This is a genomic window from Nonomuraea sp. 10N515B (assembly GCF_052245915.1).
In the GTDB taxonomy this organism is placed as follows: Bacteria; Actinomycetota; Actinomycetes; order Streptosporangiales; family Streptosporangiaceae; genus Nonomuraea.
Genome location: NZ_JBQQBQ010000060.1, coordinates 1 through 54,767, shown reverse-complemented (window position 1 = coordinate 54,767; position 54,767 = coordinate 1). Strand labels below are relative to the sequence as shown.

Below are 54,767 nucleotides of genomic sequence, written 5' to 3'. Positions count from 1 at the left end.
AGGCCGCGGCCGCGGCCACGCCGCCCCTGGCCTGGGCGCGGGCGGCGGACTGTTCCAGCTCGGCCGCGACCTTCTCGTCGGGCCCCGTGCTGGCCTCCGCGTGATGCCAGGCCAACCGGTCGGGGTCCGCGACGGGGTCGGTCACCGCGGCCAGCGCCTCGTGTGCCCGCTGCCGATCGGCCGAGGAGGCGGCGCGGTAGGCCGCCGACCGGGCGAGAGGGTGGCTGAAGCGGATCCTGGTGCCGAACTCGACCAGCGCGGAGGCCTCGGTGGTCGCCGATGGCTCGATGCCCATCAGTTCGGCCGCCCGCCACAACAGCCCGGGGTCGCCGACCGGGTCGGCCGCCGCGATGGTGAGCAGCAGCCGGGCCTGCGGCGACAGCAGCTCCAGCCGGGTGCGGAAGCTCTGCTCGATCACGCTCGGCGCGGAGGGGGGCAGGGCGAAGCCGCCGGCCATTCCGGCCAGACCCGCACTCCTGGGCAACTCCAGCAGCGCCAGCGGGTTGCCGCGGGCCTCGGCCAGGATGCGGTCGCGTACGCGCTCGTCCAGCGGGGCGCGGATCGCGGCGGCCAGCAGCGCGCGGGCGTCGGTCTCCCCGAGGCCCTTGACCGCCAGGCTCGGCAGCTCGTCGAACTCGGGAACCCGGTGCGGCTCGCGTACGGAGAGCACCAGGGCAACCCGTTCCGCGGCGACCCTGCGGGCCAGGAAGGCCAGCGCCCTCGCCGAGGCATGGTCGAGCCACTGCGCGTCGTCGACCAGGCACAACAGCGGGCGCTCCGCCTCGACCAGCAGGCCCAGGGTCGCGACGCCGACCAGGAAAGGATCAGGCGTGCCCGTGTCCAGGCCGAAGGCGATCTCCAGCGCCTTGCGGTGCGGGGCGGGCAGCGCCGTCACGTTGCCCAGGACCGGCGCGCAGAGCTGGTGCAGGACGGCGAACGGCAGCTCCATCTCGAACTCCGCACCGGAGGCCCGCATGACCAGGAAGTCGCCCGCCGTCTCCTCCGCATGCCTCAGCAGCGCGGTCTTGCCGATGCCCGGCTCACCGCGCAGGATCAGGGCTCCGCCCTGATCCTGCCGGGCCGCGTCGATCAGAGCGCCCACGCGTCCGATCTCTGCTTGTCGTCCCACCAACGAGATGTCCATAGATGCGACAACCATTTCATTATGGTGCAGGTCACACGTAGTCAGGGTGACGGCTGCGGATAGGTAAGAACTACCGACGCGAGCGTCCGCGGGCCGCTGCGAGTGTGATGGCCATGAGCAGCGCGTCCGTCTCCCCGACCACCACCACGACCTGGATGCCCCTGGCGGTTCTGGCCACGGCCCAGTTCCTGGTGGTCCTGAGCACCTCGATCGTGAATGTCGCACTGCCGGAGATCCGCACCGGACTCGGGCTCGGCCCCGCCGGTCTGTCGTGGGTGGTCAACGCCTACGTGCTGGTCTTCGGCGCCCTGCTGCTGCTCGGCGGGCGCTCGGGCGACGTGTACGGCCTGCGCCGCGTCTTCCTGATCGGCACCGCTCTGTTCGCCGCCTCCTCGCTCGGCGCGGCGCTGGCGAACGACATGGTCACGCTCATCGTGGCCAGAGCCGTCCAGGGCGTCGGTGCGGCGCTGGTGGCGCCCACCGCGCTGGCCATGGTGCTGACCCTGTTCCCCGACGGGCCACGACGCGGCACCGCGCTCGGCGTGTGGGGCGCGGTCTCGGGTGTGGGAGGAGCGGCGGGTGTGCTGCTCGGCGGCGTGCTCAGCGACGTCTACGGCTGGCGCTCGGTGTTCTTGGTCATGGTTCCCTGCGCCGTGGCGGTACTGGTGGCCACCTGGCGGCTGGTGCCCGCCGACCGGCCGCGCGGCGGCCGGCTCGACCTCCCGGGCGCACTCGCCGTCACGCTGGGCCTGACCGCCCTCACGTACGGGGTGTCCAGCAACAGCTGGCCCGCCATGGCTGCGGGGGGGTTGCTTCTCACCCTCTTCCTCCACTTGCAACGCCGATCGGCCCACCCCCTGGTCCCCGCACGGATCTTCACGGTCGGCTCGGTCACCGCGGCCAACGTGCTGATGGCGTTGCTCGGCGCGGTCTGGCTCAGCCTGTTCTTCTTCCTGCCGCTCTACCAGCAGCGCGTCCTCGGCTACACGCCGATGGAGGCGGGAATGACCCAGCTTCCGCTCGCGCTCACGATCACCCTGGCCTCCTGGGCGACTCCCCGGCTGACCCGGCGGCTGTCCGGCCGGGCCGTGCTGACCAACGGGTTGCTGCTGCTCACCGCCGGCCTCGCCTGGCTGGCGCGAGCTCCTTCCGACGGAACCTTCCTGAACGACCTGCTCGGCCCCTCGGTACTGATCGGCGCCGGGCTAGGGGCGGCGTTCGTCCAGCTCACCGCCCTGTCGGCGGCGGGGGTGCCGGCCGCCGACAGCGGTCTCGCCGGTGGGCTGATCAACGCCACCCGGCAGATCGGCGGCGCGATCGGCCTCGCCACCCTGACCATCCTCTCGCTCACCGGCGGTTACCGCGGAACGTTCGTGGCCGCCGCCCTCATCACCTTGTTGACCGCCTTGATCGCCCTGGTCACCATCAGAAAGGACGCACTCCGATGACCGAACTGTCCAAGCCGTACGTCACCGGCCACTTCACCCCGGTCGCCGATGAGCTCACCGCTCGCGAGCTGACCGTTCACGGCACGCTCCCGCCGGAGCTGAACGGCCGCTACTTCCGCAACGGCCACAACCCCAAGCCGGGCGTCACGCCCAGCCACTGGTTCAGGGGGGAGGGCATGATCCACGGTGTGCGGCTGTCCGGCGGCCGCGCCGAGTGGTACCGCAACCGCTGGGTACGCACCCCCTTCCTGGACGGCGTGCCGTTCACCGGTACCGAACTGGAGGTCAGCGCAGCCGCCACCAATATCATCTTCCACGGCGGCCGCTATCTCGCCCTCCAGGAGGCGAACCTGCCCTGGGAGGTCACCGCCGAGCTCGACACCGTCGGCGTGTACGACTTCGGCGGCAAGCTCACCAGCGCGATGACCGCCCACCCGAAGGAGGACCCGGTCACCGGCGAGCTGCACTTCTACAGCTACAGCCCGTTCCCGCCTTACCTGACCTACTACGTCGCCGCTGCCTCCGGGGAGATCATCCGCTCGGAGGTCGTCGACGGGTCGGGCCCGTCGCTCATGCATGACTTCGCCATCACGCGGGAGCACGTCGTCTTCCTCAATTCCCCCGTGGTCTTCGACCACTCCGAGCACTCCGGCATCCCGTACCGGTGGCACGATGACGTGCCGTTCCGGATCGGTGTCATGCCGCGTACCGGGCCGTCCCGGGTGACGTGGTTCGAGGTCGAGCAGGGGGCACTGCTGCACGTCACCAACTCCTACGTGGACCAGCACGGACGCGTCGTCGTCGAAGGGCCGCGCTACGACCGGGCGTCCTGGGAGAACTCCTGGAAGTGGTGGGTCGGCGCCCCTGGCTACGGCACCAGCCCCGACGCGGGATCGACCCTCCACCGCTGGATCCTGGACCCTGCCACAGGCAAGGCCACCGACGAGCCCCTGGACAACCTGGCCACCGAGTTCCCCTCGATCAACGACGCGCTCACCGGCGCGGCCAACCGCTACAGCTACGCCATCGCCTTCCCCGGCGCGGGCCTGTCCGGCTACCACACCATCAAGTTCGACACCGTCACCGGCCGCCGACAGCTGCTGTCCCACGGCGAGCACCGCATGCCGGGCGAGGCCGTGTTCGTCCCCGCCGAAGGCGGCACCAACGAGGACGACGGCTACCTGCTCGCCATCGTCAGCGACCTCAAGGCGAACGCGTCCCAACTGCTTGTACTCGACGCCACGAACATCGAGAACGACCCCATCGCCACCGTAGAACTTCCCCGCAGGGTGCCCGCCGGCATCCACGGCCACTGGATCGAGGACAACAAGTGATCACCGGAATCGACACCTCCGCCGCCGTCGTCGCCCGCCACTCCATCACCATCGACGCGCCCCTGCAGCGGGTCTGGGACCTGCACATCGACGTGTCCGGCTGGACCTCCTGGCAGACCGACATCACCGCCGCCTCAGCCGAGGGTCCGCTGGTCCCCGGCTCGGTCTTCCACTGGACCACGTTCGGGATGGAGATCGGCTCCACCGTGTACGCGGTCGAGGAGCCGTACCGCATCCTTTGGGGCGGTCCGGCGCACGGCATCGACGGCATCCACCAGTGGACGTTCACCGAGAAGGAGGGCACGGTGCACGTGCACACCGAGGAGTCCTGGGACGGCGAGCCCATCCGCGCCGACGTCCAGGGCATGGGCGCCGCACTCGACGCCTCGCTGACGGCCTGGCTCGAGCGCCTTAAGAAGGCGGCCGAGAGCGCCTGAAACAGCGGTTCCGAACGCCGCGCCGTTGACGAACGGCGCGGCGTCCTGCTGCCCGCCTGATTCCCCATGCCTTCGACTTCGTGCGGACACGCAGACTCCGCCCTGCCTACCAGGGGCTTGTCGCGATCATCGCGGAGCCTGAGGCCCCCGCCGGAGGCACGAAAGCCCGGCTCTTGGCCTCCAAGCCCAGCAACGCGCCCACCCGGTTAGGTGCGGCTTGAGCTCCCACCTCGATGACCTCGCCGCAAAGTCGGCCTCCGGCCTGGTGAGATAGGCCTGTCCGGGTCGGTTCCGCACCGCCGCTACAGCCCGTCTTGCTCCATCCATGGCCTCGCGGTGCGCTGCTCGGTCATTCGATCCATGCGTGTCTGCTGGGTAGCCTCCCGCAGTCGGCTTCGTCGATCATGCTTCAGCGCAAGACGGATTGCGCTGTAGATGAGCAGGAACAACATCAGTGCGGAGAGCGCCCACGCCAGCACAATGGATAACCCGACTTCCATGACATCAAGCCTGCCGGATCTTGTGACCTGCCGTCCATGCTTCCGGCGGGGCCTCCAGCTCCGGGATGGTCGTTCAGCTACGTCGGGCTCGTAGGTGGCTGAGCTGAGGCGGGTGAGGTGCGCGTCTTAACGCGTGAACTCACTCCGCAGGTACCTGTGGAAGAACGAGAACGGACTGTATCGTGATCGATGTTCTTGGCGCAGGAAGAGGTGCGGATTCATCGTCGTTGACGGTGCCCGTCGCCACACAGGGTTCGGCACTGCAGGCCGATGGGGAGCCCGTAGACCTGACCGCCCACAAGCCGGTACGTGCTAATGCGAAGCGCATGCGCGTTTCAACAGCTCGGCGGTCGCCTCCCACAGGCGCTGCTCCCGGTCGCGGTCGTGGGCGACCGGCTGCACCTCGGTCAGCTTGGTCTTCACCACGAACGCGCCGTCGCGCAAGTGTGCCCACTTGTCGTCGAGGGCCATCGCGGCCAGCAGCGGCCCCGAGCGTTGCGGCGTCGACACGCCGGGGACCCGGCCCAAGGCGCGGCTCATCGCCTGGACCGCTTTGGGGGCGCCACGGCCCAGGGCGGTGCCGGGCATCCAGCCCGGTTCGAACACCGACACGTTGATCCCGGCGCCGACGTGGCGCTGCAGCTCATGGGCGTAGTACAGGATCGCCAGCTTGGCGTTGGAGTAGGCGACGCCGGAGGCGGTCATGCCCGGGGCCTGCTCACCGATAGCCGGGCGGGCGAGCTCGACGGGGTCGGCCCACTTGGCCTCGGCCACGCCCAGCAGCTTGCGCCAGAAGTTGGCGTGATACGTGTTCGAGCCGAGCAGCACGACCCGCGCCGGGGCGGTGAATGAGCCAAGCAGGTCACCGATGAGCTGGGCATGAGCGAGGTAGTTGACAGCGAAAGTCATCTCGTAGCCGTCGGGCGAGGCCCGCCGGGTGTCGGTCGACATGGCGCCGGCGTTGGCGACCAGCGCACGCAGCGGCCGAACGGCGCCGGTCGCGAGCAGGTTGCGCACGGTGGCCGCGGCGGCACGTACGTCGGCCAGGTGCGACAGGTCGCAGCCGATCTCGTGGACGCGGGCGCCGCGCGCGCGGGCCTCGTCGGCGACCGCGGTCAGGTCCCGCCCGGCGCGGCCGACCAGCAGCAGGTCGGGTCGCTGCCCCTGCTGGCGGTCGGCCATGGCCAGCACGGCGTGGCGGCCCAGGTTGCGGGTCGGGCCGGTGATCAGAACAGTTCCGGGTTCGGTCATGGCCCCAGCCTGCGGGTTCGGCCGGGCCGCAGGCAGTCGTTCGGTTTTCGTAGGACTGCCAGGGCCAGGACAACCCGGTGCGGGCTCGCGCAGACTGGAGCGCATGGAAGCGTGGGAGTTCGGCCGGACGGTACGCCGCTGGCGCGACCGGGTGGCACCTGAGGCCGTTGGCGTGCCGGTGGGCCGCCGACGCCGGGCCAGCGGGTTGCGCCGTGAGGAGCTGGCCGCGCTCGCCGGAATCTCGGCCGACTACCTGACCCGTCTCGAGCAGGGGCGCGCGACCGCGCCGTCGGCGCAGGTGGTGGAGTCGCTGGCTCGGGCGCTGCGCCTGTTCGACACCGAACGCGACCTGCTCTACCGGCTGGCCGGGCACGCCGCACCCGGCCCGGACGTCGTGCCGTCGCGGATCCCCCCGAGCGTGCAACGGCTGCTCGACCGGCTGTCGCACACCCCGGTTGTCGTGTACGACGCCAGCTGGACGCTCGTGCTGGCCAACGCGCCCTACGACGCGCTCATGGGTGAGACGACCACGTGGCGCGGCCTGGAACGCAACGCCGTCTGGCGCAACGTCGCCCGCCTGCCCTCGCGGGTCGTGCACACCCGGCAGGAGCAGGCCGAGCACGAGGCCCGGCTCGTGGCCGACCTGCGCCTGACGGCCTCGCGCTACCCCGCCGACCGCGCCCTGCGACGCTTGATCGCCGACCTGGCCTCCGGCAGCCCGCGCTTCGCCGAACTCTGGGACGCCGAGACGCCACCGCCCCTGAGCGACCCGTCCAGACGCAAGACCATCAAGCACCCGGAGGTCGGCCCGATCACCCTCGACTGCGACACGTTGTTCGTCGCCCTGGACGACCTGCGCATCACCGTCTACACCGCCGCGCCCGGCACCGAGGATGCCGACCGCCTGGCCCTCGCCGTCGTCCTGGGCACTCAGTCGCTATCGCAGGTAGGCTCGACGCAGATACGTTCGGACGACTGATGCCGACGTGCACGCTGGTAGACGGTGGTCTCGTCCGCGGAGGCGGCTTGGCCAGGCTTGGGCGGAGGGACCACGATCCGCTTCGGGTCAGAGCTTGGCCAGGCCCTGGTAGCCGACGTCCAGGGACAGCGCGACGTGGGGGAACTGGCCGAGCAGGTCCTCGATGCCTTCAGTCTTGAGCGCGGTCTGGTCGTGCATCCTGCCTGGCCAGGGCCCCGTGGGTGAGGTCCAGCCGCAGGTGCGCGAGGGTGGCCAAGGCCGGCCAACTCCTCACGTTACGGCCCCGACGCCTCGCTGATCGCACGCAACCGACGACGAGCTGGACACCGCCACTGTGATAGTCCTGGGGATCAGGTCGAGTCGGGTAGCCCCTCAGCCCTCGGGGTCGCGCAGGCCGACGCAGTCAAAAGCCCAAAAGGCCTCTGAGTAGACGAAGGTGCCCGTCATCCACGGCTCGTGAGCGGACAACCGGGCGACCTGGAACGCGGCTTCAGGGATACGCAGCGACGGCGAACGGAAGCCCACCGCGCTGGCACCCTCGAAGCCGCGCGTGCCGTAGTAACGTGGCGAACCTTCCAGGAATACCAACGGCACACCCTGGCTGTCGGCCGCCTCGAGGGCGTACGCGATGAGCTGAGTGCCGATCCCCTGACGCTGGAACTCCGGGACCACGCCCAGCGGTGACAGGGACAGGACGTCCACGATCCGGCGCGGGGCGTCCACCCGCGTCGCGCTCAGCAGGACATGCCCCACAACCCGGTCATCAACGGTGGCGACGAAGGACATCGGCGCCCACGCAGCCTCCGCAACGCGAAGTGCCTCCACGAGCCCGGGAACCCGCTCGCTGTCACCGAAGGCGCGCGAATGAACCTCGCGCACATCTCGGTGATCGCCGGCGGTCTCTTGCCGAATCACCAGCCCTGCGCCATCGGGAGCGATCCGGGAGCCGTCAGGCGCATCGTGTGACGTCATGCCGCGAGGGTAGATCGCGGGGCGGCTCGTACGCGAGGCAATTACGCACCAGGTCGACACAGGCGCACAGGGCCATGAGTCGCTGGCCACAGCCCCGCCTGCCACACCAGCGGCAAGAGGCCCGTCACCAGCGGAAACGCGGTGATGGGCCTCTCGCTTTGTGTCCGGCCGGTCAACGGTTGACCGATCCCTCTGCTGGCGCAGACGTGATCGCCGCGCGTTCGTATCGTGCCGCGATGGTGTGGAGGTGTTCGGCGAATCCGGCGGGCGACTCGATGGTGAAGTCCACGTCGAGCATGGTCAGCAGGGAGACGAGCATCCGCGGGGTCTCCGCGCCGAGGTACAGGAGACAGCTGTGCTCGTCCACGGCTTCCAGCCGCCCGTTCAAGGGCCACATCCGCTGTCGTGCCGACTCTGCGGAGGTGTGGAGGCGGATCGTGGCCTGCACCGGCCAGACGTCGGACACTCCCCGTGCGACGAACTGCGCGGCGTCACCGCCGGGCAGTTCGCGCGGGGTGAACCGCGGGCCGACGGGAGTGCGGGGGGATATCCGGTCGACTCGGAAGCTGCGCCAGTCGGCCCTGTCGAGATCCCAGGCGACCAGATACCAGCGCCGCCCCCAGGACACCACGCGGACCCGCCCGCAGACCCTCGCCTACGGCCTGACCGACTCCCCGGTCGGCCAACTCGCCTGGATGATGGAGAAGTTCAAGGAGTGGTCGAACCCCTCGGCCGAGCTCCCCGAGGACGCGGTCGACCGGGACACATTGCTCACCAACGTGATGCTGTACTGGCTGACCGCGACCGCCGGTTCGGCGGCGCGGATGTATTACGAGAGCAGCCACATCCGCGACTGGTTCCCAACGACCAACTCCGGGGTGCCGACAGCCGTGGCCAACTTCGCCGGGGACACGGCGATCCGTCGCTGGGCCGAGGAAAACAACACCATCGTCCGCTGGACGGAATTCGACCGCGGCGGCCATTTCGCGGCCCTGGAAGCCCTGGACCTGCTGACCGGCGACATCAGGCAGTTCTTCAGCTCGCTACGGTGAACCCACCACGGTGAGTCGACGGCGGTGACGGCATCAGCGACGAGCTCGAACCCCTCCTCCCGGAAAGCCGGTGCGTCGCGGAGAAGATCGCCCACCGAGCGATCAGCGCACCTCTGGCGAACTCAGGGGGAGCCGTCCCGCCAGCCGTGTTCCAGAAGGTTGAAGATCTCGTCCAGAGCGCGCCGGGGGTTCTCGCGTCCGTGGACCAGGCTGGGGCTTTCCATGACGAAGCGGGCCAGTGCGGCGACGCGGACGTCGTCTTCGGGGGCGCCGGTGGCTTCAGTGATGGCGGCTGCCAGAGCGGTCTCGTGCCGCAGCCACATCCGGCGCAGCGCTTGAAGAGCGTGGTCACGGCCACATCCGCCGCTTCGGCCCCATCCCTGACGCCCACGTTGTCATAGCCGCGCTCGGTGAACAGCCGCATCGCGGCGTCCGCCAGCGCCTTCCGGGTCTGAGCCTTTTGCGTTCACGGCGCGTATGCGGCGCCGCTCGGAGCGGCGCGTCGCGAGGGTCGATGCTCGGCAGCGGCTGACTACGAGTCGTGGACCGCCGCGACCGTCTGTTGCTTCTCGAGATTTTCTGCGGTCTGGCGCAGGAGCTCGATCAGCTGCGTGGGCGCTTCGGCGGAGAGGCCGTCGAATGCTGCCGCATTGATGCTCTGCGCGAGCGCTTCCACTTGCGGTAGGAGTGCTTCGGCCTGAGGGGTGAGGCGAATGATGGCGCGGCGGTGGTCGGTCTCGTCCTGTACGCGGACGATCAGTCCGTCGCGCTCCATTCGGCGGAGCGTGAGTGCCATCGTGGGCTGCTGGATCGCCGATGCTTTCGCGAGCTCGCCCTGGGTGGTGCCCCCGAGCGCGGACAGGGTGAAGAGAGGGGGAAGGTACGCCGGAGTGATGCCGAGGGGGCGGAGAGCCTCGGCCATACGGCGCTCGAACACGCGCGCACACCAGTTGATCACGAATCCAGCAGAGTCGAAACGGTTGAAGTCCATGGCCTCTTCTCGACTAGGGGTGCTTCACCGGCGCGTTCATCTCACCCGCCCGCCACTCGTACAGTTCACGGTATACCTGACGCTGCGCACCTGATTCCTGACCGAGTCGGCGTTGGACCATCGCGGTAAGCCCTGCCGGGCCGCAGAGGTACCACGCCGTGCCCCTGGGTTTGCTCTTGATGAGGCGGTCGACGGCGTCGCCGTCGAGTCTTCCGCTCACTGCGCTGAACGCCGGTGTGAGCGTCAGCCATGGCATGTTACGGGCGAACGTGGACAGTTCCTCCCAGCAAGGAACGTCGGAGGCATCCCGTGCCGCTATGACCAACTCGACCTGCCGCCGCGATGGCTCAGCGACGTCCGGCGCACGCTCGGCGGTCCGCAGGACTGAGAGGAACGGCGTGATGCCGGCTCCTCCCGCCACCCAAACCTGGTGCTGAGGGGCGCCTGCGCCCACCGGCGGCGTGAACGATCCGAACGGGCCGTCCGCGCGCACCCAATCGCCGACCGCAAAGCCTGTCTGGGCGCGGCCCGTCCAATCCCCGGATGAGCGAATCAGGACGCTCACGCGCTCTTCGCCTCCTGCGCTCGTCAGGGTGAACGGATGCGTCTCTCGGGCCCCATCGGCGGTTGCCGTCAGGAACACGAATTGGCCGGGTCGGTGCGGAGGGATCCTGCGCGATCCTTCCGGCCGCATGACGACCTCGACTCCGCGCTCGCGCTGCAGCGTTTCGACGACCACATAGGGCACCCCTCCGCGAGCCTTGTCCGCCACCCGGACGAGCAGGCTTCCGGCGCCCAACAAGGCGAAGCAGCCGAGCAGGCCGCCCAAAGGGTTGACCAGCGAGAACCATTGACTGGCACCGCTCACCATGTGCGCGGTCAGCACGAGAAAGGCGAAACCCGTGGCCATGTGGAACTTTTGCCACCTGTCGTAGGGCACCTTCGTGTTGACGGCCAGCACGATCGACCCGACGAGGACAAGCGTTCCCAGCACGCCGAGGGGAATGGCCACGGTGAGGGTGTCCAGCAGGCTTTCGCCGCGGTCGACGGCCGATGCGATGGGGATGAGGATCAGATGCAGGCCGATCACTCCGAGGATGATCGTGCCGATCCGGCGATGGGCGTTGTAGACGCGATCGAGCGGACCGAACAACTTCTCGAGTATCGGACGGCGGATCGCGAGGAACAGGTTAGTGGCCATCATCGCGTAGGCGGTTGTGCCCGCGAGGATGGCCAGGCCGCTCAGCCATCCCAGCGCGGGGACCACGAGAAGCGGGACGCCGACTACCAATCCGGCGTACGCGCAAACGAACGCCAGGGTGCCCCAGTGCAGTTTCCATGACATAGATAGCATGCTATCGGAAGAATGCATAGCATGCTATCTACCAGCTCGCCTGGCTCAGGCCACGCAGATGCCGGGGACGGCCACCTTCTCCATCAGGTGCGGCTAGGCGACGGTGCCGTCCGGGTAGCGCTCGAGGGCCGCGCCGAACTCGGGGGCGGAGAATGCGGCCCGCAGGTGCGCGGCGGACTCCCAGACCGCGATGTTCACCAGGACGCGGCTCCCGGCGATGCCCTGGTGGAGCTGGGCGGAGATGAAGCCGGGCCGGCTCTTGAAGTAGGCGGCGTCCTCCTTCCACGCGGCGAGCATCTCCTCCGTCCTGCCCTCTGGCGCGACAAAGGTGTTGATCAGCGTGACAGGGCCATCGCCGGCCGTCCCGGCCCGGTTGAGGACCAGCGTGGTCGGCTACCGCCCGGGGAGGGTGGCGAGGAGTTCGTGGACGCAGGTGCTCGACGTGGACTGGTCTTCAGAGGAGCTGCGGGTAGAGCGCCGTGACGCCTGCGGCCAGCGCGGCCTGTGCCTGGCGGCTGACGTCGTCGGCGACGATTTCGTAGGCGCCGGCGGCGATGCCGTCGACGGCGATCCTGGCGATGTCGGCGGGGTCGGACTTGACCGAGGTGACCGTCCGCGCCATGTCGGTGTCCATGTAGCCGACGTGCAGTCCGGCCACTCGGATGCCCTGGTCGGCGAGCTGCACGCGCAGGGCGTTGGTGAGTGACCACTGCGCGGACTTGGCGGCGCAGTAGGCGCCGATCTCCGGGAAGCTGACCCAGGACAGGCCGGACAGGATGTTCAGGATCGCGCCGCCGCCGTTGGCCGCGATCTGGGGTACGAAGCCGCGGATTACCGAGAGGGTGCCGAAATAGTGGGTGTCCATCTCCAGGCGGATGTCGTCCAGGTCGCCTGCGAGCAGGTCGCTGCCGGTGGCTGAGCCGGCGTTGTTGATCAGGACCGTCACGTCGCCTGTGGCTTGGGCGGCGGCCGCCACGGAGGCGGGGTCGGTGACGTCGAGCGCGATCGGCTTGACGCCCGGCAGGTCGACCTGGTCGGGGTTGCGGGCACCGGCGTAGACGGAGGCGCCGCGGCCGAGCAGTTCGGCAGCGAGCGCGCGGCCGAACCCCCGATTGGCTCCGGTGACAAGAACGGTGCTGGTGGACAGATCCATAGAAGGCTCCTGGTGAAATGAGAAAGGCGGGTTGATCGCGTTTGGTGGGCCGGCCGGGGTTCCGTGTCAGGCCCGCGGGGTCAGGCTGCGAGGAAGTTGGTCACCTCGGTGGCGAACGTTTTGGCGTGCTGGAACAGGAAGGCGTGGCCGGCGTCGCTGTAGAGGATGAGAGTGGCCGAGTCGAGGTGCTGGACCGCGACGTAGGAAGCGTGTGCGGGGAGCATCACGTCGTGCACGCCGTTGGCGTAAAGGACGGGGTGCTTGATGGCTTCCAGTTCTGCTCGCGCCTGGTCGAAGGGGCGCTCCAGACCCCCGGCACCCAGGCGGCCGGGCTGCTGCCCGCCACGATGAGCTTGCGCACCAACTCGGGGCGTCGCAGGGCCACGCGCTGGGCCACGATGCCACCCAGCGACCAGCCGAGCAGGTCGGCCTGCGCAAGACCGAGTGCCTCGATGAACTCGATGGCGCCCTCGGCGAATCCCTCCAGGGAATCGCGCGGCTCGCCGGTGGTGTCGCCGATCCCGACATTGTCGAACACGATCACGTCGTGCTCGGCGGCCAGGTAGTCCAGGAACTCCGGGTCCCACCAGTCGATGGTGCCGCGGAAGCGGTGCAGCAGGACCAGCGGGACACCGCGCCGTTGTCCCATCCGCCGGTAGGTGAACCGGGCGGAGGGGCCTTCTACATAACGGTTCTCGGCTGCGTCTGCCATATACGTGCTCACGATGTGCTTCTCCTGCTTGTCGGTGTGTTTGCGGGGCGGCCCGCGGCCGGATGTTCATCTCACCTTGACGACGACCTTGCCTTTGGCGCGTCCCGTTTCGAGGTAAGCCATGGCTTCGTTGGTTGATTCGAATGGAAAGACCCGATCCACGACCGGGCGTATGATCCCCGAATCGATGAGAGAGCTGATCTCGCGCAGCTGATCTCCGCTTGCTCTCATGAACAGAAACGAATAGCTGACGTGACGATGTTTTGCCGCCCGCCTGGCCCGATAGCTCAAAACGCGCATTACCGGCCGCAAAAACCATGGCGATCCGACCTCCTTCGCGAAATCGGGATCAGGTGGGCCCGAGATCGAGATGAGCTTTCCGCCGGGCTTCAGCACTCGTAGGGACTTTTTGAGCGTCTCGTCATCCAGGCTATGCAGGACCACATCGTAGCCATGCAGAATTTTTTCGAAGTCGTCTTTCCTATAGTCGATCACGACATCTGCGCCGAGGCCCTTCACCAGATCGATGTTCGCTGTGCTGGTTGTTGTAGCCACGGTCGCGCCGACATGCTTGGCCAACTGGATGGCAAATGTTCCTACGCCGCCGGAACCTGCTTGGATGAGAACTTTCTGTCCTCTCTTCAGCTTCGCTTTTTCGATCAACGCCTGCCAAGCAGTCAAGCCGACCAGTGGGATGGAGGCCGCTTCTTCCATGGTGAGGTGTGTCGGCTTCAGCGCCAGATCGTCTTCCTTTATCGAGATGAGTTCCGCGAAGGCACCGATTCGATCTTGGTTCGGCCGTGCATAGACCTCGTCGCCGGGTTTGAATCGCCGCACTCGAGACCCGACCCGGACTACGACGCCGGCCACATCATTGCCCAGAACGACCGGCAGGTGATAGGGCAGAATGAGTTTGAACTCTCCGTCCCTGATTTTGGCATCGAGAAGATTCACACTTGCGGCGTGGATCTGGACCAGGACGTCGTTCTCCCGTACCTCCGGGTCCGGCATTACGCCCACACGCAGGCCATCGTTGTTTCCATAACGGTCGAGGATGAATGCTTTCATGATATTTCTGTTCCCGATTTCTTGCTGAATGAGATGAAAGGAAGTTTCCGAGGTAAGTGCCGAGACGCGGCAGGGGAGCCCTTGTATCAGTGCTCACCCGCCCAGCCGATCCGATCCGACAAGAAATTATGGCGCGAGGAATTCCAGAGCCTTTTTGACGAACTCTTCGTGATACTGGAATATGCCGCCGTGTCCGGCGTCACGATACAGTGTGAGTTGGGCGTCCGGCAGCCGTCGAGCCATGTCGACAGAATTGCTGCTGGGCACCATTCTGTCGTTGTCGCCGTTGACCACCAGGACTGGATGCTGAATGTCCGACAAGTCATAGGGATCTTGCAATCCCCAGGCGTGGATGGCCTTGAGCTGGGCACGGAAAGCCGTTAGCGAAATCGACTTATCCCGGTTGTCCGTACGCTCCTTCAGCCGCTCCAAGAATTGCCGGGCCGCCGCCTGGCCGTTTGATGTCCGAGTGAAGAAGAGATACTGCTTCGGATCTTTGAAGGTCAGCGCACCTTTTATCGTGTCGCGGATGGTGAGAGAGGTGACTTTGTCGATGCCTTGGCCTCCGGCCGGGCCTGTGCCGGCGAGGATGAGCTTGCGAACGAGCTTCGGCTCTTCTTCCACGATCACCTGAGCGACCATGCCGCCGAGGGAGAAGCCCAGGAGATCGACCTGCTCGAAGCCCATCGCCCGGATGAAGGCGATGGCGTCACGCGCCATCGCGGCCACTGAGTTCGGTGTCTTGCCTTGCGAGGCGCCGACGCCTCGGTTGTCGAAAGTGACCACTCGATGTCCGGCGGCGATGCCGTCGACGATCCTGGGATCCCAGTTGTCCAGCACCCCGGTCAAGTGGTTGAGGAATATCACTGGCACGCCGTTGCCCGTTCCGAGTCGCCGGTACGCGAAACTCGTTCCGCCGACATCGACCGTCTTTGTGGGCGCGTCCTTGTACGTGATGCTCATGGTTTCTCCTCGCTCTGCAATAACGAGCCGCGCCGACGGGCGACGAGTCGTTCTTCCGCTCAGGTGCCGAGGTGGCGGCGGAGCCATGCACCCATCTGCTGGATCGCGTGATCCACCTCGGGTACGCGCCCCGCGCCCAGGACGAACGAATGCTGTCCTTCAGGCAACGGGTGGACCTCGGAGGCGACCTTGAAGTCCGCGAGCCGGCGGCCAAGCTGGGCGCCGTCGTCGGCGAGGGTCTCGTACTCGCCGTAGTGGACGGTCGTGGGCGGCAGGCCGGTCAGGTCGGCGTTGATGAGGCTGATCCGCGGGTCGGCGACGTCCAGGGTGGGGTCCTGCAGCCAGGCTCCTCGGAAGAGTTCGAGCGTGCGCCTGCTGAGCATCTTGTCCGTTTTCTCGTTCTCGTCCACCGACGCGTTCCGGATGGTGAGGTCGGCCCACGGCGAGACGCTGACGATCGCGCCCGGGGTCGCCTCGCCGTTGGCGAGCAGACGCAGTGGCAGCATGACCGCGAGGGTGCCGCCGATCGAGTGGCCCGTGCTGCCGATGTTCCGCGGCTCGTAGCCTTGTGAGAGCAGCCACCGGTAGGCCGTCTCGGCGTCGTCGAGCTGCGCCGGGTAGGGATGTTCGGGCGCCAGGCGGAAGTCCACGACGAGGGAGCGGGCGCCGGCCGCTTTCGCGATGTGGCCGGCGGCCTTGCGGTCGGAGTGCATCGAGGCGGTGACCGACCCGCCGAAGTGGAAGTGGAGCAGCGCGCGGTCGGGGTCGGCGTCCTCGGGGATGCACCAGAGGGCGGGGACGCCGTTCGCGTCCACTTCGGCGTAGGTCACGCCTTCCGGCTCGGTTGCCGCCCGATGGTTCGTCTCGACGATGTCGCGGACGATGGCCAGGTCGAGGCCCGGCGTCGAGGACCTCGCGCTCACGCTCTCAAGGAACTGCGCGAACTGCTGTGCCTGGGGGCTTACTCGCATGGTGACGCTCCTGCCCGGTGCTGCACACGCTGCTCGTGCACCGCCTTTAGATTATGACCATACGACCATAGGGTGAGACGTCGTCCGAGCGCAAGGGTTCCGCCGAATTTAGATTATGATCGTACGAAGACGGGGTGTGGGGAGGGCGCGTGGGGTCCTCCCGGCGGGAGGAGGAGCGTGTGGTGCGGTACAGCAAGGAGCACAAGCAGGCGACGAGGCAGCGGATCATCGAGACCGCCGGCCGCCGGCTCAAGAAGGACGGCATCGACGGCTCCGGAGTCGCCACGCTCATGGCGGACGCGGGACTGACCAATGGCGCCTTCTACGCCCACTTCGCCTCCAAGGAGGAGCTGGTCGCCACCACCGTCGCCGACCAGCTCCGCGAACAGCGCGAAAACCTCAGCGCGGTGGCGCCCGGCCGCGCCGGAGTCGAGCAAATCGTGCGTCAGTACCTGTCGCCCGAGCACCGCGACAACCCCGGCGAAGGCTGCCCGTCGGCCGCCCTGCTCGACGAGATCGGCCGCTGCACGGACGTGACCAGGCAGGCCTACACCGACGGTGTGCTGGACATCATCGACGACTTCACCGCGCGTCTGGCGCCGCACGATCCGCAGTCGGCACGCGTCAAGACGCTCACCATCTACGCAGGAATGGTCGGGACACTGCAACTCTCCCGCGCCCTGGCCGACCGGCAACTCGCCGACGCCGTCCTCGAGCAGGGCATCCACAACGCCCTCACGCTGCTGGACGCCACACAACAGAGCTGACGCGCCGTATCACCCGACGGCGACACGCTTCAGGAGCGGTACCTACGGTGATGCTCAGCGGTTCGATGACAGAGCGCCCCGGAAGGTGCGCCGGTAGGCAAGCGGTGAGACGCCGATGGCGGCGTGCAGATGCTGGCGTAGCGACGTGTCGGCGGCGAAGCCGACCTGCGCGGCTATCTCGTCCACCGCCAGGTCGGTGGATTCCAGAAGGTGCCGTGCCCGGGCGAGGCGCTGCTGGATCAGCCAGCGTCCCGGGCTCATGCCCACCTCTTCATTGAAGCGCCGGGCGAAGGTGCGCAGGCTCATGTGGGACTGCTTGGCGAGGTCCGACAGGGTCAGCGGCTGGTGGAGGTTCTCCAACGCCCACTGGCGGGCCGCGGCCGTTCCGTTCGCGGTGGTCTCGGGCACCGGCTGCTCGATGTACTGTGCCTGTCCTCCGTCGCGCCATGGGGGGACGACGCACATGCGCGCCACCCGGTTGGCGACCTCGCTGCCATGGTCTCTGCGTACGAGGTGTAGGCAGACGTCGAGCCCGGAGGCGGCGCCGGCCGAGGTCACCACGTCGCCGTCATCGATGAACAGAACGTCCGGGTCCAGTGCCACCTGCGGGAAGCAGTCGCGGAAGAGGTCCGCGACCACCCAGTGCGTGGTGGCCGGCCGGCCGTTGAGGAGCCCTGCGGCCGCGAGGACGAAGGCACCGGTGCAGATCGACACGAGGCGCGTGCCGGGAGCCACGTACGCCAAAGCCGCCACCATGGCCGCCGGCACTTCCTGGGGGATGGGAGAGGCGGTGAAGGGTGGGATGACGACGGTGTCGGCGCTGTGCAATGCCTCCGGGCCGTGCTCGACGGTGATCGAGAAATCGGCGTTGGTGCGTACCGGGCGACCGTCGACACTGCAGGTCAGGACCTCGTAGCGGCCGTCGGCGGCTCCGAAGACGCGGCTCGGAATGCCCAGCTCGAAGGGGTAGACCCCGTCGACGGCCAGAACGACGACTCGGTGAACGTGTGCCATGGCAGGATCCCGTCGAAAGATGGCAATCGTGCCATGGTAGCGGGCGGGGACAGCGGTGAAGCTGGACGCATGACCAACACCACCATCGCCGCCACCATGCGCGCCATCAGCCAGGACACTCACGGTTCCCCCGAGGTGCTCAAGGAGGTTGAACTTCCCAGGCCCGTGCCGGGCCTGAATGAGATCCTGGTCGCCGTCCGCGCGGCCGGCGTCAACCCGACCGACTGGTGGAACCGCGCCCAGGCCATGACCGTTGACCGCCTGCCACTCGTCCTGGGCTGGGACGTCTCCGGAGTGGTCGAGGCCGTCGGTACCGGCGTCACCCTGTTCAAGCCGGGTGACGAGGTCTTCGGCATGCTGCCCTACCCCCACGGGGTCGGCTCCCACGCCGAGTACGTGACCGCCCCCGCCCGCGCCTTCGCACACAAGCCCGCCGGCATCGACCACGTCCAGGCCGGTGCTCTGCCGCTCGCCGCCCTGACCGCCTACCAGGCACTCGTCGACACCGCCGATGTCCAGCCCGGGCAGCGGGTCCTCATCCACGCGGCGGCCGGTGGCGTCGGCCATCTCGCCGTCCAGATCGCCAAGTCCCGCGGCGCGTACGTCATCGGCACCGCCAGCGCCGCCAAGCACGACTTCCTGCGTTCCCTGGGGGCGGACGAGGCCATCGATTACCGCACGGTCGACTTCACCGAGGCCGTCGAGGACATCGACGTGGTCCTCGACTCGGTCTCGTTGGACGCCGCCGCCCGCGCCCGCTCCCTCGCCGTGCTGCGCCCCGGCGGCACCCTCGTCTCGATCCTTCCGGTACCCATCGACCCCGACGAGCTGGCTGACATAGCCGAGCGGGGCATCCGCTTCGAGATCCTCCTCGTCGAGGCCGACCGCGCCGGCATTCAGGCCATCGCCGACCTTGTCGCAACCGGCGCCCTGCGCGCCCACCTCGAGGCCGCCTTCCCGCTCGCCGAGGCCGCCAAGGCCCACGCCCTCGGCGAGACCGGCCGCACCACCGGCAAGATCGTGCTGATCGTGGAGGGACAGTGAAGACGCAGATCGCCGCCCAAGCCCTCAGGACCGTGTTCGATGGGGGCGACACGACTGTCGTCGACCGCCACGTACGGTCGGACTACATCCAGCACAACCCACTCGCCCCCGACGGCCCGAGGCCATGAAGGCCTTCGGCGCCGCCATGCGGCAGCAGTTCCTGGATGCCACGACCGTCTTCGACATCTTCCGCTTCCGGGACGGGAAGATCGCCGAGCACTGGGACATCCTCCAGGATGTGCCGGAGACCTCCGCCAACGACAACACGATGTTCTGACGGCCGCCGGGTCCTAGCGAGCGCCGTACGGCCCAGGCCTACGGCACGCCCGGCAGGTTCGCCGCGTAGATCCAATCGAGGCCGTCCTCTCCGCTTTCGTCGAGGTGTTCGGCCCGGGACAGGCCGGCATGGACCGCCACGCGTTGGGAGGCGACGTTGGCCGGCCTGACGCGGGCGATTAGCGGGAGGTCGGGGACGGTTTTGGATGCCCAGGTGGTGACCGCGGTCGCGGCCTCGCTGGCGTAGCCGCGGCCCCATGCTGAGACGGCGAAGCGGTAGAAGAGGTTGAGCACCTTCATACCGTGCAGTTCCATAGGCTTAATTCCGCAGAAGCCCAGTTGCTGGGCACTACCGTGGCGTTGGACGACCCAGTACCCGTATCCACAGCTCTGCCATTGGTTGTTCCAGCGTTGAAAGAGCTGTTCCGCCTCGTTGAGCTGGGCGAGCGCGTCGGATGGATTGTGCAGGCTGGTTTGGGGGTCCTTGTGAATCTCAAAGATCGCATCAATATCGGCTTCGGTCGGGGGCCGCAGGACCAGCCGGGCGGTCCTCAGCTCTACGCCTGTCGGGCTTGGGCCGTTCATAAGCAGAGCGTAGAGCTCAGGGCTGACGGCACTGGTGACGGCAGCAGCTCCGCAAGACGCTCAACCTGGATCAGTCCCCGGAGGAGATCTACGCCGAGGACGCGGCGGCGGCCCCACCGAGTCCCGCCTGACCAGCGGGCACGGCATGAGATGTCCCTGCTCCCTTTGCTCAGGGTCGTCCTGGATGAGCCCCAGCAGCCGGTGGAACGCCCACATCCCCATCTCGTAGTGGGGGAGGGCGACGGTCGTCAGTGCCGGGGACAGCTCGGGGGCGATCAGGTCCTGATCGTCGTACCCGACGACGGACAGGTCGTGGGGGATGCGCAGGCCGCGTTCGGCCGCGGCGCGGTAGCACCCCATCGCCATCCGGTCGTTGTAACAGAAGATCGCGGTCGGCCGTTCGTCGAGATCGAGAAGGCGGCTCGCCGCTTGGTAGCCTCCCGTTGTGGTGCCGTGCTCGGCTGCTACAAGCTCCGGGTCGGCGGGGATCCCCGCCGCGGCCAACGTTTCGTGGTAGCCGGCCAGGCGCCCGGATGCCGCCGGAACCTCCAGCGCCTCGGTGGCGAACCCGATCCGCCGGTGACCCGCGCGGAGGAGTTCGCCGACCGCCGCAGCCGCGCCTCCGCGTTCGTCCGGCACGACGTACGGCATGGAGCCGTCGGTGGGGCAGGCATCGAGTACGACGGTGCTCACGTCGCCCAGCAGCTCGGGGATCTCGACGTGCCGGTGGTACATGGTGGCGTAGATGACACCGTCGACCCTCCGGTCGAGCAGCGCCCGAACGGCGTGGCGCTCGAGCGCGTGCTCTCTTCCGGTGTTCACCAGGAACAGCAGGTAGCCGGCCTGCCAGGCCGCGTCCTGAGCTCCCTGGATCATCCGCCCGGCGAACGGGGTGGTCGCAATGTCATCGCCGACGAAGCCGATCGTTTGAGTCCTGCGGGTGCGAAGGCTGCGGGCGATCGGGTTGGAGGTGTAGCCGAGGTCGCGGGCGGCGGACAGGATCCGCTCCCGGGTCTCGGGGCCGACGCGCGCGCCCTCGACGTTGTTCAGGACCACGGACACCGTGGAGACGCCTACGCCCGCTCGGGCTGCGACGTCCTTGATCCGCGGTTTGCCCATGATTCTCCTTGAAGAATCGATTCATCAAATCGATTCTTCATCCTTGTCCTGATGCGGATATTTGGCAAGGGTTCGTTTCCGACGCGTTACATGCCGTGGAACCGGCCCGGGACCTCGGGGCCGCCCTGGCGCGTCCAGCGGCAGTGCCACCCCCACCTGCTCCGGCTCAAGGGGTGGCGCGGAAGGTGTGGTCCGAGGTGTAGGTGACGAACTGCGAGGCGGTGGCGCTGTCGATCACCTTCGTGCCGTGCGTGCTCCCGTCGAGCACCACGGCGTTCGCCGCGACGTTGCTGACCAGGCTGTTGTTGGACAGGTGGTTGTTGTGCCCTGAGGCGACCAGGATGATCGTGGGTTTGGCGCCGGAGGGGGTGATCTTGGCTGGGTCGACGTCGTAGGCGAAGAGGTTGCCGGTGACCATGTTGCCGTCACCGCGCAGGTGGATCACCCCGTACAGGTCGTCCTTGCCGTTGCTGTACGGCTGCATCGGGCCCCAGGGTTCGGGTTCCCTCCGGAAGTGGTTGCCGCTGATGAGGTTCTCCTTGTTGGCCCCGTCCGAATCGAGCATTCCGGGGTAGAAGCCGTGCAGCCGGTTCCCAGTGATCGACGACCGGTTGGTGTTGCGGAGGTGGATCAAGCTCTTGCCGCGCGGGAAGATGTTGTTCCCGGCGATCAGCAGCCCCTGGTGCTGTTCGGCGAAGATCGAGTAACCGATGTAGCCTGCGCCGATGTGGTTGTCGGTGACCTTCGACGCCTGCCCGGAGCCGATCAGTTCCACGCAGCTGCCGCATTCGGCGATGAAGTTGCCGTGCACGCTCAGCGCGTCCGCGTCGCGTATGACCAGCGCGCGCTCGAGGTAGACGAAGCCCATCCGCTCGATGCGGAAGGCGTCGTTGGCCGTGTCTACCCGGATCCCGACCTTGCCGTTGGCGTAGGAGTTCTGGTTCGGCGTGAAGGAGAGCCCGTCGAGGCAGAAGTTGTCGAAGACGACCGAGCTCAGCCGCGGATCCCCGCTGCGCGAGACGAGGAAGCCCTCGCTGTGGCCGTCGGTGTTCTCGACCCGGATCCGGCTGCCGCCCGGCCAGATCTCGTGCCAGGCCGAGGTGTCCCCAGCGTTGTAGCGGATGCTGGAGGAGGCGAAGCCGTGTCCTTCGCCCCTGATGGTGAGGTAGCTGACGTCGACCGTGACCCTCGTCTTGAGGGGGTAGTCGCCGGGAGGGATGTAGATCACCGCGCCGGGCTTCGACGACTGGTTGGGCTGGCGCTTCTTGATGTCGGCGATGATGTCGTTGATCAGCGCGCCGATGTCGGTGTAGCAGGTGATGGCCGGGTTGGTGGAGTGGGTCCAGGCCGTGACGTCGTACACCGTGGGCGGCTTGCCTGCCTTGGCGGATGCGGCGGTCTGGCCCGATAGCACGGCTAAGCCGGCCGCCGCCGCGCCGACGGCCGGCACTCTGAGCAGCATGCGGCGGGCGATGCCGGAGTCTTTCTCGGTCATGCGGTTCCTCCTGAGGGTTGGGGGGTGCGATATCCGGGTTGAGGGACAGGTGGAGTTCGCTGGGGTGAGGTGCAACGCCGTGCTCCAAGCCGTCCGATGGTCCTTTTGAGTAGGCGAGCGTCACATCGGGAGTGGCTGGGTGCTCTGCAGGCCGTGAGCCGGATCGAGGCGCACGGGGATCGGGTCGGTGATCTCCCCGATGAAGCCGTCGTCGTCGGTGTGGCGGAAGGCGAGCAGGACCCAGGCGCCCCCGCGATCCCGGGTGATGCGGCCGCTGTAGAGGGACTCCTCGGTGAGGCGTCGCGCCTTGAGCGGGTCGTACGGCCCCAGCAGGTCGCCGGGTTCGAGGACCCAGACGCCGCCGCGTTCCCCGGTCAGGCGCCGTTCCTGCGACAGCTCGGTGCGCAGACACGAGAACAGCAGCACTGGACTGCCATCGACGATCTCGACCTGGGGGACCTCCAGGTGGCCGAAGCCGGTGCCGGGTGCGCTGAGCGGGGGTTGTGTCTCCCAAGTGAGCAGGTCGTGGGAGCGGGCATGGCCGATCACGCCGCGCTGGTCGGGGTCGCCGACCTGGGAGCGGGCGGTGATGAGCATGTGCCAGCCGTCGCCGCCGGGGTCGCGGAAGACCCAGGGGTCGCGCCATGCCTCGTCGGCCCACCGAGCGGTCTGGAGCTGCTCGTACCAGCGCGGATCGCTTTCCAGGATCGCTGCCGTGCCGTGCTTGCGCCAGGTGTGCAGGTCGTCCGAGGTGGCCAGGCCGATGCGCTGCTTGAGACCGCGTTCGGCGTGGCTGGTGCCGGTGTAGAACATGTGCCAGGTGCCGTCGTCGGCCCGGACGATCGAGCCGGTCCAGGTGGTGTAGTCGTCGAAGGCGGGACTGGAGCTGGGGGCCAGGGCGTCCGGGAGTACGGTCCAGTCGGTGAGGTCGGCGGATACGGCGTGGCCGATCGAGACGTTCCAGTGGCGCTGGTCGGGGTCGCCGATCGCCTTGGGCGCCTTGAGGAAGTAGAGATGATAGGTCTCGCCGTCGTCGGCGAGCCAGAAGTCCCAGACCCAGTGGTCGTCGAGACGCAGCACGAAAAGACCTTTCCGGTGATGACGCCGGTACGCCTCAGGCGGACGGTGCCGCGACCGAGGACCGGCGGATGAGGGGGCAGGGCAGGGTCCGGACAGGGACATCGCCCGCGTTCCTGGCGGGGTCGTCGATCAGCTCCATGAGGCGATCGACGGCCCAGGCGCCCATTTCGTAGTGAGGCAGTTGCAGCGTGGTGAGGCCGGGGTACAGGCCGTCGGCGATGTACTCCTGGTTGTCGAAGCCGACGACGGACACGTCTTCGGGGATGCGCAGCCCGAGTTCGGCGGCCGCACGGTAGGCCCCCATGGCCATGCGGTCGTTGTAGCAGAAGATCGCGGTGGGCCGGGGCGTGCGCTCCAGCAGCCGGCGGCAGGCCAGGTAGCCGCCGGTGGTCTCCGACTCCTTCTGTACGACGAGTTCGGGTTCGTAGGCGATGCCCGCCTCCTCCAGCGCCTGGCGATAACCGCGCAGGCGGCCGTGGGTGGCGGGGACGTCGTCGCTGTTGAGGGCGAGTCCCACGCGCCGGTGGCCGTGGTCGAGCAGCTCCCGGGTGGCGTCGTACCCTCCCCGGATCTCGTCCGGGACCACGGCGGGTGGCCCGTCGCCTCCGGTCCTGGCGTCGGCCAGGACCAGCGGGAGACCGCGCAGCTCGGACGGGACCGTGACGATCCGGTGGTACATCGTGGCGTACAGCACCCCGTCGACCTGTTGCTGGTGCAGCGCCTGGATGCCGCGCGCCTCCGCAGCCGGGTCGCCTCCGGTGTTGATGAGCATCAACGCCCACCCTCGGGTCATCGCGACCTCCTGGGCGCCGAGGATCAGCCGGCCGGCGTGCGGGGTGGTCGCTATGTGATCGCTGATCATCCCGAGCATGTGGCTGCGCTGGGTGCGCAGGCCGCGGGCCATCTTGTTGGGGGCATACCCCAGCCGCTCGGCCGTCTCGCGTACCCGGCGACGCGTGTCGTCGGGCAGCCGGGAGCCTACGACGTCGTTGAGCGCACGGGAGACGGTCGTGATGGACACGCCTGCCTCGCGCGCGACGTCACGGATGCTCGGCCGCCTGGTCACCGCGTCACTCCTCTTCTGGGGGATCCTTTGATGGCGTGGTCGGCCGCATCACTCGTCCCAGAGGCCGTGCTCGGGCCAGCGGCGCGGCAGCCGCTCCTCGACCGGGGGGAGATCGGCATGAGGGGCGTGCGGGTGGAGCTGGTACCAGTACGCGACGCTGGAGAAGTCGTTGCCCTGGTCGTTGGCGTGACCATGTTCAATGGTGACGCGGATGGACTCGGCAAAGCGAACCGGGTCCTCGATGTGGAAGCGGTACAAACTCCACAACCCGAAGTGCTCCTGTGGGCTGCTGGCCAACGAGATCCCGTGGTAGGGCCCGGCGTACGCCCCACTGGGGAATCCCCACGCGGCGTTGAAGTAGTCCTCGGTGCCGGTGCCGTGCAGGGACGGCGGCCACTGCTCACCGTCGATGAAGATCATGTCGTCGCCCTCGCCCGGCCAGGTGAACTGCTGGTTGGAGGCGTCGAAGTTGTCGATGCTCAGCACGCAGCCGACATAGTGCCCGGTGCCGGTGGCGTCCAGGATGACGTAGTTGTCGTCCCCGGTGAGGTTGACGCCCGGCAGCTCCCACGGCGGGGGGTTCTCCGCGCCCGCGGGGTGCACGACCTTCTGACAGGGCTTCTCCTGCCGGTAGTAGGCGTGGAAGCGGCCCATGTCGTCCGGGATCGGCTCCTTGGTGAGCTCGTAGTCGACGTAGTAGAAGAAGTTCTCCACCGGCATGTCGCTCTCGTTGCGCAGCACGATCTTGGCGTGCGAGCCGAACGGCATGGGGAAGTAGCAGTTCATCGCGGCGGCGAACGGGCCCTTGGGGCCGCGGCGCGGGCCGAAGACCATGCTCAGCGGCAGCGACACGTAGTGCGTGCAGGTGGCGTGGCCGACGCCGAAGAAGTCGCCGAGCGGGCTGCGTACGCTGGGGTTGTCCTCGCCGTCCCAGTACATCTCGATGACGAGCTTGCGCAGGTACTTCTCCGAGTAGCACCGGGTGGTCAGCCAGATGTGCTCGATGATCCCGCTGCCGTCGATGTCGGCGAGCACGTGGGTCTCGCCGGGGGCGACGACGGCGAAGTCGCGGTTACCGCCGGTGCGGTCCCAGCTGGACGATCGCCGCGATCGCCCGGCCTTGACGCGCGGAAGTCCGCCCAGCGGGCTGGTCGGCTGCCAGAACTGCATTGATATGTGACCTTTCGTGAGGTTGTGGGTCAGCCCTTGACGGCGCCGAGGGTCATGCCCGCGACGATCCGCCGCTGGAGCAGCAGGGTGAACAGGACGACGGGGACCGAGTACAGGGTGGCCAGTGCGGTCATGGGCCCCCATTGCAGGCCGTACTGGGTCTGGAAGTTGGCGATGACGATCGGTGTCGTCTGTGCCCGCACCGCCGTGAGCAGCAGCGCGAACAGGAATTCGTTCCAGGACGCGAGGAACGCGAAGATCGCGGTCACCGCGATGCCGCCGCCGACGACCGGCACCACGATCCGCACCAGCGCCTGCAGCCGCGTGCAGCCGTCGACCACGGCCGCCTCCTCCAGACTGGGCGGTACGGCCTCGAAGAAGCTGGCCATCAGCCAGATCGACAGCGGCAGCGAGATCGTCGTGTGGGCCAGGGCGAGCGCGGTCGGCGTGTCGGTGATGCCCGCTGTGCTCATCAGGTTGACCAGCGGGACTCCGATGGCGACCGGCGGCACCATCCGGGTGACCAGGGCGAGCATGATGAAGATCCGCCCGCTCACGGTCCCGTAGCGGGTGATCCCGTATGCGGCTGGGACCGCGAGCAGGACCGACAGCACCGTGCTGATCACGGCGGTGGAGGTGCTGTTGATGAACGAGGGGATCACGCCGGGCGTGGCCAGGGCGGTGCCGTAGTTCTCCAGGCTCCAGGCCTTGGGCAGCACCGTCGGCGGCACGGCGATGGCGTCGGTGGGCAGCTTGAGTGAGGTCAGGATGAGATACGCGAACGGGAACGCGTACAGCACCACGATGCTGGCCAGCAGCGCCCACAGCAGCGTGCGGGTGCTCGTGCGCGGGGTCATCGCTGCGCCCCCTTCCCCGGCCGCCAGATGGTGGCGACCGCGATCAGCGCCACGCCCAGCATCGCGATCAGATAGAGGGTGCCCATGGCGCTGGCGAGCCCCGGCTCGCCGAACCGCACCATCGTCCGGTAGATGAGCAGGCTGAGCGTCTCGGAGGCCGACTGCGGGCCGCCGTTGGTCTGGATGAGGATCACGTCGAAGGCCCGCGCCGCGTCGATGCCGCGTACGACGAGCGCGACGGCGATGACCGGCCGCAGCAGCGGCAGCGTCACCCGGGTGAGGGTGTGCCAGGGTCCGCTGCCGTCGAGATGGGCGGCCTCCAGCACGTCGCCCGGGATGTTCTGCAGTCCGGCGAACAGCACCAGGGCCATGAACGACGTGGTCAGCCAGATGTCCGGCAACGCTACCGAGAACAGCACGATGTCCGGGTCGCTCAGCCAGCCGATCGCGTCGGGTCCGTCAATGATGCCGAGCCGGGTGAGCAGCTCGTTGACGATGCCGAAGTTGTCGATGAGCAGGAACCGCCACAGCAGGCCCGCCACGACCGGGGCGATCATCAGCGGGTACAGGAACAGGGTCCGGACCCACCTCGCCCGCCTGCCCAACGCGTTGAACAGCAGGGCCGCCGCCAACCCGAGGGCGAACTCCAGCGTGACCACGAGCATCGTGTACAGGGCCGTACGGCCGGCGGCGCCGAGGAACTCGGGCGAGGTCAGTGCCTGGCCGTAGTTGGCCAGTCCGGTGAACTCGCGCGTCCCGGCCAGCGGGGCGATGTCGTACAGGCTGTCCACGACCAGCTTGACCAGCGGCCAGCCGACGAACACCGTCAGGAACACCGCCGCCGGGGCCATCAGCGCCAGCGCGAACCGGTTGTCAGTGAGCCCACGGCCGGGCCGCCGGTGCCGTACGTGATCATCGCCGGCCCGGATAGCGCCGCCGGAGGGCCGGGGATCGGCCCGGCCCACCGTGGGGTTCGGACTACTGGGCAAGGCTCTGGACCTTGTCCTTGGCGGCGGCCAGCAGGCCCGCGTAGTCGGCGTTCGGGGTGAGCGACTGCTGCAGCGTCGGGATCAGCACCGTGTCCACGATCTGCTGCCACTTGGCCGTCGCAGGGCGTGGCTTGGTGGCCGTCGCGTTGAGGGTCTCCAGCAGCGGCTTGAAGTGCTCGTAGCCGGGCTTGTCGGCGTACTGCTCGAATGCCGACTTCCGCGCGGCCAGCCCGAGCGAGGACTCGATCGCCATCGCGTTGTTGTCGTAGGCGAACTTGACGAACTCGGTGGCCAGGTCGGCCTGCTTGGTGGCCTTGGGCACCGAGAGATACCAGGGGCCGGGGATGCCCGCCACTCCGGCGGCTCCGCCGATCATGGGGGCGGCGCCGACCTTGCCGTGCACCAGGGAGTCCTTCGGGATGAGCGGAAACGCATGCGCCCAGAACCGCATCATCGCCGTCTTGCCCTGGTTGAACAGGTTCTGCGCGCCCGCCCAGTCGAGCTGCGCGGCGCCGGGCGGGCTCACCTTGAGCTTGTTGTTGAGGTCGCTGTAGAACGTCAGCGCCTTCAGGTGCTGGTCGTTGTCGATGATGACCTGGCCAGAGGCGTCCAGAACCACGCCCGGCGACCCGGCCTGCAGCACGTGCGCGAGGAATTCGGTCTCGACCGCGCCCTTGACGTCGGTGCCGTACAGCTTGCCGTCGCGGGTGAAGAACGCCGCCGCGTCGTTGAACTGCTCCCATGTCGTGGGCGGGGCGAGCTCGTAGCCGTACTTCTTCTTGAAGGCGGCCTGCTCGTCGGTGTCCTCGAACAGGTCCTTGCGATAGAAGAGGATCTCGGCGTTCGTCCACACCGGCATGCCGACGAACGTGCCGCCGACCTGCGCCTCGGTCACCAGGGCAGGGAACAGATCGGCCTTGACGTCCGCGGTGAACAGCTCGGTGAGGGGGCGAACGGCTCCGGCGAACGCGGTCAGCCAGATCGCGTCCAGCGCGGCCACGTCGAAGCTGAGCGTGCCGGAGGACAGTTCGCCGGACAGCCGGTTGAACAGGCCGTCGTACGGCAGCTCGATGAACGTCACCTTCGCGCCGGTCTTCGCGGTGAACGCCTCGGCGATCTTCGTCAGCTCCGCCTTGCCGCCCGCCTCGACCAGGACGCTGAGCGCCTTGGCGCCGCCCGTGCCCGATCCGCTCGTCGTCCCGCCGGCGCCGCACGCCGTCGCCAGTACCGCCAGGCCCGACACGCCCGTCCACTTCAACAGGTCGCGCCGGGACAGCCCTGAGTTGTGAGGCATGTGCCCTCTCCCATCAGCCTGGGGCTCATGCGGCGCACCCCGAACCGCTGCTGAGCAAAAACGTTTGCGCAAACGTAAGCCTCCATATCGAGGGAGGTCAAGAGGGCGCCGGAAACTTCGTCGTAATGCCCATGGAACGAGTCCCTGTGCTTGCAGAATCGATTCATCACGTGTCACCATGTCGCCGACACGAGGGGAGGGCACGTGACGTTCCTGGTGATCGGCGAGAGCATCGTCGACCTGATCGGCACGCTCGACGCATCGCGGTTCAGCGCCGTCGCGGGAGGCAGCCCGCTCAACGTCGCGGTCGCCCTGGCCACGCTCGGGCAACCGGTCAGACTCGCCAGCGAGATCGGCGGCGACTTCTTCGGCGACCTGCTGCGGGGCCATCTCGGCAGGCACCTGCCTGCACACCGGATCGCTGGCCACGCTCGTCGGGTCCGGCGCCGCACATGTCCGCGAGGTGATGCGGGCCGCGGCCGGCGCCGGGGTCATCGTCTCCTACGACCCCAATATCCGCCCCTCACTCATCGGCGACCGGGCGTCTGCGCTCACGCTGGTCGAGGAGTGTGTACGGCTCTCGCGGCTGGTCAAGGTCAGCGCGGAGGACCTGGCCTGGCTGTATCCCGGCGAGCCGGACGGCACAACCCAGCAGGTGACCACTGGCTGGGACGCGATGCCGGTGTTCATCAAGTCCGGCGGCATCCTGGCCAGCCGCGCCGACAACGTGACCAACGACGTGCAGAACCCGCTGAACAAGGTCAGCCTGACCGTGGCCGGTGGCGCGAACGGTCAGCTCTCGCTCTATGAGGACGACGGGCACAGCACCGACTCGGCACAGTCGGCCACCACCGCGGTCCGCTACACCGAGGACGGCGGCAATCACCGACTGAGCATCGCTCCGGTCCACGGCCGCTTCCGCGGTCAGGTGACCGAGCGGCAGTGGACGCTCATCTTCCGCAATGCTGACGCGCCGACGATCGTGCAAGTCGACGGGCAACGGATACCGGCGACCCAATGGTCGTACGACCAGACCACTCGCACCTTGACAGTCACCACGACGAGCAGGCCGGTCAACCGCGCCACCACAGTCAGCTACCGCTGAGACCAACCCGTGCCGGGCGGCTGCCTCCGCGATACCCCACGAGAGGCAGCCGCCCAAGCACGCACCACCAGGCCCCAGAGCTCACCACGACCGGGATCACGAAGCTGCGGCGGCCATGCAACACGCGCAAGTTGTCGAGCAGATAGCCCTGCCCGCCTGCAGCGGCGGAAGGACGATCTCGCCGGTGTCGGTGACGTCCAGGCATGCGCCGCAGGAGCCCTGCTGCGATTTGGGGGGATGAGATCAGCGGAGGCGGAAGGTCGCCACGCCGCCGGAGGGAAGCTCGTAGGAAAAGTTCGTGCGACCCATGGAGACGTTGAAGCGCTGGCTGCCGGCACCCCAGTCGTCGTTGACGGCCAGGAGGTAGACGGAGCCGTCGGGGTTACGGAAGGTCACGCCGATGACGGATCCGGCATAGGAGGAGGTGCCCAGGCGGACGGCTCCGCGCTTGATGAACTTGCCGGCGTGGCCGAGGACGTAGTACTCGGCGGTCGGGGTCGCCTTGCCGGTGGCAGGGTCGATGGTCACGACGCCGAAGCAAGTGGCGCAGCCGCCGTTGTGGGGGCCGCCGGCGGGGTCGAGCGCGAGGTTCCAGGAGATCACGGTGGACGCCCAGTGCCGCGTTCCCCATACGGTGAGCTGCCGGGTCTGCCAGTGCAGGGTGTCGGCGAAGGTCGTCGCGGGGTTGGCAGACTGGCTGCCGGAGCATTCGGTGAGGAGGATGTCCTTGCTGGGGTAGGCGTCATGCGCGGCCGACATGCGGTCGGGGTCGCCCGCGTAGCAGTGGAAGGCCAGCCCGTCGATCTCCTTGGCGGCCTGCGGGTCGGACATCAGGGTCTTGACGTACTCGGGGTCGGCCGGGTCGTCGGCCGGTCCGGAGTCGTTGGGGTGCAGGCTCCAGTTGTGGTCGTAGCCGAGGATCTGCGTGTCCAGGCCGGCGGCGTGTAGCTTGGGCCCGAGCGCCTTGATGACCGCGGCCGACTCATCGGGCCGCAAGTCCATGCCCGGATAGCCGTCGGGGTTGCGGTTCTGCGGCTCGTTCTGCACGGTGAGCGCGTCGACCTTCACTCCTTCGGCCTTGTACGCCTTGACGTACTTGACCAGGTAGTCCGCGTAGACGTCGACGGCGTCGGGCTTGAGCCTGCCGCCGATGAGCGAGTCGTTGGTCTTCATCCAGGCGGGCGGCGACCATGGCGTGCCGATGATCCGCAGCCCTGGGTTGATCGCCTTGGCGAGCCTCAGCAGGGGCAGGATCTCCTTACGGTCGTGGGCGATGGAGAAGTGCTTGAGGCCCGGGTCGGTCTGTCCTGCGGGCATGTCGTCGTAGGTGTGGTGCGGTCCGTTGACGAAGTCGGAGGAGCCGATCGGCTGGCGCAGGTAAGACAGGCCGAGACCGCGGCTCCCTGGGCTGAACAGCGAGCGCATGATCCCATGCTTGTCGGGCGAGGTGACGATCAGGTGAGCCGAGGAGTCGGTGAGGGACGCACCGAAGCCGTTGACCTTCTGGTAAGTCTCGCCCGGATTCACGGCGATGGTGGGCGCGGCGGGGTCGGCGGGCCGGAGGAGATCGGTACGGTCGGCCAGCAGGTTCCGCTCATCACCAGTGGTCAGCCAGACCTGGGCAACGGGCTTGGCGTTGGCGTTGGCAGGGGGCACGACGATCGTGGTGCTCGCCAGAAGGGCGGCGCACCCTAGCGCTGTCTTCTTCACGTTGCGTTCTCCTCCATGAGGGTGGACCCGCCGATCCGGCACAGATCGGTGGACTGAGGCGCGGCGATGTGCTCGCTGTCGAAGCGGATCGAGGCGGAGACGGCCGACCCGAGATGGCTGTTGGTGGCCTTGACGAGGTGGTCGTCGAGTCGGCCCGCGACGACACGCAGGACGGCCGCGCCGCCCCTGGCCGCGACGATCTCGATCTGATGGGTGCGGCCCCGGTGGCGGAGTTCCAGTTCGATCAACGGATCGGAGTCGTTTTGGACCAGGACGGTCACATAGCAGGCGTCATGGTCCGGGTGGATCCGGAGGTAGGCGTCAGCCACGCCGGACAAGACGGTGACCCCGTCCTCCGCGGTGAGGTCGCCGGGCGCGGTGCGGCGCAGCGCGTCGGCGAGGATGGTGCAGGGTTCGCCGTGCTCGTCGTAGAGGGGTTCCGTGCCCTCGAGGTGGACGTGTCCACCGGCGGCCAGATGGGCGGCGAGCTTCTCTTGGACTGCGCGGTGCATGAACTGTCCGCCGTGGAGAGCGATCCGGTCGTGCCCGGCCAGGTCGGCGTGCTCCAGATCGACGATTCGATAGTCGTGGCCGGCGGCGCGCATCCGGTGGTGGAAGTCCAGCAGCGGGCGTCCGCACTGCTCGGCAGCACCGGGCGACCAGGCGCCGATCGCGGCGTAGGGGGTGTAAAGGCCCCAGGTGGCGTAGGTGACGGGAACGCATTCGAGGTACTCCGTGCCGTGGAGTGTGAAGTAGTCGGCGAGCATCTTCACGGCCGCGGCCTTGGCGGTGGGCCTGCCGTCGCCGTCGATCGGCGGGCAGTCCGGGTAGGGGGCCGACAGGACGGCGTCGAGCGCGGGTGTCCAGTCGGTGGTGGCGATCGCGGTGTAGATGTTGAATCCGGTTGCACCGGCCGCCAGGGCGAGGAGGGTCTGGTGGAAGCTGGTGGCGCCTGAGGCGTAGGCGGTGTCGTACAGCTTGGAGAAGCCCCAGTTCTCCTCCATGTTCGGTCCGGCGGCGCGTTTGGCGGCGATCACGTAGCGGGCGTGGGCGGATCGGTCGGCGGAGACCACGCCCATCCAGTTGGTGAAGCCGTACTGCAGGCCGTTCCAGGTCTCCGGCCGGACGCGGGCGAGCCAGGAGTCCAGGTCGCCGTCGTCGCCCGCGGGCGGGTTGAGGTTGAGCACGACCGGGACGGGCGGGGCGAACGCGTCGGTCCAGCGGCGCAGCACCTCCTGAAGGTAGGCGGTGTGGAAGCGACCCCAGTCGACGTGCTGGAGCGGGGTCGCCGGGCCGCGTGGTGGCTCGATCTCCGCGAGGGTGGTGTACGCGGTGCCGTGCCGTGCGTTGTAGCCGGCGACGTCTCCGTACTCGCGGGCCAGGACGGTGCGGAAGAACTCCAGCCCGGACGTGCTGTAGTCGTAAGCCGACAGTGGGCGGGCGCCGTTGGTGAACAGGCCTTCGTTCCCGATCTGGCTCCCGATGATCGGCCCTGCGGGCGTCACCAGGTCGGGGGTGAACAGGGCTTGGCCTGCGTCACGCAGCCACCGCTCGGCGAGCGCGGCGAAGCGCGAACCGAGGGGGGCGGGAAGCGGCCACGGGACGGCGCTGCCGTCGGCGTCGAGTTCGGATCCCGACCATGTGGCAGGAGCTCCGTCGGCGTCCAGCTGCGGCTCGATCGCGGGATCGGCGAGGGGGCATACCCAGTCGGGCAGGCCGCCGTAGTTGAGCTCGGCGTGGACGAACGGGCCGGGTTTGACGATGACCTTCAGCCCGAGCTCACCGCAGAGCCGGACGAAGTCGACCGCGTCGGTCAGGTCGGGCGGTGCGGCGGCGTCGGGCTGGTGGTGCCGCCACGGGATGTAGGTGGTGACCACTTTGACGCCGGTTGCGGCGACGAGGGTGGTCAGCCGGTCGCGCCATACCTCGGGGCGGTCGCGGAAATACGGGTACTCGGCGGTGATGAGCAAAGGGAGGCTCCGATTACTTGAGTCCGGTGAACTGGATGCCGTCGAGAATGCGGCGCTGGAAGATGAGGAAGATGAGGATCACGGGCATGACCGCGACGACCGCTCCCGCCATGACGAGGTGCGGCTGGGCGACCCGGCCCGAGGCGAGCGCTTGGAGGGCCAGCGGCAGGGTGTACTTCTCCTGGTCGCTGAGGATGACCAGGGGCCAGAGCAGGTCGTTCCAGTGGAAGATGAACGCTGTGATCGTCACGACCGCGAGCGCCGGCCGGGCCATGGGCAGCGCGATGCTCCAGAAGATCCGCAGCCGGCTCGCGCCGTCCATCATGGCGGCCTCCTCCACCTCCTTGGGGTGGGTCAGGAAGAACTGGCGGAGCAGGAAGACGTCGAACGCCGAGACCAGGCTCGGGACGATCAGGCCGGTGAGGCTGTCGGCCATGCCGAGCCACTGGGTGACGTAGACCTTTGGCACGAGCAGGGTGACGCTTGGCAACATGATCGTTGTCAGCAGCGCGGCGAACAGCCGATCCCGTCCGGGGAAGGGGATGCGGGCGAAGGCGTAGGCGGCCAGTGCCGCGCAGAGCACCTTGAACGGGATCAGCACGGCGACGACCAGGACGCTGTTGAGAAATGCGCCGCCGAACCCGCCCAGCTCGAAGACCTCGGTGTAGCTGGCCAGGGTGCCTGCCCACTGGCCGTCCTCGGTGGTCGGCAGCAGGTGCGGGGTGGAGGTGAACACGTTCTGCGGCTGCTTGAACGAGGTGGCGACCATCCAGGCGAACGGGGCGAGCGCTACGAGCGAGCCGGCTACCAGGAGCAGGAAGGCCAGGACGCGCAGCGCGGCCGGGGCGCGCCGTCCCGACCGGCTCTCCGGGCGTCTGTGACCCACCGGAGGACGGGTCCGTTCGGCTATCAGGGTCATGAGGCGGCGTCCCTTCGGCTGAGGCGGAACTGCAGCGCCGTGATGAGCAGGGTCGCTATGAACAGCAGGAACGACATGGCACTTGCCGCGCCCATCTCGCCGTCCCGGAACCCCGACACGTACAGCTGCAGCACGTAGGTGAGGCCCGCCGACTCCGGTCCGCCGATGTCCCTCCCGAAGAGCACGTAGACGACGCCGAACATCTGGAGGGCGAAGATGATCCCGGTGACCGTCAGGTAGAAGGTGGTGGGGCGCAGCAGCGGGAGCGTCAGGTGGAACAGTTGCGCGCGCCGGTTCGCGCCGTCGATCTCGGCGGCCTCGTACAGGTTCCGTGGGATGCCTTTCAGTCCGGCCAGGAAGATCAGCATCGCGGTGCCCGATTGCCAGGCGGCGATCAGCACGAGCGCTGGGACGACCATTTCCGGAATGCCGAGCCAGTCGGGCCCGTCGATCCCGATCAGGCCGAGGGCCCCGTTGATGAGGCCGAACTGCGGGTCGTACAGCCACCGCCAGATCGCGGCGACGGCGGCTTCGGCCGTCACGACCGGCAGGTAGAACGCGAGCCGGAAGAAGCCCTGTCCGCGCCGGACCGCGTCGATCAGGTAGGCCTGGACGAATCCGGTGAACAGGGCGGCCGGGACGGCCAGGACCGCATAGAGAAGAGTCACCCGGACCGAGACCCAGAAGTCGGGGTAGAGATCGCGGTCGAAGAGGATCTCCTGGTAGTTCCGCAGGCCGGTCCAGCGGGGTGCGGAGGTCATGTCCCACTCGGTGAAGCTGAGGAACAGCGCACCTGCGGCGGGAACCGCCATGAAGACGATCGTGTGCAGGACTGCTGGGGTGACGAACAGCCAACCGACGAACGCGTCGGAGCGGGCGCCCTTTCGGGCGCCCGCCTGCCGTATCAGCTCCATCCGAGGACCTTGGCAGCCCGGGTGGCGGCGGCGTTCAACGCGTCGGCGGGTGATTTGTCACCGTCCACACCCTCTTCGATGGCCTTGGCCAAGACGTCGTCGTTGACCTTGATCCACTCAGTGAGCGCGGGACGGGGACGTGCCGACTCCAGCTGCTGGATGACGATCTTCATGTCGGGGTCGCCGGCCAGCGCCGAGGTGGCAGCGGCCTTCTTGTTGACGGGGAAGTTGCCGGTGATGTCGGCGTACTGCGCGTTGTGCTCCGCGCTGGACAGGAACTTCAGCCACTTCCAGGCGCCGTCGGGGTTGTCGGCCTTGCTGAACACGACGCCGTTGTCGCCGCCGATCGTGGAGGCCTCCTCCAGCTTCTTCGGCAGCAGGGAGACGCCGAACTTCAGCTGGGGGAACTGCTCACGGATGCCCAGGACGTCCCAAGGGCCGGAGAAGGTCATGGCGGCCAGGCCCTTCTGGAACGCCTGATCGGTGTTGGTGATCTTCCTCGGGGAGCTGGCCAGCAGGGTGCGCCACAGGCCCAGCGCCTCCTGGCCTTGAGAGCTGTTGAAGGTGATCTTCTTGGTGGTCTCGTCGGCCATCGTTCCGCCGGCCGACGCGACGAAGGCGGGGAAGATCCAGGCGCCGAAGCCGTCGCCCTTGGGCAGGGAGACCCCGGCGACGTTCGGGTGCTCGCGGTAGACCTTCTCGGACGCGGCGATCAGCTCGTCCCACGTGGTCGGCGGGGTCTGGATGTACTGCTTGTTGTAGAAGAGCACCACCGTGGTCTGCTGGAGGGGTATGCCCATCAGCTTGCCCGCGACCTTGTTGGTGCCGAGGGCACCGGGGTAGTAGTCGGCCTCGTCGATCGTCCCGGCGGGGACCTCGGCGAGCTGGCCGCCGTCGGCGAACCTGGCCATCTGGGGCTGGTCGAGGTAGCCGGCGTCGGGGGCGCCGCTGCCGTTGAGCGCGGTGGCGAGCTTGGTGTTGTAGTCGTCCTTGGGGATCTCTGTCAGCTTGATCTTGATGCCGGCGTTGGCGGACTCGAAGTCCTTGGCCAGTTGCTTGACCTTGACGACCTGGTCGGGCGTCGGCTGGTAGTACCAGAAGTCCACCGTCTGCGTCGCGGCCTCCTGGCCGCCTTCGCCTCCACAGGCCGTCGCCGCAAGGGAGACCGCGAACAGGGCTGCGGCCATTCTCATCTGTGTTCTCATCTGGGATTCCTGTGGTTCGGGGCGGATCAGGAGTACAGGTTGAGCTCGTGGATGGACCACCAATTGCCGGCCGAGCCGGTCTGGACGATCCGCAGGTAGCGCTTGGTCTGCGCGGGGAAGGACACCGTGGTCGTGGCGGCACCGGTACCGGAGGCGATCGCCGCGCCCCACGACTGGGGGTCGTCGGAGGCGTAGACCTGGAAACCGCGGGGCTCATCACCGCCCGCGGAGGTGAGGCGCAGGGTGGAGAAAGTGCGGGCCTGGCCGAGGTCGACCTGGAACCATTGACCGTTCGCCTGGGCCTGGCCCGTCGACCAGCGGGTCGACTCGTCGCCGTCCAGCACACGAGCGGGCGCATCCCCGGCGGCAGACACCGAAGCGGTGGCCGTCCAGCCGGTCCGGCTGAGCACGCCGCCGGGGGTACCGGACGGGGCGGGCCAGGTGTAAGTGGCCATGGAGCGCGCCGGGAGGCTGGAGGCGAAGGCACGGTCGTTCTCCGTGACGGAGAAGGGCTGCGCCGAAGTGGTGGTGTTGAGGGCGACGAGGACACGGGAACCGTCAGGGTTGACGAAGGCGACGTTCTGGACCTCGGCGGAGCTGGTGGAGCCGACCCTGACCGCGCCCGGCTTCACGAACCTGGCGGCGTGGGAGAGGACGTAGTACTCGGCGTTGCGGGTGTACCTTGAGCCGTTGATCTCGACGACGCCGTTGCAGCGGTTGGAGCAATGGCCCTGGTGCGGACCGCCTGACGGGTTCAGAGCCAGGTTCCAGGTGATGGTGGACTCCCCGCCGTTGCGGGCGTTCTGGATGAACAGGTTCTCCGCGTGCCACATCAGCGTGTCGGCGAACGTAGCGGCGCTGTCGGTGCCGCTGCACTCGGTGAACATGACCCGCCTGCCGGCGTTGACGACCTGCTGCTGGGCGGAGACCTGTCCGCCGTAGCAGTGGAAGGCGGCGCCGACCAGGCGGGGGAGGTTTCCGACCCTCGAGAACACGTCGAGGGGGTAGTCGGGACGATCCCAGTTGTGGTCGTAGGCCCAGATCCGGGTGTTGAGCCCCGCGGCGGTGAGCTTGGCATCGAGCAGCTTGATCAGCTCGGCCTGCTGCTCGGACGACATGGCCATCGACGGGTAGCTGGTGGGGAACAGCGGCTCGTTCTGGACCGTCAGGTCGTCGACCGGGACGCCCGCGGCGCCGTACGCCTGCACGAACTTCACCAGGTAGTCGGCGTAGGTGGCGACATACTCGCTCTTGAGTGAGCCGCCGTTGAGGTTGTTCGAGTCCTTCATCCAGGCCGGTGCGCTCCAAGGGGAGCCCATCACCTTGAGCGCCGGATTGAGCTGCCTGGCCTGGCGGACGAGCGGCAGGATGTTCTCGATCTCGTCCCGCTGGACGCTGAACCGCGACAGGTCCGGGTCGGCGGCGCCGTCATCATAGGTGTAGAAATCGGCGGTCCGGTTGAAGTCGGTCGCGCCGATCGGCTGGCGCAGGTAGTTGAGGCCCGCCGTCTGAAACAGATCAGCCATCAACGCGTTACGCCGGGTCTTCGGCATGGCCGCGATCAGTGAGGCGGAGGCGCCGGTGATGGAGGCGCCGAATCCGGCCATGGTCTGGTGGGTCTCGGCGGGGGACACCACCACGTTCCGTGCCAGAGCGGTGGCGCCGAAGGCGATATCAGGCTGTCGGGCCAGTTTGGCGGTCCCGTCCGCCGTGGTCAGCCAGACCTGGACGGCCGGCGCCGCCTGAGCCGACGTGGCGTGGAGAGTAAGGGCGCCTGCTAGTACACAGCCGAGTGCCGTGGCCGTGGCGAGGCTTCGGCGGAGATGCATTGATGCTCCTCCTTCGATGGGGGGGTGAGGGAGAACTGGATGAAACATAATGAAACAATTCTGTAAAAATGTTTCGTGCCCACATGAGTACTCGCCCGGTTCCGCTCTGTCAAGAGTCCCCTGTGTACAGCCCTTGAGATCGGAGAACGGTATGCTGCGCCTGTGAAACGAAGTGATGTAACTTATGGCTAGGCGGCGCAGTGGCAAGGTCACCGTTCGAGCCGTCGCCACCGAGGCGGGCGTATCGATCGCGACCGTTTCGCGGGTCATGAACGGCCATGAGTACGTCACGCCAGAAACCCGCGCTCTGGTACAGGACGCTCTGAACAGGCTCGGAAGCACCGCCGTGATCCCCGGCTCCGCTTCGGAGGACCGCTCCGCAGACGCCGTCTACGTACGCTGCCCCTATCTGCTGACCGACTACTTCGGGATGATCGTCTCCTCGGTAGCCGAGACCCTCGACCTGCACGGCCGCCGCGTCATCCTCAGCGCAGGCGACGCGGCCCGCGAAGCGAGCGTCATCTCCGGGCTCCCCGACGACCCGGACATCGCCGGAGCGATCTTCATCGTCCCCTCGGAGACCAACGAGGAACTCGAAGAGCTACGTGCCCAGCGATTCCCGTTCGTCGTGATCGATCCGCGTCTCCAGCCACCACGCGACATCGCCTCGGTGTCGGCCTCCCATTTCGCCGGCGCCCGGAACCTCACTGCCCACCTCGTCGAACTCGGGCACCGCCGCATCGGCGTCATCGGCGGCCCTCAGGAGTGGCTGGCCAGCGAATACCGCCTCGCCGGTCATACCTCAGCCCTCGCCGACGCCGGACTCCTCACCTCCTCCGAGCTCATCGTCCGCAACCGGGAACCGGTCACCGACTGGGGCTACGACTCCGCCTGCCGCCTCCTCGCCCTTCCCGAACGCCCTACCGCCATCGTCGCCTTCAACGACAAGTCCGCCGTCGGTGCCCTGCGTGCCGCCTTCGAACACGGTCTCCGCGTTCCGGAAGACATCTCCATCACCGGGTTCGACGACCTCTACCTCAGCCTCAGCACCCTTCCCAGGCTCACCACCGTCCGCCAGCCCCTCGAAGAGATGGGCCGCATGGCCGTCACCCTCCTCATGCGTCTCATCGCAGGTCACGCCCTTGAGGCCCTCCACATCGAACTCGCCACCCACCTCGTCATCCGCGACTCCACCGGTCCCGCCCCGGACTCGCGGTAGGAGAGAAAGGCGACGGGATGACGGGAAGGCCGGCAACGAGAGCATGAGGAAATAGCACCAGGCTGATGGTGGCCTGCCTGTCGAGTGCTGGGCAAGCGCTCCCAGCGCCATCGCGTCGTTGCCCGCCATGCATCGTCAGTGACGTAGTCGATCGGCGCAGGCCCCATGGGTCCATGGGTTGGCACCCAGCGCCTCATCATCATCGAAACCGCATCGCGTCGAAGATCATGGAGTCTGATCGGCGGGGCGGGACCGCTCGTTCCGCTGTGCCCGCCTGACCGGCGATGCCGCGTTAAGATCGCGTCCCATGCTTCCGGATAATTTATGGCGGATTATCAGGATTGGATTAGTAGGTCTGGTTCTTGCGGCGGCGGTCGCGGGCCTGGTGCTCGGCGACACCTGGCTCTGGGTGGCCGTCGAATGGACGCCGCCGACCTATGCGGAGTTCTACGCTCGCGGCGGGTTTGGCACCCCGACGGTTGTGGCGCTGCTCGTGACCGCCCTGGTGAAGGCCGCGCTCCTGTGGCTGATCCTGCGTGCCCCCGCGCCGGGGCCGCTGGACCGCCGGGCGAAGGCGCTGCGCCGACTGCTGTATCTGGCGGTGGCGTACGCCCTCGTGCTGTGGTATCCGATCGGGCTGCTCCCCGACGCGGTCGAGATGGCATTCCAGCTCGCGCTGTGGACCGCGATCGACGTCCTCTACCTGCTCGTTATCCGCTGGCGGTCCCGCATGCTGCGCGCGGCGGCCGGAGCGATGTTCGCGGTCGAGCTGGCCGGGACGGTCAACGCACTGCTCGACGAACTCGACCTCCTAGAGCTTGGATCGGGCAGCATCGTCGAACTGGGCTTGATGCTGAGCGGAGTGGCGGCGACCATCATCACGGTCGTCGGGCAGCGGCGCGACGGCCGGTGGAGCCGCGGCACGCAGGTCGCCGGGTGGTTGTCGGCGGGCTTTTACGCGATGGTGATCCCGCTCAACCTTCTCTCCGAAAGGATCTTCAGCGGCAATCCGGCGATGGTGGTCATGATGGACGCGGTGGGGCTCGTCCCCATCGTGTGGATCGCGGCGACCGCCCGTGAACTGCCCGCCGAGGACCGCCCGGCGGACCTTCCGCCGGCGCGGCGGCGCGTGATCCGCGTCGCGGTGGCGGCCGTGGCTGTACTGCCGATCATCGCGATGATCCACCCGGAGCAGGCCGCGCACCTCACCTACACCGGCCGGTCTATGGGCTGCTATGACCGGCCCAGCTTCGGCGACCTGAAACCTGCGGAACGCAACGCCGCGTTCCTTTGCCGGGCGCGGAGCACAGAGGCCGGAATCCCGCCCATGTTCCCGGACAGCCTGTCGGACCAGGGGATCCTCGCGTACGGGCGGGCGCTGTGCCGTGCAAAGGACCGCGCCGAGCAGAAGGCGATTCTGACGCGGGCCGGGAGCGCGCGGCCCGCCTGGGGCGTGGACCCGTGGGACCTCGTCTACGTCTGCCCGGAGATCGTCGGTGCCACCCATCCCGAGCTGCTGCGGTCGACCACGGAGACGGAGGCGGCGAACGCCGCCTACATCGCCGAGGAGAACGCGAAGTGCCGCGACCCGTGGCCCCGGACGAAGGGTGTCGTCCAGGCCACGGCCAAATACTTCCTGTTCGTCGACGGCGATCCCGGCTATCTGGTCCACGACCCCGACGACGAAGCCGCCGACGAGGCGGCGGAGCAGGCGATGGACAAGGTCTACGACGACAGCACCCAAATAGGGGTGGCCGGCAGCGCGGCGCTCATCGGGCACGTCGAAGATGTCACTAATCTGTGCCTCACGGTGAAGGCCTTCCGCACCGCGCCGCCACAGCGGACGGCCGGGTGGGATCAGGTCAACGAGGTGCCGATCGTCAGCCGCAGCGGCCGGCTCACCGTGCCGGAGAGGGGCGAGGGCGGAGACGTGGGCGCGGGCGCCTCGATGCCGAACCTGGCGATCGCGGGAAAGGGCCGCTACCGGCTCCGTGTCTACGTGCGCGTCGGCGATGCGGGGGAGGAGCACCTGGTCGTCGTGTTCCCGGGTGCGTCGAGGAAGAGGCTCAAGCTGAAGCCGTGAGCGGTGGCGGGGCGCACCCGGCGGCGGCGGACGTGCCAGCCGCCGAGCTGGGAATCTCGCGGTGCACGGCCGGCGTCGGCCTGTGCGCAGATGATCATCCCGTGATCGCTTCGTACAGGCGTCGTGCCTGGTGGAGTAGTTGGCTTGAGCCCTTGCGCGCGGCCAGGTCCGCCAGCCCCGGCATGTCGCCTCGTGCCCCGGCCAGGTCCGCCGCCCGCACGGCGACCTTGAGCAGCTCGCCCATCCCGGCCCTGGCCTTCTCGCCGGGCCCGGGCAGCAGCAGCGGGATCGCCTCCACCAGGGCGGCCCACATCTCGGCGTGCGCCCCGGCCGACGTGACTTCGTCGAGTACGCTGGTGACCCGATTGAGCTTGACCTGATCGCCTCGGACCATATGGCCCACGGCCCGGCCGAGGTCGGCCGCCGGCAGGTCACCGTACGCGGCCAGGGTGATGATCGCGTCGGCGGCGAGCGCCCGCTGGGCGGGGAGCCGATGCCCCATGCCGATGACGATCGTGCTGGCGGTCGCGATGCCCGCGGGGCCGCCGGTGTGCGCCAGGGCGGCCACCACCTCCACCTGGCCGTCGGTGCTGTCCATGACCCACGGCAGACACGCGAGGACGTGGGCCGCGACGGCCTCACGGTGGGACGGCATGGTGGGCGGCCACCACACCATGTGTCGGGAGAAGGGGGGATAGTTGGGCTTGGGGTTCAAGGTCCAGAGTTCGGCGAGCTGCCCGGAGACCCCCTCGGGCGGTGTGAGGCTGGCATGGGCCTCCTGCAGTGACTGCTGGTAGTACTCCGGGCGGTCGAACGCCAGAAGCTCCCACGTCACGACGGGCTCGGGCAACCCGCCGTCGCGCAGGCAGGCGGCCAGCCGCCGGCCCGCATGTGACGGCAGTTTCTCCGCCCGCACCACCAGCCCGGGATCGATGTGGCGCGGCAATCGCAGCAGCGCCTGCAGGAAGTCGGACTCCAGCGGCTCGGTGTCGCCCAGCTCCTCCATGCGCGCGACCAGGGTGGCGGCGTCGACGTGCCCGGTGGGCGAGGTCGGCGTGGCCAGCAGCACGGGGATTGACTCGCCCCGTTCGAACAGGGACATGACCTCGCGGAAACGCCGCTGGACGAATCGCTGTGGGGCGGGTTCGGAGCTGGGCCAGCGGTTGCTCTCGTTCAGCGTCGCGGTCAGCACGCGGCTGTCGGTGGGGGAGACAACGGCCAGCGCGCAACGCGCCAGCAGGAAACGGATGTCCTCGTCGAAGCCGGAAATGCCGTGCGCGTACGTGTGCGCGTCGAACGGGTGCCGCCAGTTCGTCCGCCACCAGGACTGCAATCCCGCCACGACGGCGTCGCGGTCCTGGTGGGTCAGCCTGACCAGAGCGGCGAGGATGCGCTCGAACTGCGCGGGCACCTCCGGCCAGAGCGGTGCGGCCAACTCGGCGGCCAGTTCCTCGACCGAGGCGATGGGCGAGGCCAGGGCGGGCAGCGACATCACGGTCAGCGTGGCGGCGGCCATGGGCTCCGGCTGGATCTCCTCCACTGCGCCGAAGGCGGTGGCGACCCGTTCGCGCAGGTCGGCAGGCAGCCGGACGGCCGCCTCGCGGATCGCCTCCCTATCGGGCTCGGCGGTGTGCGGGGCGAGCTTGATTGCGACACGTACCGCACGTTCGCGCAGGCTAGGCGTGTCCACGTCGAAGACGGGCGCGTCCACGGCCACCGCAAGGGCGGCCGTGGACGGTGACGCGGCGGCGGTCCACTTCACCGCGGCCGCCATGTACTTCTTCTCCGGCCGGTACGCCAGCGCCTGGACCGTCTCGGCGAACAGCTCCCCATCGAGCGCCGACTCCGCCCTTTGCAGTTCCTCCAGCGCGAGCTGCACGACGGGCGAGGACGCCGATGGCAACATCCGTACGAAGTCGGCCACCGGGATCTCGGCCACCTCCGGCTCCAGCTGCCGCCACAGCGCGACGAAGGGAGCCGCCTCGGTCGCGTCGACTCCGGCCAGGAACCGGCTCGCGCAGCCGTCGATCAGCACCTGGCGCGGCACGCGGCCCGTCCCGGCCATCACGACCAGCTGCCCGAGGATGGTGCGGCTCTCTCCCCACTCCTGGTCCCAGGTCAGCCCGTCCGCCACGCCCTGAGCCTGGAACAGGCGTGGCAGCATGTGATCGAGCAGCCGATCGTCGGCGAGCACCAGGTTTCGGTTCATCCGCTGCCGCTCGGCCTTGCGCAACACCCACCCGGCCACGAACGCGTCGTTCTCCGGCGGCTCCGCGCCCGTCTCGATCACCAGTGCCGCCGCCAGATCCCAGTTTCCCAGCGCCTGTATGCGCCGCCACGTCGAACCAGTGGTCGGCCGCAGCCGCTGCACCAGGCGTACGGCCAGGTCGCGCCGCCACGCTTCCGGCCGGTCGCTCAGCACGGACATGACGCGTGCGGCGTCGGCCTCCGGCTCCACCCAGCGCAGCTCACGCCGGCTGAGCCAGCTCGCCACCTGCTCGGCCCCGCCCAGGCAGGCCGCTCCGGCCAGACGGTAGTGGGGGGCCAGCTCGCGTACCCGTCGCTCGGCCTCGAACCCGGAACGCCGGCGTTCGCCCAGATGAGCGGGCAGGTATCGGGCAACCGCGCGCTTGTCGTCGTCACCGAGACCGTTGAGGTACGTGACGAGGTTCGCCACCGAGCCTGCTTCGATGCGGTCGAGCAGCTCCTGGACGGCGTTCATGCGGGTGCCTCGCATAACATGGTGTCGATCATGGGCCGCAGCCTATTGATCGGCACCGACAATCGGGGCATTGACCGCAGCGTTAAGCCACGTTAGGCAAATAGGCTGCTCGCGCCCGCCGCGCCTGCGGACCGTCGAGAGGTGTCGGCGTACGATTGACCTGCTTCCCGTCCTGAAGGCCGAGGCTTTCTGCGGACCTTCGGTAAATGTGCGGAGCTGTCAGGGGTCTGGTCTCGCTATCGGGGCAGCAGCGCAGCGTCAAGCTCCAGCGCGTGGCGGGCTATCCTGCCTACGGGTGCGGTGGGCATAGGCCCTCAGCGCGCGGCGCCCAGCACGGTAAGGGCGGCGGCGAGTTGCGGGTCCGCCTGTCCCGCTTCCTCCAAAGCGGCACTCAGTGTCTCCTCGTAGGTGCGGCTCGCCTCGGCGTATCTAGCCCGGCCCGTCTCGGTAATGACCGTGTAGACGCCGCGCTTGTCATCCGGGCACAGATCCCGGTAGGCGAAGTCCGCCGCGTTCAGTCGCGCCACCAGGCGGGTCACCGAACTCTGGTTGAGCCCGACCTTGTCGGCCAACTCCTGCATGCGCAGTTCGCTGGTGGGGGAGGCGGCGAGGTGGCCGAGCGCACGGAACTCTGACAGGCCGATGCCATGCCTTCGCTGCAGCGCGGTGGCGAGTTTGCTCTCCACATGGGCGTGCAGCAGAAGAATGCGCTGCCAGGTGGCGGTGATGTCCGAAACGGGCGGCGCGGGGACCGGGACGGGCGCTGTGGGGGCCATGGGACCTCGTGGTTCTTGAGACTGGCTTGACAGAAGCATACATGTACATGCAACATCCTTCCCGTCGGTAAATTATTTGCACATACATACAAATAGGAGTCTCGATGGCCTGGATCTACCTGCTCATAGCGGCCGTCTTCGAAGTCGTCTTCGCCCTGGCCACCAACGCCACCGAGGGTTTCACCCAGCTGTGGCCGTCCTTGCTCACGGCCGCCGCGGCGGCCGGCGGGATCTTCTTCCTGAGCCTGGCGCTGAAGACGCTGGACGTCGGGGTCGGCTACACCGTCTGGACCGGCATCGGCTCGGTCGGCACGGTCGTGCTGGGTGCCGTGATCTTCGGCGAGGAGATCACCATCTGGAAGGCGCTGGCCTTCGTCCTGATCATCGGCGGCGTGCTGGGCCTCAAGCTCTCCGACCGCCTCTCCGCGGGCAAGCCGACCGCCGCCTGACCATCACCAACTGAGGAAACGTCATCATGGCCTGGATCTACCTCTCCATCGCGATCGTCTTCGAGATCGGCTTCGCCCTCGGCACCAACGCCACCAAAGGCTTCACCCGCCTCTGGCCGTCGATCTTCACGCTGCTGTCGGCCGCTGGCGGCATCTTCACCCTCAGCCTGGCGCTCAAGACGCTGGACGTCGGCGTCGGCTACACCATCTGGACCGGCGTCGGCTCCATCGGCACGGTCATTCTCGGCGCCCTCATCTACGAGGAGAAGGTCACCTTCGCCAAGCTCGGCTCGTTCGCCGCCATTATCGGCGGCGTCGTCCTCCTCAAGATCGCCGCGGGGATCTGATCCGCGAGGCCGAACGCCACCAACCCGCCTGGCTCACCGAGCTCCTGCACCAAGCCGTCGCCCTGGCCACCGAGCTCGGGCTGCCCGCCACCGCGTACCGCGCCGCGCTGGAACACGGCCGGTACGCCCAGGCCAGGCCACGTCATACCCAGGTCTGACGCAAAAGAGCCAGCCACGGTCCGATGCCCCAGGCGAGCCCCCACGAGAGAGTCGTGGACATGACATCCACCTTTCCCGGCCGCTGGGTCAGTGGCGTGACCATGGTCCTGGCACCGCTGTTCCTCCTGACAGGGGCCCTGTTGCGCGTGCCGTACGACTTCTTCTTCCCCGCTCAGCTCGCCGCGCACGAGAGTGAGCCCGCGCTGCTGACCACCTCCTACACCCTGATCGCGGTCGGCACGTTCCTGCTCTGGCCGGCCGTGGCTCTGCTCGCCGCCACGATCGGCTCGGGATGGGGGCTGGTGGGCGGGCTCTTCACCATGTCAGGGCTGTTCGCCCGGGTCCTACACGCGGGCGCCGACCACATGGCGTTCCGGCTGACCGACGCCGTGGGCGCGGGCGCCGCCGCGAAGGTGGTGTCCGAGACGTACGGCGCTTTCCAGCCGCTGTCGTTCCTCAATGTCGCCATCCTGGCAGGTTGGCCGATCTTGGCGTTCGGTGCCTGGCGCGCCGGAGTGCTCGGCCCGATCCGTGCGTTGGCCCTGGCGTCGGCGGCGGCTCTGCCGCTCGGAGTGCTGAAGGGCACCACACCGCTGTCCCTGGTGGCCGTGGCCGGGCTCGCGATCGCGTTTGTTTCGTACGGCTTGGCCGTACTGAACGCTCCCCCGCGGCCAAGCAGGGCGGCCGTGCTGCGATGGGTGCCCATCACGCTGGCCACGCTCGGGCTGATGATCGTGCTGGGGCAGGCGGGGTGACGTGGAACGATACGGTCGGCGCATGAAACGGCTCCCGTATGTCGTCGATCTGGTGGCAGCCGTAGCTGTGACCGTGACCTACCTGGATTTCGCGCGCACGCCCGCCACGGACGGCTTACCCGCCTACAGCGGTCCAGCGTGGCTGGCCTGGGTCGTCGCGGCGGCGGCTGGGCTGCCCATCGCGGTGCGCCGCCGGTGGCCGTTGCCGGTCCTCGGCGTCGTGCTCGCCGCCGTCACCAGCGCGTCGATCCTCGACCTGACGCGCGAGCCGTACATCTCAGCGGGGTTGGCCGCCTACCTGGTGGGGCTCGCGGAGCCTGCCCGCCGTTCCGTGCCTGCTCTGGCCATCACGCTCCCAGTGGCTTCGGCAGGGGTCTACCTCGGCGAGGCGATGATCACCCCGTCAGGCAGCGCACAGGACGCGGCCGGGCTGATCGCCCTGGTGCTGATGGTGATCGGCGGCGCGTGGACGGCTGGGTTCACCGTCCGCTCCCGCCGAGCGGGAAGTCGTCGGAAGGCCGAGCACGCGCTGGTGGCCGAGCGCCTGCACATCGCGCGCGAGATGCACGATATCGTCTCGCACAACCTCAGCCTCATCGCCGTCAAGGCGGGCGTCGCGGCGCATGTGGCAGCGGACGACCCGCAGGAGGCCAGCACCGCGCTCAAGGTCATCGAGGAGACCAGCAGGTCGGCGCTGACCCAGATGCGCCGCGCACTCGGCGTCCTGCGCACCGACGGCGCCCCGATGGGGCCGGTGCCCGGCGTCGAAGGGCTGGACGGGCTCGCGGAGGAGACGCGCCGGGCAGGGGTCGAGGTCGTTTTGAAGGTGCGTGGGCTGGCGGGCCTCAACGAGGGCACGCAGCTGACGGTCTACCGAATCGTGCAGGAAGCACTCACGAACGTCGTCAAGCACGCCGCCCCGACCCGCTGCATTGTCACCGTGACGGCCCGAGGCGGTAGCGCCGCCATCGACGTCGTCGACGACGGGCCCGGCGGCCCACGCCGCAAGCTCCCAGGCGGGCACGGCCTGATTGGCATACGGGAGCGGGCCCTCATGTACGGCGGAACCTTCACCGCAGGCCCACGCGAGGAGGGAGGCTTCGCTGTGTCAGTACGGCTTCCGCTCCAGGGGGAAGGCAGTCCGTGAGCGGCGTCCGCGTTCTGATCGCCGACGATCAGGCCATGGTGCGCGGCAGCTTCCGCGTCCTCGTCGACCACACACCCGGCTTCCAGGCCGTGGGTGAGGCGGCCACCGGTGTCGAGGCTGTCGAGCTGGCCCGCGAGCACAAGCCGGATGTCGTTCTCATGGACATCCGGATGCCGGACGTGGACGGCATCGAAGCCACCCGCCGCATCTGTGCCGATCCGGCGACGGCAGGCGTCCGCGTGCTCATCCTGACCACGTTCGACCTCGACGACTACGTCTACGCGGCCCTTCGAGCGGGAGCCGCAGGTTTCCTCCTCAAGGACACCCCTCCGGCTGAGGTGCTCAACGCCATCCGTGTGGTCGCCGACGGCGACGCACTGCTCGGACCCTCGATCACCCGGCGGCTCATCGCGGAGTTCGCCGGCCGGCCGCAACCTGGGCATCGGCTGGTCAAGAGCCTCGACGGCCTTACCGGACGCGAGCGGGAGGTGCTCGCGCTGATCGCCCACGGCCTGTCCAACACCGAGCTGGCCGAGCACCTGCAGCTGAGCATGGCCACGGTCAAGACGCACATCGGCCGGCTGCTGGCCAAACTCCAGGCGCGCGACCGCGCCCAGCTGGTGATCATCGCCTACGAGACCGGCCTCGTCTGACCAGCCAGGGCATGCGGCCTGGTTGCCGTGGCAGATCTTGTGGGCCAGTCGGCGCTGTGACTCCTGCACGCTCAGCTGCTGCTGCGCTGGGAGGGGTTGTCGATCGGGTGGAGCACGCTGATCAGGTTCAGGGCCACCTGAGACGTTCGCCGCGCGGCCCCGGAGAAAGACGGATTCACCGTTATGGTTCGCCCACGAGCCGTGGGGTCGAGGGAACCGGCGTCTGCCAGGTTTTTCCTGTCTTCTGATCTGCAGGATCGGGGTCTGCTATGTCGAGGCGGCGCGCAGCGTCGCGGCCACGGTCACCGCATGGTCGGGGTCGGCCATGACCTGACCCCCGTGGACCAGGGCGAAGTGGGTGCTGTAGGCGGCTCTCCTGGCGTCGGGTGACAGGGCGTGGCGTACTGATATCACCGCCTGCCGGCGCGGCCGGACTGCCTCCAGCTCCGCTTCGCCCGGGCGGTGATGCCACCTGCAGCTCGGGCAGGCCGGCATGCCGGTCGCGGTATCGATGGAGCAGATGGTGCGCCTGCTGTCCGGGGAGCGGTGCGGATCCGCAGATGGGCCGGCCATCCACCCGCCCGTGGCCCCGTCGATCGGATGGCCGGTCAGCTCCGACTCGTAACCGCGGATGAGCTCGGCGAACGGGGCCGCCGAGCTGGTCGAGACGCTCTACCGAGGGCTGGCCGACAACTCCGTCGGCCGGGTGATCGAGAACCTGCTGCGCGCTGACCTCACAGTGCGCCCTTCAGCGCTCGTGCCTGCCGGCGCCAGAACTCCCGCGAGACCTCGGCCTTAGGAAATACCAGGTCGAAGCCGTGGAAAGCGCCGGGGATGACGTCGAGGTCGCAGGGGACGCCGCTGTCACTCAGCCGGCGCGCGTACTCGACGTCTTCGTCATGGAAGAGATCGAGGGTGCCGACGCCGATCCAGGCCGGAGGAAGACCGGTGAGATCCTCGCGGCGGGCTGCGGCCGCGTACGGGGAGACGTCCGGGCCCGCGACGGCGTCGCCGAGGTAGGACGACCAGCCGTATCGGTTGCTCTTGGGCGTCCAGACGCGCACCTTGAGGGTGTCCAGGTCGGTTCTCGTCGTCGTGCACCCCTCGCACCGCCGATCGCGATGCGATCGATGTCGATGTGCAGGTCGCCCGCGCGCTCGGCCAGTCCACGCAGCGCGGCGTAGGCGTCCTCGACCGCGGCGGGCGCGGGATGGTCCGGCCCCAGCCGATAACGAACCGCGGCGACGGTGATGCCGAGCTCGCGGGAGAAGGCGATGTTCGTACGGTCGTCCTGCTCGGGTGCGCCGAAGATCAGTCCGCCTCCGTGTATCCAGAGCAGCGCCGGAGCCGCTGCCTCCAGGCCGGTCGGCTGGAAGGCGCGAACCGAGACGGGCGGTGCGCCCTTGGGCCCGGGCACGACGATCTCCTGAACCGTGACGTCCGGCCCTGGATCGGTCGAGCACCACTTCACGCTCCGCACGATGCGCGACGACAGACGTCCGTAGGACACATTGGGGATAAAGCGACCTCGTTTGAGATCGGGGTGGAAGGCACTCATCGGGTCCTCGTTCTTTCCCTCATCGAGGGTGTATGGAATCGTCTGGCCACCCTGCGGGTGGTCGGCGTCGAGAGTGGGGACGGTTGTGAAGCCGGTGCGCCACCGACGATCGCGCGGCTCTTGCGACTGCCGCGGCTGTACCGCTCGGTCAGATCTTGGTCTTCTCGCGGACCCACGCGCCGATCTGTGCGATGGCGGCGTCGGTCTCCGGAATCCGGCCGGCTCCGTAGACGTACGAGTGCTGGCCTCCGGGGACCACAACGGTCGCCGTGTCGATTCCGGCGTCCTTGACGCGGGCGGCGAACTCCTCGTCCTCGCCGGCGAGGACCTCGTACGTTCCCCAGGAGGCGAGGGTGGGGGGAAGACCGCTCAGGTCCGCCCGGTTCAGGTTGATCCGGGTGTCCGTGAACTCGATGCCCGTGCCGCCGATCCAGGCATCCCGGAAGAACTCCAGCAGTTCCTTGCTGAGGATCTTGTCCGTCCCGGCGTTGGTCGCGATGGTCTCGTTGGCGATCTCGAGGTCGCACCAGGGGGAGATCGACACGATGGCGCCGGGCAGGGGCTGCTTCTTGTCGCGGAGGCGAAGCGCCAGGGCGACGGCGATGAACCCGCCGATCGAGTGGCCGATCGTGATGATGTTTCCCGGCGGGGGCCCCGGCGGCCTTGGCGATATGGCCGGCGAGCTTTCGGTCGACGTGTGCTGACGCCAGAACGGAGCCCCCGGCGTGAGTGTGCAGGAGGACGTAGTCGGTGTTGGCGTCGACGGGTTCGCACCAGATTCCCAGGACGCCACCCGCGTCCACCTCCCGATAGGTGACGCCCTCCGGCTCCCGGGCCGCGAGATGGACTTGCTCCGCCTGGATGCGCGCCGCATCCAACTCGGACGGCGGATTCGCCCCTGTGGCCAGCCATTCCGCGAAGTGGATCGCTTCCGGGCTCAGTTCAACAGCAGCGTGCTCAGACATTTGGTACCTCCATGGGGCCATTTGGCATACCGGCCCGCCAGGACCGGTATCGCCGGGGTTTGTCAGGCGGTGTGGGTGGGTAGTCGGTGTGGCCGATCTCGTCTGCCACGGCGGTGGTGACCTCGACGGCGAAGCGGATGCGGTTGTCGAGGAAGCCGCCGACCTTGTTCGACCGGACCAGCTTCTGATCGGTGCGCGGATGGCGTCTCAGTTGTGCTGCTCGGCATCCAGGAGTGCGAGGGCGTTGCGGATGCCCTGTTCGAGGAGTTGGTCGGCGAGCTGCCGGTCGGTCAGGGCGCGGGAGAGTTGTAGTGTCCCGGCCAGCATGCCGAGGAGGCCGAGTGCTTTCAGACGCGCCGACGGTGGATCGTGGGGTGCCAGGCGGGCGGCGAAGTCGTCGATGAGGACAAGCGCGCCGTCTGTGTATGCCTGCCTGGTGGGATCCGTGGAGCGTGCGATCTCGTCGAGCAGGGCGGCGTTGGGGCAGCCGTCCTCGATGTTGTCGCGCTGCTCGGGGGAGAAGTACCACCGCACGATCTGTTCGAGTCCGGCACGGCCGGGCGCTGCCTGGGCGACGATGTTGGCGTGTTGTGCGCGCATCTGGTCGGCGACCGCGGTGGTGACGAGTTCGTCCTTGGAGGGGAAGTAGGTGTAGAAGGCGCCGTTGGTCAGGCCCGCGTCCTTCATGAGGGTCGCGACTCCGGAGCCGTCGATGCCGTCCCGCTTGAGCCGGCGACCGGCCGTCGCAATGATCCGCTGCCTGGTCTCCTGCTTGTGTCCTTTCGCGTACCGCACCATGCGTTCCTCCATCGCAGCCGGGGCTAGCGCTGCAGATACCGCCCCGGCCAGGTCACTGTGCCGCGTTGGCCAGGAGAGCGGCGAAATTGATCCTCCCGGTCTGCAGTTTCGCGTCGTGGGGCTCGGGGACCCCGCCGTTGGTGATGTACAACCGGTCGCCGCGAACCGCCGTCGCGGAGGGCGAGGCGAGACCGTCCGCACTGGTCAGAACGGCCTTGTAGGTGCCGTTCGGGTAGACCACCACGACCCTGTCCGGACCGTTCTGCGAGGAGGAGCCGTTCTGCGCCACGAACACCACATCCGACCACGGGGTCAGGAAGCTGAGATCGTCGATGTTGGGCAGGCCGCCCGCGACAAGGCGGATGGGACCGGCCGCGCCGGTGCCGGTGACCGGTACCCGCAGCAGTGTTCCCTTGTTGAAGTTGCTGACCCACAGTGCGCCGTTGTGGAACCTGAGCCCGTTGGCACCGATCGGCAGGGCTTCGGTCGGCACCGGCGCGAGAGCGGCATCGGTCAGCCACGGGGTCACCGATCCGCCCGAGACCGGAACGGACCAGATGAGGCCCTTCAGGCTGTCGGCGATGTAGAGGGTGCGTCCGGCCGGGTCGATGGCCAGCCCATTGGGGCCCGCGTCGGCGGGCAGAGCGGCGATGCGCTGAGGGGTACCGTCCGGACGCAGCGTGTACACGCCGTTCCTGGCCGCGTTGCCCGGGGCCCACACGCTGTAGTAGACGGTGCCGTCACTGCCACGGGTGTTGCCGCTGATCGCCTCACCCACCTGCCCGGTGACGAGCACCGTGCGGCCTCCGGACGCGGAAATGCGCATTAGCTGCGGCCCATGGGTGCGCTGGCACACCGCGCAACTGCCGAGCATGGAAAGGATCATTGAGCCGTCGGGGTTGACGGTGATGTTCTCGGGGATCTCGCCGACGGCATAGTCGAACGTCGCCACGGTCCGAACGTCGGTGACAACGGATCCGCGATACGCGTGTCCCGTCGCTGCGGACGCGGACGGCGCCGACCCTAGGACGGCCGCCGCCGCGGTGACCGCCAGCGCGATTCCGACGTTCTTCTTCAGAAAACGCCTTGCGCTCGATGCACTGCGCAGGGCCGTTTGCTGACGTTGCTGCTGCATGACTCTCCTCGGCAAATCAACGAGTGACTGATCAATGGACTTTCGGCAACATCACAGATGTCGGGTACATCGGAGGTCAGGCGGGCATGCGGTTGTTCTTGCGGATCTGCTTGTCGAACGTCCTGGCGGGGACGAGGCGGCGCGCCGTGGTGACGCGTGAGGCCAGCGGGCCGGCGGTGTAGCGCAGCTTCGGCTTCTTGTCGGTGGCCGCAGTGACGATCGTCTTGGCGACGACGGCGGGGTCGTCGCCGTCCTTCATCGCAACCGCCAGCACCTCGTCGAAAACGCGCCGTCGCTCCGCGTACAGAGGCAGCGGGGTGTCGGGCTGCGCGGCGTTGGTGTCGAAGCCGGTCTTGGTATAGGCGGGCTGGACGAGGAGGACCCGGACGCCGTGCTCGCGGACTTCGTGGTCCAGCGACTCCGAGTAGCCCTCGATGGCGTGCTTCGACGCGACGTAGAGGGCCATGAAGGGCTGGGGGACGACCCGAGGACGGACGAGATGTTGATGACGCGTCCGCCACCCTGGGCGCGCATGTGCGGTAGGACGGCCTTCGTCATACGGATGACACCGAGGAGGTTGATGTTCAGGACGTTCTGGGCCTGGGTGACGGAGTTCTCCTCGACGGCGCCCGCCGAGCCGATACCTGCGTTGTTGACCAGGACGTCGATGCGTCCGAACCGGTCAATCACCTCTCCGACCGCGGCGGCGGCCGAGTCGTCACTGGCCACGTCGAGATCGAGGTACGTCACACCGGCGGGCGGGGTGAGCCCGGAGGTCTTGCGGCCGGTTCCGATCACCTCGAAACCCGCCGCGGCGAAGGCGCGGGCCGTCTCCTTGCCGATCCCCGATGAGGCACCTGTCACGAGCACCACCGGCCGAGTTGTCCCCATCACGGACTCCCTTGGTTTTGTATTACGTTCGTATGGCTTACGTTCGTACGACCATATGATGGTCGTCGGTCGATGGCAAGTGGTCACGTCCGGTTGATCGTTCCTGGGCGAGCGCTGGTGGTGGCTGCAACGCAGGCCGGACTATCTGGACCGCAGATGGTAGCCGCCACCGATAAACACGCTCCGTGACGGGATCATCGAGAGTGAGACGGAGCCCGTAACGATCAATTGCGGTGACTGAGCGTTTCAGAGGGCGTTACGCGAGTTGATGTCCGCTTCGTCGCTTGCGCTGGATAGTGCAGGCTGGTCAGGGCAGGGTTCGCCGGGCTACGGGAGCGGTTGAGCGAACAAACCCGGCTCGTTCTCCACGAGG

Annotated in this window: 55 protein-coding genes and 4 pseudogenes (1 of these 59 running past the window's edge); 18 read left to right on the top strand and 41 right to left on the bottom strand. The window is 68.2% G+C overall.

The genetic code is table 11. The annotated features are described in order from the left end of the window. A protein-coding gene (locus tag ACTWQA_RS47910; RefSeq protein ID WP_443165513.1) for an AAA family ATPase crosses the window boundary here: on the bottom strand, window positions 1–1,159 show its 5' portion. 1,517 nt of this gene lie to the left of the window's left edge; the window shows 1,159 of its 2,676 coding nt (coding positions 1–1,159); its start codon is at window positions 1,157–1,159; the stop codon falls past the left edge of the window. A 98-nt stretch (window positions 1,160–1,257) separates the two neighbouring features. On the opposite strand from ACTWQA_RS47910, the gene ACTWQA_RS47905 reads away from it, so the two are divergent. From ACTWQA_RS47905 to ACTWQA_RS47895, 3 genes are read left to right on the top strand one after another with little or no spacing between them, the layout of a single operon-like run. Next, entirely contained in the window at window positions 1,258–2,592 is a 1,335-nt protein-coding gene (locus tag ACTWQA_RS47905; protein ID WP_443165512.1) for an MFS transporter, read from the top strand. Further along, entirely contained in the window at window positions 2,589–3,926 is a 1,338-nt protein-coding gene (locus ACTWQA_RS47900; protein WP_443165511.1) for a carotenoid oxygenase family protein, read from the top strand. Before ACTWQA_RS47905 ends, ACTWQA_RS47900 begins: the two co-directional genes overlap by 4 nt. Beyond that, window positions 3,923–4,363, top strand: coding sequence for an SRPBCC family protein (locus ACTWQA_RS47895; RefSeq protein WP_443165510.1), 441 nt, complete (start codon window positions 3,923–3,925; stop codon window positions 4,361–4,363). Before ACTWQA_RS47900 ends, ACTWQA_RS47895 begins: the two co-directional genes overlap by 4 nt. A gap of 302 nt (window positions 4,364–4,665) precedes the next feature. On the opposite strand, the gene ACTWQA_RS47890 is transcribed toward ACTWQA_RS47895, so the two are convergent. Both ACTWQA_RS47890 and ACTWQA_RS47885 read right to left on the bottom strand, forming a co-directional pair. Next, window positions 4,666–4,863 carry a hypothetical protein gene (locus tag ACTWQA_RS47890; RefSeq protein WP_443165509.1) on the bottom strand — a complete coding sequence of 66 codons (198 nt, stop codon included), beginning with the start codon at window positions 4,861–4,863 and terminating at the stop codon, window positions 4,666–4,668. 312 nt (window positions 4,864–5,175) lie between these two features. Further along, window positions 5,176–6,114 carry an SDR family NAD(P)-dependent oxidoreductase gene (locus ACTWQA_RS47885; protein WP_443165508.1) on the bottom strand — a complete coding sequence of 313 codons (939 nt, stop codon included), beginning with the start codon at window positions 6,112–6,114 and terminating at the stop codon, window positions 5,176–5,178. Between the two features lie 103 nt (window positions 6,115–6,217). Here ACTWQA_RS47885 and ACTWQA_RS47880 point away from each other — a divergent pair, with 103 nt between their 5' ends. Next, window positions 6,218–7,093 carry a helix-turn-helix transcriptional regulator gene (locus tag ACTWQA_RS47880; protein ID WP_443165507.1) on the top strand — a complete coding sequence of 292 codons (876 nt, stop codon included), beginning with the start codon at window positions 6,218–6,220 and terminating at the stop codon, window positions 7,091–7,093. Between the two features lie 372 nt (window positions 7,094–7,465). On the opposite strand, the gene ACTWQA_RS47875 is transcribed toward ACTWQA_RS47880, so the two are convergent. Both ACTWQA_RS47875 and ACTWQA_RS47870 read right to left on the bottom strand, forming a co-directional pair. Next, complete coding sequence (locus ACTWQA_RS47875) at window positions 7,466–8,065, bottom strand: GNAT family N-acetyltransferase (RefSeq protein ID WP_443165506.1); 600 nt, start codon at window positions 8,063–8,065, stop codon at window positions 7,466–7,468. A 172-nt stretch (window positions 8,066–8,237) separates the two neighbouring features. After that, entirely contained in the window at window positions 8,238–8,693 is a 456-nt protein-coding gene (locus tag ACTWQA_RS47870) for a helix-turn-helix transcriptional regulator (protein WP_443165505.1), read from the bottom strand. A 67-nt stretch (window positions 8,694–8,760) separates the two neighbouring features. Between ACTWQA_RS47870 and ACTWQA_RS47865 the strand changes: the two genes are divergently transcribed. Next, window positions 8,761–9,117, top strand: coding sequence for an alpha/beta fold hydrolase (locus ACTWQA_RS47865; RefSeq protein WP_443165504.1), 357 nt, complete (start codon window positions 8,761–8,763; stop codon window positions 9,115–9,117). 122 nt (window positions 9,118–9,239) lie between these two features. On the opposite strand, the gene ACTWQA_RS47860 is transcribed toward ACTWQA_RS47865, so the two are convergent. From ACTWQA_RS47860 to ACTWQA_RS47810, 11 genes and pseudogenes are all read right to left on the bottom strand, one after another. Beyond that, window positions 9,240–9,440, bottom strand: a complete 201-nt coding sequence (locus tag ACTWQA_RS47860; RefSeq protein WP_443165516.1) for a hypothetical protein — start codon at window positions 9,438–9,440, stop codon at window positions 9,240–9,242. A gap of 23 nt (window positions 9,441–9,463) precedes the next feature. After that, window positions 9,464–9,541: pseudogene (locus ACTWQA_RS47855) on the bottom strand (TetR family transcriptional regulator); the annotation flags it as partial. Between the two features lie 108 nt (window positions 9,542–9,649). Continuing rightward, entirely contained in the window at window positions 9,650–10,108 is a 459-nt protein-coding gene (locus ACTWQA_RS47850) for a MarR family winged helix-turn-helix transcriptional regulator (RefSeq protein WP_443165503.1), read from the bottom strand. 13 nt (window positions 10,109–10,121) lie between these two features. Then, on the bottom strand, window positions 10,122–11,453 hold the full coding sequence (locus ACTWQA_RS47845; protein WP_443165502.1) for a ferredoxin reductase family protein: 1,332 nt from the start codon (window positions 11,451–11,453) through the stop codon (window positions 10,122–10,124). 102 nt (window positions 11,454–11,555) lie between these two features. Continuing rightward, window positions 11,556–11,798: an antibiotic biosynthesis monooxygenase family protein gene (locus ACTWQA_RS47840; RefSeq protein WP_443165515.1), complete on the bottom strand. Its 243-nt coding sequence runs from the start codon at window positions 11,796–11,798 to the stop codon at window positions 11,556–11,558. 118 nt (window positions 11,799–11,916) lie between these two features. After that, window positions 11,917–12,615 (bottom strand): SDR family oxidoreductase, encoded by a 699-nt coding sequence (locus ACTWQA_RS47835; protein ID WP_443165501.1) that lies wholly within the window; start codon window positions 12,613–12,615, stop codon window positions 11,917–11,919. Window positions 12,616–12,695: 80 nt separating this feature from the next. Then, entirely contained in the window at window positions 12,696–12,851 is a 156-nt protein-coding gene (locus ACTWQA_RS47830; protein ID WP_443165500.1) for an alpha/beta fold hydrolase, read from the bottom strand. Further along, window positions 12,839–13,327, bottom strand: coding sequence for an alpha/beta fold hydrolase (locus tag ACTWQA_RS47825; RefSeq protein ID WP_443165499.1), 489 nt, complete (start codon window positions 13,325–13,327; stop codon window positions 12,839–12,841). Before ACTWQA_RS47825 ends, ACTWQA_RS47830 begins: the two co-directional genes overlap by 13 nt. A 66-nt stretch (window positions 13,328–13,393) precedes the next feature. Further along, window positions 13,394–14,395, bottom strand: coding sequence for an NADP-dependent oxidoreductase (locus ACTWQA_RS47820; RefSeq protein WP_443165498.1), 1,002 nt, complete (start codon window positions 14,393–14,395; stop codon window positions 13,394–13,396). Between the two features lie 126 nt (window positions 14,396–14,521). Then, window positions 14,522–15,358 carry an alpha/beta fold hydrolase gene (locus ACTWQA_RS47815; protein WP_443165497.1) on the bottom strand — a complete coding sequence of 279 codons (837 nt, stop codon included), beginning with the start codon at window positions 15,356–15,358 and terminating at the stop codon, window positions 14,522–14,524. A 59-nt stretch (window positions 15,359–15,417) separates the two neighbouring features. Continuing rightward, window positions 15,418–16,329 (bottom strand): alpha/beta hydrolase, encoded by a 912-nt coding sequence (locus tag ACTWQA_RS47810; RefSeq protein ID WP_443165496.1) that lies wholly within the window; start codon window positions 16,327–16,329, stop codon window positions 15,418–15,420. A 182-nt stretch (window positions 16,330–16,511) separates the two neighbouring features. Between ACTWQA_RS47810 and ACTWQA_RS47805 the strand changes: the two genes are divergently transcribed. Continuing rightward, complete coding sequence (locus ACTWQA_RS47805; RefSeq protein ID WP_443165495.1) at window positions 16,512–17,096, top strand: TetR/AcrR family transcriptional regulator; 585 nt, start codon at window positions 16,512–16,514, stop codon at window positions 17,094–17,096. 54 nt (window positions 17,097–17,150) lie between these two features. Here the strand turns inward: ACTWQA_RS47805 and ACTWQA_RS47800 are convergent, their stop codons facing one another. Next, complete coding sequence (locus ACTWQA_RS47800; protein ID WP_443165494.1) at window positions 17,151–18,110, bottom strand: GlxA family transcriptional regulator; 960 nt, start codon at window positions 18,108–18,110, stop codon at window positions 17,151–17,153. 69 nt (window positions 18,111–18,179) lie between these two features. On the opposite strand from ACTWQA_RS47800, the gene ACTWQA_RS47795 reads away from it, so the two are divergent. Genes ACTWQA_RS47795 through ACTWQA_RS47785 form a run of 3 tightly spaced genes read left to right on the top strand, consistent with a single transcriptional unit; the run spans window position 18,180 to window position 19,431 of the window. Further along, on the top strand, window positions 18,180–19,154 hold the full coding sequence (locus ACTWQA_RS47795; protein ID WP_443165493.1) for an NADP-dependent oxidoreductase: 975 nt from the start codon (window positions 18,180–18,182) through the stop codon (window positions 19,152–19,154). Then, entirely contained in the window at window positions 19,151–19,282 is a 132-nt protein-coding gene (locus ACTWQA_RS47790; RefSeq protein WP_443165492.1) for a hypothetical protein, read from the top strand. Before ACTWQA_RS47795 ends, ACTWQA_RS47790 begins: the two co-directional genes overlap by 4 nt. After that, entirely contained in the window at window positions 19,279–19,431 is a 153-nt protein-coding gene (locus ACTWQA_RS47785) for a nuclear transport factor 2 family protein (RefSeq protein WP_443165491.1), read from the top strand. Before ACTWQA_RS47790 ends, ACTWQA_RS47785 begins: the two co-directional genes overlap by 4 nt. 38 nt (window positions 19,432–19,469) lie before the next feature. Here ACTWQA_RS47785 and ACTWQA_RS47780 read toward each other — a convergent pair whose 3' ends face one another. The 9 genes from ACTWQA_RS47780 to ACTWQA_RS47740 all read right to left on the bottom strand — a co-directional run bounded on the left by ACTWQA_RS47780 (window position 19,470) and on the right by ACTWQA_RS47740 (window position 29,085). Beyond that, window positions 19,470–20,015, bottom strand: a complete 546-nt coding sequence (locus ACTWQA_RS47780; protein ID WP_443165490.1) for a GNAT family N-acetyltransferase — start codon at window positions 20,013–20,015, stop codon at window positions 19,470–19,472. 60 nt (window positions 20,016–20,075) lie between these two features. After that, the gene (locus tag ACTWQA_RS47775) at window positions 20,076–21,134 is read right to left on the bottom strand and encodes a LacI family DNA-binding transcriptional regulator (protein WP_443165489.1); all 1,059 of its coding nucleotides are present in this window, start codon (window positions 21,132–21,134) and stop codon (window positions 20,076–20,078) included. Window positions 21,135–21,300: 166 nt separating this feature from the next. Continuing rightward, window positions 21,301–22,629, bottom strand: coding sequence for a NosD domain-containing protein (locus tag ACTWQA_RS47770; RefSeq protein ID WP_443165488.1), 1,329 nt, complete (start codon window positions 22,627–22,629; stop codon window positions 21,301–21,303). A 120-nt stretch (window positions 22,630–22,749) separates the two neighbouring features. Beyond that, the gene (locus ACTWQA_RS47765; RefSeq protein ID WP_443165487.1) at window positions 22,750–23,709 is read right to left on the bottom strand and encodes a hypothetical protein; all 960 of its coding nucleotides are present in this window, start codon (window positions 23,707–23,709) and stop codon (window positions 22,750–22,752) included. 34 nt (window positions 23,710–23,743) lie between these two features. Then, entirely contained in the window at window positions 23,744–24,775 is a 1,032-nt protein-coding gene (locus ACTWQA_RS47760) for a LacI family DNA-binding transcriptional regulator (RefSeq protein ID WP_443165486.1), read from the bottom strand. 48 nt (window positions 24,776–24,823) lie between these two features. Then, on the bottom strand, window positions 24,824–25,945 hold the full coding sequence (locus tag ACTWQA_RS47755; RefSeq protein WP_443165485.1) for a glycoside hydrolase family 172 protein: 1,122 nt from the start codon (window positions 25,943–25,945) through the stop codon (window positions 24,824–24,826). A gap of 29 nt (window positions 25,946–25,974) precedes the next feature. After that, the gene (locus ACTWQA_RS47750) at window positions 25,975–26,802 is read right to left on the bottom strand and encodes a carbohydrate ABC transporter permease (protein ID WP_327585603.1); all 828 of its coding nucleotides are present in this window, start codon (window positions 26,800–26,802) and stop codon (window positions 25,975–25,977) included. After that, entirely contained in the window at window positions 26,799–27,791 is a 993-nt protein-coding gene (locus ACTWQA_RS47745; RefSeq protein WP_443165484.1) for a carbohydrate ABC transporter permease, read from the bottom strand. The genes ACTWQA_RS47750 and ACTWQA_RS47745 overlap by 4 nt, the downstream gene beginning before the upstream one ends. Next, window positions 27,781–29,085, bottom strand: coding sequence for an ABC transporter substrate-binding protein (locus tag ACTWQA_RS47740; RefSeq protein ID WP_443165483.1), 1,305 nt, complete (start codon window positions 29,083–29,085; stop codon window positions 27,781–27,783). Before ACTWQA_RS47740 ends, ACTWQA_RS47745 begins: the two co-directional genes overlap by 11 nt. A gap of 204 nt (window positions 29,086–29,289) precedes the next feature. Here ACTWQA_RS47740 and ACTWQA_RS47735 point away from each other — a divergent pair. Then, window positions 29,290–29,469 (top strand): annotated as a pseudogene (locus ACTWQA_RS47735) (PfkB family carbohydrate kinase); the annotation flags it as partial. Between the two features lie 82 nt (window positions 29,470–29,551). Beyond that, window positions 29,552–30,190: a DUF5110 domain-containing protein gene (locus ACTWQA_RS47730; protein WP_443165482.1), complete on the top strand. Its 639-nt coding sequence runs from the start codon at window positions 29,552–29,554 to the stop codon at window positions 30,188–30,190. Window positions 30,191–30,433: 243 nt separating this feature from the next. On the opposite strand, the gene ACTWQA_RS47725 is transcribed toward ACTWQA_RS47730, so the two are convergent. From ACTWQA_RS47725 to ACTWQA_RS47700, 6 genes are read right to left on the bottom strand one after another with little or no spacing between them, the layout of a single operon-like run. Continuing rightward, window positions 30,434–31,900 carry a glycoside hydrolase family 30 protein gene (locus tag ACTWQA_RS47725; RefSeq protein WP_443165481.1) on the bottom strand — a complete coding sequence of 489 codons (1,467 nt, stop codon included), beginning with the start codon at window positions 31,898–31,900 and terminating at the stop codon, window positions 30,434–30,436. Further along, window positions 31,897–33,870, bottom strand: a complete 1,974-nt coding sequence (locus ACTWQA_RS47720) for a beta-galactosidase (RefSeq protein WP_443165480.1) — start codon at window positions 33,868–33,870, stop codon at window positions 31,897–31,899. Before ACTWQA_RS47720 ends, ACTWQA_RS47725 begins: the two co-directional genes overlap by 4 nt. Before the next feature lie 13 nt (window positions 33,871–33,883). Then, on the bottom strand, window positions 33,884–34,789 hold the full coding sequence (locus tag ACTWQA_RS47715; RefSeq protein ID WP_443165479.1) for a carbohydrate ABC transporter permease: 906 nt from the start codon (window positions 34,787–34,789) through the stop codon (window positions 33,884–33,886). After that, window positions 34,786–35,703: a carbohydrate ABC transporter permease gene (locus ACTWQA_RS47710; protein WP_443165478.1), complete on the bottom strand. Its 918-nt coding sequence runs from the start codon at window positions 35,701–35,703 to the stop codon at window positions 34,786–34,788. The genes ACTWQA_RS47715 and ACTWQA_RS47710 overlap by 4 nt, the downstream gene beginning before the upstream one ends. Further along, entirely contained in the window at window positions 35,694–36,896 is a 1,203-nt protein-coding gene (locus ACTWQA_RS47705) for an ABC transporter substrate-binding protein (RefSeq protein WP_443165477.1), read from the bottom strand. The genes ACTWQA_RS47710 and ACTWQA_RS47705 overlap by 10 nt, the downstream gene beginning before the upstream one ends. Window positions 36,897–36,934: 38 nt before the next feature. Then, on the bottom strand, window positions 36,935–38,737 hold the full coding sequence (locus ACTWQA_RS47700) for a glycoside hydrolase family 30 beta sandwich domain-containing protein (RefSeq protein WP_443165476.1): 1,803 nt from the start codon (window positions 38,735–38,737) through the stop codon (window positions 36,935–36,937). Between the two features lie 184 nt (window positions 38,738–38,921). On the opposite strand from ACTWQA_RS47700, the gene ACTWQA_RS47695 reads away from it, so the two are divergent. Together ACTWQA_RS47695 and ACTWQA_RS47690 are read left to right on the top strand one after the other, a co-directional pair. Beyond that, on the top strand, window positions 38,922–39,956 hold the full coding sequence (locus tag ACTWQA_RS47695) for a LacI family DNA-binding transcriptional regulator (RefSeq protein WP_443165475.1): 1,035 nt from the start codon (window positions 38,922–38,924) through the stop codon (window positions 39,954–39,956). Between the two features lie 307 nt (window positions 39,957–40,263). Next, window positions 40,264–42,039, top strand: coding sequence for a hypothetical protein (locus tag ACTWQA_RS47690; RefSeq protein WP_443165474.1), 1,776 nt, complete (start codon window positions 40,264–40,266; stop codon window positions 42,037–42,039). Between the two features lie 94 nt (window positions 42,040–42,133). Here the strand turns inward: ACTWQA_RS47690 and ACTWQA_RS47685 are convergent, their stop codons facing one another. Continuing rightward, window positions 42,134–44,761, bottom strand: a complete 2,628-nt coding sequence (locus ACTWQA_RS47685; protein WP_443165473.1) for a hypothetical protein — start codon at window positions 44,759–44,761, stop codon at window positions 42,134–42,136. Between the two features lie 314 nt (window positions 44,762–45,075). Next, window positions 45,076–45,537, bottom strand: coding sequence for a MarR family winged helix-turn-helix transcriptional regulator (locus ACTWQA_RS47680; RefSeq protein ID WP_443165472.1), 462 nt, complete (start codon window positions 45,535–45,537; stop codon window positions 45,076–45,078). A gap of 104 nt (window positions 45,538–45,641) precedes the next feature. Here ACTWQA_RS47680 and ACTWQA_RS47675 point away from each other — a divergent pair, with 104 nt between their 5' ends. The 5 genes from ACTWQA_RS47675 to ACTWQA_RS47655 all read left to right on the top strand — a co-directional run bounded on the left by ACTWQA_RS47675 (window position 45,642) and on the right by ACTWQA_RS47655 (window position 49,047). Continuing rightward, window positions 45,642–45,986 (top strand): DMT family transporter, encoded by a 345-nt coding sequence (locus ACTWQA_RS47675; RefSeq protein ID WP_443165471.1) that lies wholly within the window; start codon window positions 45,642–45,644, stop codon window positions 45,984–45,986. A 26-nt stretch (window positions 45,987–46,012) separates the two neighbouring features. Then, entirely contained in the window at window positions 46,013–46,333 is a 321-nt protein-coding gene (locus ACTWQA_RS47670) for a DMT family transporter (protein ID WP_443165470.1), read from the top strand. A 218-nt stretch (window positions 46,334–46,551) separates the two neighbouring features. Continuing rightward, a complete protein-coding gene (locus ACTWQA_RS47665; protein ID WP_443165469.1) occupies window positions 46,552–47,247 on the top strand; it encodes a hypothetical protein in 696 nt (231 codons plus the stop codon). Window positions 47,248–47,269: 22 nt separating this feature from the next. Further along, entirely contained in the window at window positions 47,270–48,394 is a 1,125-nt protein-coding gene (locus ACTWQA_RS47660; RefSeq protein WP_443165468.1) for a sensor histidine kinase, read from the top strand. Beyond that, window positions 48,391–49,047: a response regulator gene (locus ACTWQA_RS47655; RefSeq protein ID WP_443165467.1), complete on the top strand. Its 657-nt coding sequence runs from the start codon at window positions 48,391–48,393 to the stop codon at window positions 49,045–49,047. Before ACTWQA_RS47660 ends, ACTWQA_RS47655 begins: the two co-directional genes overlap by 4 nt. A 267-nt stretch (window positions 49,048–49,314) precedes the next feature. On the opposite strand, the gene ACTWQA_RS47650 is transcribed toward ACTWQA_RS47655, so the two are convergent. From ACTWQA_RS47650 to ACTWQA_RS47620, 7 genes and pseudogenes are all read right to left on the bottom strand, one after another. After that, window positions 49,315–49,620: a hypothetical protein gene (locus ACTWQA_RS47650; RefSeq protein ID WP_443165466.1), complete on the bottom strand. Its 306-nt coding sequence runs from the start codon at window positions 49,618–49,620 to the stop codon at window positions 49,315–49,317. A 161-nt stretch (window positions 49,621–49,781) separates the two neighbouring features. Then, the gene (locus ACTWQA_RS47645; RefSeq protein WP_443165465.1) at window positions 49,782–50,111 is read right to left on the bottom strand and encodes an alpha/beta hydrolase fold domain-containing protein; all 330 of its coding nucleotides are present in this window, start codon (window positions 50,109–50,111) and stop codon (window positions 49,782–49,784) included. Between the two features lie 101 nt (window positions 50,112–50,212). Beyond that, window positions 50,213–50,605, bottom strand: a pseudogene (locus tag ACTWQA_RS47640) (alpha/beta hydrolase); the annotation flags it as partial. A 148-nt stretch (window positions 50,606–50,753) separates the two neighbouring features. Next, entirely contained in the window at window positions 50,754–51,197 is a 444-nt protein-coding gene (locus ACTWQA_RS47635; protein WP_443165514.1) for an alpha/beta hydrolase fold domain-containing protein, read from the bottom strand. 580 nt (window positions 51,198–51,777) lie between these two features. Further along, window positions 51,778–52,368 (bottom strand): TetR/AcrR family transcriptional regulator, encoded by a 591-nt coding sequence (locus ACTWQA_RS47630; RefSeq protein WP_443165464.1) that lies wholly within the window; start codon window positions 52,366–52,368, stop codon window positions 51,778–51,780. A gap of 52 nt (window positions 52,369–52,420) precedes the next feature. Beyond that, the gene (locus tag ACTWQA_RS47625) at window positions 52,421–53,320 is read right to left on the bottom strand and encodes an SMP-30/gluconolactonase/LRE family protein (RefSeq protein WP_443165463.1); all 900 of its coding nucleotides are present in this window, start codon (window positions 53,318–53,320) and stop codon (window positions 52,421–52,423) included. Window positions 53,321–53,579: 259 nt separating this feature from the next. Next, window positions 53,580–54,394: pseudogene (locus tag ACTWQA_RS47620) on the bottom strand (oxidoreductase). Between the last annotated feature and the right edge of the window lie 373 nt (window positions 54,395–54,767).

What these genes read in the sequence shown, in the direction of transcription:
- ACTWQA_RS47740 (WP_443165483.1), bottom strand. Translation starts at nt 29,085, where the DNA reads ATGCCTCACAACTCAGGGCTGTCCCGGCGCGACCTGTTGAAGTGGACG.
- ACTWQA_RS47750 (WP_327585603.1), bottom strand. Translation starts at nt 26,802, where the DNA reads ATGACCCCGCGCACGAGCACCCGCACGCTGCTGTGGGCGCTGCTGGCC.
- ACTWQA_RS47700 (WP_443165476.1), bottom strand. Translation starts at nt 38,737, where the DNA reads ATGCATCTCCGCCGAAGCCTCGCCACGGCCACGGCACTCGGCTGTGTA.
- ACTWQA_RS47630 (WP_443165464.1), bottom strand. Translation starts at nt 52,368, where the DNA reads ATGGTGCGGTACGCGAAAGGACACAAGCAGGAGACCAGGCAGCGGATC.
- ACTWQA_RS47690 (WP_443165474.1), top strand. Translation starts at nt 40,264, where the DNA reads ATGCTTCCGGATAATTTATGGCGGATTATCAGGATTGGATTAGTAGGT.
- ACTWQA_RS47905 (WP_443165512.1), top strand. Translation starts at nt 1,258, where the DNA reads ATGAGCAGCGCGTCCGTCTCCCCGACCACCACCACGACCTGGATGCCC.
- ACTWQA_RS47795 (WP_443165493.1), top strand. Translation starts at nt 18,180, where the DNA reads ATGACCAACACCACCATCGCCGCCACCATGCGCGCCATCAGCCAGGAC.
- ACTWQA_RS47755 (WP_443165485.1), bottom strand. Translation starts at nt 25,945, where the DNA reads ATGCAGTTCTGGCAGCCGACCAGCCCGCTGGGCGGACTTCCGCGCGTC.
- ACTWQA_RS47730 (WP_443165482.1), top strand. Translation starts at nt 29,552, where the DNA reads ATGCGGGCCGCGGCCGGCGCCGGGGTCATCGTCTCCTACGACCCCAAT.
- ACTWQA_RS47835 (WP_443165501.1), bottom strand. Translation starts at nt 12,615, where the DNA reads ATGGATCTGTCCACCAGCACCGTTCTTGTCACCGGAGCCAATCGGGGG.
- ACTWQA_RS47665 (WP_443165469.1), top strand. Translation starts at nt 46,552, where the DNA reads ATGACATCCACCTTTCCCGGCCGCTGGGTCAGTGGCGTGACCATGGTC.
- ACTWQA_RS47675 (WP_443165471.1), top strand. Translation starts at nt 45,642, where the DNA reads ATGGCCTGGATCTACCTGCTCATAGCGGCCGTCTTCGAAGTCGTCTTC.
- ACTWQA_RS47820 (WP_443165498.1), bottom strand. Translation starts at nt 14,395, where the DNA reads ATGAAAGCATTCATCCTCGACCGTTATGGAAACAACGATGGCCTGCGT.
- ACTWQA_RS47670 (WP_443165470.1), top strand. Translation starts at nt 46,013, where the DNA reads ATGGCCTGGATCTACCTCTCCATCGCGATCGTCTTCGAGATCGGCTTC.
- ACTWQA_RS47800 (WP_443165494.1), bottom strand. Translation starts at nt 18,110, where the DNA reads ATGGCACACGTTCACCGAGTCGTCGTTCTGGCCGTCGACGGGGTCTAC.
- ACTWQA_RS47680 (WP_443165472.1), bottom strand. Translation starts at nt 45,537, where the DNA reads ATGGCCCCCACAGCGCCCGTCCCGGTCCCCGCGCCGCCCGTTTCGGAC.
- ACTWQA_RS47825 (WP_443165499.1), bottom strand. Translation starts at nt 13,327, where the DNA reads ATGGCAGACGCAGCCGAGAACCGTTATGTAGAAGGCCCCTCCGCCCGG.
- ACTWQA_RS47845 (WP_443165502.1), bottom strand. Translation starts at nt 11,453, where the DNA reads ATGTCATGGAAACTGCACTGGGGCACCCTGGCGTTCGTTTGCGCGTAC.
- ACTWQA_RS47810 (WP_443165496.1), bottom strand. Translation starts at nt 16,329, where the DNA reads ATGCGAGTAAGCCCCCAGGCACAGCAGTTCGCGCAGTTCCTTGAGAGC.
- ACTWQA_RS47850 (WP_443165503.1), bottom strand. Translation starts at nt 10,108, where the DNA reads ATGGACTTCAACCGTTTCGACTCTGCTGGATTCGTGATCAACTGGTGT.
- ACTWQA_RS47775 (WP_443165489.1), bottom strand. Translation starts at nt 21,134, where the DNA reads ATGGGCAAACCGCGGATCAAGGACGTCGCAGCCCGAGCGGGCGTAGGC.
- ACTWQA_RS47650 (WP_443165466.1), bottom strand. Translation starts at nt 49,620, where the DNA reads ATGGCCGGCCCATCTGCGGATCCGCACCGCTCCCCGGACAGCAGGCGC.
- ACTWQA_RS47695 (WP_443165475.1), top strand. Translation starts at nt 38,922, where the DNA reads ATGGCTAGGCGGCGCAGTGGCAAGGTCACCGTTCGAGCCGTCGCCACC.
- ACTWQA_RS47880 (WP_443165507.1), top strand. Translation starts at nt 6,218, where the DNA reads ATGGAAGCGTGGGAGTTCGGCCGGACGGTACGCCGCTGGCGCGACCGG.
- ACTWQA_RS47865 (WP_443165504.1), top strand. Translation starts at nt 8,761, where the DNA reads ATGATGGAGAAGTTCAAGGAGTGGTCGAACCCCTCGGCCGAGCTCCCC.
- ACTWQA_RS47785 (WP_443165491.1), top strand. Translation starts at nt 19,279, where the DNA reads ATGAAGGCCTTCGGCGCCGCCATGCGGCAGCAGTTCCTGGATGCCACG.
- ACTWQA_RS47685 (WP_443165473.1), bottom strand. Translation starts at nt 44,761, where the DNA reads ATGAACGCCGTCCAGGAGCTGCTCGACCGCATCGAAGCAGGCTCGGTG.
- ACTWQA_RS47900 (WP_443165511.1), top strand. Translation starts at nt 2,589, where the DNA reads ATGACCGAACTGTCCAAGCCGTACGTCACCGGCCACTTCACCCCGGTC.
- ACTWQA_RS47780 (WP_443165490.1), bottom strand. Translation starts at nt 20,015, where the DNA reads ATGAACGGCCCAAGCCCGACAGGCGTAGAGCTGAGGACCGCCCGGCTG.
- ACTWQA_RS47660 (WP_443165468.1), top strand. Translation starts at nt 47,270, where the DNA reads ATGAAACGGCTCCCGTATGTCGTCGATCTGGTGGCAGCCGTAGCTGTG.
- ACTWQA_RS47815 (WP_443165497.1), bottom strand. Translation starts at nt 15,358, where the DNA reads ATGAGCATCACGTACAAGGACGCGCCCACAAAGACGGTCGATGTCGGC.
- ACTWQA_RS47860 (WP_443165516.1), bottom strand. Translation starts at nt 9,440, where the DNA reads ATGTGGCTGCGGCACGAGACCGCTCTGGCAGCCGCCATCACTGAAGCC.
- ACTWQA_RS47715 (WP_443165479.1), bottom strand. Translation starts at nt 34,789, where the DNA reads ATGACCCTGATAGCCGAACGGACCCGTCCTCCGGTGGGTCACAGACGC.
- ACTWQA_RS47710 (WP_443165478.1), bottom strand. Translation starts at nt 35,703, where the DNA reads ATGGAGCTGATACGGCAGGCGGGCGCCCGAAAGGGCGCCCGCTCCGAC.
- ACTWQA_RS47705 (WP_443165477.1), bottom strand. Translation starts at nt 36,896, where the DNA reads ATGAGAATGGCCGCAGCCCTGTTCGCGGTCTCCCTTGCGGCGACGGCC.
- ACTWQA_RS47770 (WP_443165488.1), bottom strand. Translation starts at nt 22,629, where the DNA reads ATGACCGAGAAAGACTCCGGCATCGCCCGCCGCATGCTGCTCAGAGTG.
- ACTWQA_RS47890 (WP_443165509.1), bottom strand. Translation starts at nt 4,863, where the DNA reads ATGGAAGTCGGGTTATCCATTGTGCTGGCGTGGGCGCTCTCCGCACTG.
- ACTWQA_RS47885 (WP_443165508.1), bottom strand. Translation starts at nt 6,114, where the DNA reads ATGACCGAACCCGGAACTGTTCTGATCACCGGCCCGACCCGCAACCTG.
- ACTWQA_RS47875 (WP_443165506.1), bottom strand. Translation starts at nt 8,065, where the DNA reads ATGACGTCACACGATGCGCCTGACGGCTCCCGGATCGCTCCCGATGGC.